The organism is Streptomyces sp. NPDC054887 (assembly GCF_053610585.1).
Map to the genome: position 1 here is coordinate 1 of NZ_JBSGYQ010000034.1, position 55,905 is coordinate 55,905.

Genomic DNA, 55,905 nt, shown 5'->3' on the forward strand with positions numbered 1-55,905 from the left:
ATCGCCGCAGGCGACGCGACGCAGGAGCGCCCTTGACGCACCACCCCGGCCCACCGACACTCAAGCGCCCGGGGACGGCCCCACACCCCCCAGAAGCAACAAGTGGTTCACCCCGCCCGGCCCGAAAGCAACAATCGGCCCAAGCCCACCCACAACCCCAACCCCGACCCCAACCTCACCCCCTCCGCGCCGTTGCCACCTCGCGGAGGGCTGACAGTACGCGGGCCACCGCAGGGCCCGCTTCCGCTCCTCGGCGTACCGCCGCCACCACGTGGCGCTGCGGCTGGTCCGCGCTCAGGACCCGCATCACCACGCCCGTTCGCCGCTCCGCCGCCGCCATCCGCGGCACCAGCGCGACGCCCATCCCGGCCTCCACCATCGCCAGGATCGCCGTCCACCCGGCGGCACTGTGGGCCTGTTCCGGTACGAAGCCGGCCGCCTCGCACGCGTGGCGCGTGATCTCCGACCACGGCCCGCTCCCCCCGAAGATCCACGGCTCACCGGAGAGGTCCGCCAGCCTCAGCCCGGGCGCCGCCGCCATCGGGTGTCCCGCAGGGAGCGCCACGTCGAGCGGGTCAGCCAGCAGCGGCACGCGGGCCAGTTGCTGGTCGCGGGCGGTCGGCGCGTGCGCCGCCAGCGACAGCGCCAGGTCCACCGCCCCGCTCGCCAGCAGTTCGTACGCCTCCGCCGCCTCCGCCTCCCGCACCCGTACCTCCAGCGCGGGATGCGTCGTACGCAGGCGCTGGACCGCCGGCACCACCAGTGCGGGCACGGCCGTCGAGAACGCCCCCACCCTCACCTCCCCCGCCTCCCCGCGCACGTAGCCCGTCAACTCGGCGTCGGCCTGCTCCAGTTGAGCGAAGACAGCCTCCGCGTGCCGCAGCACCAGGTGGGCGGCGTCCGTCAGACGTACCCGCCGCCCGTGCGCCTCCAGCAGGGGTACGCCGAGTTGCTTGCCGAGGTTGGACAGTTGCTGCGATACGGCCGACGGCGTCATCATCAGCGCCTCGGCCGTCGCGGTGACGGTTCCCCGGTCGCGCAGAGTGCGCAGGATCCGCAGCTTCTTGATGTCCCACTCGGTCATGGGACGGAATGTATCCCGGGGTCCGTGCCGGTCTACGGCGAAAGCCTCACCCGTCACCTCTCCTCACCTCCGTCACCCCCGACGCCTCCGTCCACCCCCCGACACCCCCGTCACCTCCGCCTCCCAGCCGTCCCCACCCCCGCCGCCTTCGGATCCGCCACCCGCCCCGCACCGCCCCCGCCCCCGCCCCCAGCATCACTCCCCCCAGGATCAACGCCATGCAGACGATCTGCGCCGGGCCCGTCGCCTCGCCCAGCAGGGCGAAGGACAGCAGGGCGACGCATACCGGCTGGAGGTAGTAGACGGCGCCCGCCCTCGCGGCGCCGACCAGCGCGATCGCCTTGTTCCAGGCGAAGAACGCGACCGCGGAGGAGAAGACGCCCACGTAGACGAGCGGGCCGACCGTTCCCGCCGTCGGTTCGAAGCCGCCCTGGAGCGCCAGGCTGACGGCGTACGCCGGTACCAGCATCAACGCGCCGAGCACGAACGTGCTGAACAGGAACGCCAGTCCGCCGATCTCGGCCGGCTTGCGGCGCAACAGCGCGCTGTACGAACCGAACGTCACCGCAGCCGCCAGCATCCACAGGTCTCCTGCGGCGAAGTCCATGGCGAGCGAGCCCTTGCTGACCAGGAGCAGCACCCCGGCACAGGCCACCAGCATCCCGAAGGTGCGGCGCGCGCCGATGCGGGCGCCGCCCAGGCGTTCGTAAACGGCCATGAGGACGGGCGAGGCGGCCATGATCATGCCCATGTTGCCGGCCGATGTGGTGAGGCCGGCCTGGTTCACCAGGGTGTTGTAGACGGTGACGCCGAGGAGCGAGGCGAGTACGACGAAGCCCAGGTGGGCGCGTAGGACGGCTCGTTGGCGCCATGCCTCGCGGGCCGCGAAGGGGGCCACGGCGACGAGCGCCACGATCCAGCGCCAGAACGCCGCCTGCACGGGCGGGACCGAGTCGTGGAGGGCGCGGGAGGTGACGAAGCTGCCGGACCAGACGACCGTGGCGACGGCCGCGAGCACGAGACCCGCCGGCGCCACCTTCCCAACCCTCGCCCCAGCCCCTTCACCCCCGACCACCGCCGCCCTATCGCCCCTCGCCCGGGACCCGTCGCCTCCCACGCCCGGGGTCGAAACGGCGGCGGTCGCCGTCACCGTCACCCCCTCCCGCTCACTGCCGACGCGGACGTGGTGGTCCTGGACTGCCACTGGCGTTCCCTCCGACGGTCTCGTCCCCGCGGGCGGCCCGGTCTCGGGCTGATGGGGTTCGGTCGGTCTACCGTCGCACCACGTCATTCGACAGGTCCATCGAATCTTTCCGACTATTCCTTTCAGTCATTCTGAATGGTCGAGGCTCCGGTTGCACCCTCGACGGCCGAGCGAAAGTGACCTGCCCGAACAGCGTCGCTCCGAGCGCGATCGCCATCCCGACGAGTTGTACGGGCGCCAGGGCCTCGCCGAGCGCCGCCCAGCCGATCACCGCCGCGGTGAGCGGCGAAAGCGGGCCCAGGAAGGTCACCGAGGTCGCGGTGAGCCGGCCTATGCCGCGGAACCAGAGCCAGTACGCGACCGCCGTGTTCACCAGCGCGAGGTAGAGGTAACCGACGACGGCCCTCCCGTCGAGCGCCGGCGGTGCGCCCTCCACCAGGAAGGCGACGGGCGTGAGTAGGAGCCCGCCGGCGGTGAGTTGCCAGCCGGTCATGACCAGTGGCCCCACCCCCTCGGGCCGCCCCCACCGCTTGGTGAGCACCGTGCCGGCCGCCATGGAGGCGGACGAGGCCAGCGCCGCCACCACGCCGATCGCATCCAGCGCGGCGGTGGCCCGCAGCACCACCAGGCTCACGCCGAGCGCCGCCGCGATGCCGGTGAGCAGGGTGCGTACGGTCGGCTTCTCACCCAGGAGCAGCACCGCGAGCCCGGCCACCCACAGCGGCCCGAGGGAGCCGAAGGCGGCGGCCATACCCCCGGGCAGCCGGTACGCGGAGAGGAAGAGCAGCGGGAAGAACGCCCCGATGTTCAGCGCCCCGAGCGTCGCCGCCTTGCCCCACCAGGCGCCGCGAGGGAGTGTCCGGGCCATCGCGAGGAGTACGAGTCCGGCGGGCAGGGCGCGCATCAGGCCGGTGAAGAGCGGGCGGTCGGGCGGCAGGAATTCGGTGGTGACGGCGTACGTCGAGCCCCAGGACATCGGGGCGAGGGCGGTCAGTGCGACGGTCCCGGCACGGCTCATGGTATTCGGCCCCCAGGGGGAAAGTCTTGGCCGCTCGGCAAGCGGGAAGGTGGCAACTAGCTTAGCGCTAAGCTAGTTAGTCACAAGTGACTTTCCCGTGATCTGCTTTCTGTCGAGCGACTTTCTTGCAGGCGCTCTGAAGGCCCCCGATACTGCGGTCATGACCACGAAGGCCGACACGGACAGCAAGGGCCACCAGGCGGCCAAGGCCGACAGGGCGGACGCGACGGACGGCGCAGACCGCGCAGACCGGGCAGACCGGGCAGACACGGCGGAGGTGGCCGAGGCAGTCGGCAAAGACCCCGTCGACGCCATCACCGCTCAATGGGCCGAGGTGCGTCCGGATCTCGACACCGGCCCCATGGCGGTCTTCGGGCGCGTCTACCGCATCGCGCGCGCCATGGGCGACCGCATGGAGAAGGCGTACGCCAGGTTCGGGGTCTCGCGCGGTGAGTTCGACGTGCTGGCGACGCTGCGGCGCTCCGGGGAGCCGTACACGCTCTCGCCGCGTGAGCTCTCCGCGACGCTGATGCTCACGACCGGCGGGATGACGGGCAGGCTCGACAAACTGGAGCGGGCCGGGCTGCTCAGCCGGAGCCCCGACCCGCACGACCGGCGCGGGCTGCGGGTGACGTTGTCGGAGCGCGGCCTCGCGATCGTCGACGAAGCGGTGACGGCGGGGCTGGAGCTTCAGCACGAGGCGCTGGAAGGGTTCGGCGAGGAGCAGGTGGAGCAGCTTCAGACGTTGCTGCGCCGACTGCTGGCCGGCACCGGCAAGGTGTGAGGGGGCGTCCGGGCAGGGCCTGACACCTCAAGGGGCAGGCGTGCGGACGGCCGTCCCCACACCCGTACGCACGCGCAGAGGGCGCCTCCGATGGAGGCGCCCTCTACGAAAGGTCGGACGCGCGACAGACCGAGCGGGCCCGGCGGGCCGCTCAGCTCGCCCCACGGGTGCACCGTGGGTGGCCCATGGGCTCCGCCCGTGGGTTCAGCTCTGCTTCTTGGACTTGTCCAGCACCATGACGAGTCCCGTGATCACCGCGAACAGCACGATCGGGGCCACGACGTACAGACCGAGCGTCTGGGCCACGCTCAGGCCGGATCCCGGGTCGTCACCGTCGTCCCGCGTGAGCGCGAGCGCGGGGGACGACATGAGCAGCATCATCAGCGTCGTACCGGCCGCTACAGCACCGGCGCGCAGGGCGTTCTTCTTGTCCACGGTGCCAACCTAGCGAACGCCTAGGAGGGCCGCGCGCCCGGGGGTGCCGTACGGGTCCGGAAAGTGGCGAGGAGATCGTGCAGGCGGGGTGAGGCGGCCAGTTCCTCCAGGGTCACGGGGCGTCCTTCGGCGTCGGCGACCGGCAGGCGCCAGTTCGGGTACTGGTCCCAGGTGCCCGGCAGGTTCTGCGGCCGGCGGTCGCCCACCGCGTCCGGCAGCCAGATGCCGACCATCCGGGCCGGGGTGCGCAGCAGGAAGCGGTAGACGGCGCGGATGCCGCCCTCCTCGTCGCCCGCGCCCTCCGGCAGGAGCTCAAGCTTGGCCAGGTACGAAAGCCAGTCGGCCACTTCCACGGCCGCCTCGGCCCGTTCCTCCTCCAGCGGGCGCGTGAGCAGGCCGAGCCGGTGGCGCAGCGCGACGTGCTCGCCCGTCAGGCGGGCGGCGGTGGAGGGCAGGTCGTGGGTGGTGGCGGTGGCCAGGCAGTGCTCGCGCCACTGCTCGGGCGGCAGCGGTTCCCCCGTACCGGCCCAGTCGCGTTCGAACCACAGGACCGACGTGCCGGACACGCCGCGCTCGGCGAGCGCGTCCCGCACGCCCGGCTCGACGGTCCCGAGGTCCTCCCCGATGACGCTCGCGCCCGCCAGGTGGGCCTCCAGGGCGAGTACGGCGAGCATGGCCTGGGCGTCGTAGCGGACGTACGTGCCGTCCGTCGGGCGGTGGCCCTGCGGGATCCACCAGAGGCGGAACAGGCCCATCACGTGGTCGATGCGCAGGGCGCCCGCGTTGCGGAGCAGGCCGCGCAGCAGGCCGCGGAAGGGGGCGTACGCGGCGGCGGCCAGGACGTCGGGGCGCCACGGTGGCAGGCCCCAGTCCTGGCCGAGCGCGTTGAAGGCGTCGGGGGGCGCGCCGACGGACATGCCGCGGGCGTACGCGTGCTGCTGCGCCCAGGCGTCGGCGCCGCCCGGGTGCACGCCGACGGCCAGGTCGTGGACGATGCCGACGGGCATGCCCGCCTGGCGTGCGGCGCTCTGCGCGGCGGCGAGCTGGCAGTCGGTGAGCCAGGCCAGCCAGCAGTGCAGGTCGACGCGGTCGTCCAGCTCGCGGCGGGCGCGTTCGACGGCGGCGGAGCGGGGGTCGTCGCGCAGCTCGGGCGGCCAGGCGTGCCAGTCGGGCCCGTGCACCTCCGCGAGCGCGCACCACGTGGCGTGGTCCTCCAGCGCCGTGCCCTGCTCGGCGAGGAAGTCGCAGTAGGCGGCGCGGCGGCCGGGGCCGAGCGGGACCGTGCGCAGGAGTTCGAGGGCCCGCTTCTTCAGCTGCCACACGGCGTCGCGGTCGATCAGCTCGCCCTTGTTGAGGACGCCGTCGCGCAGGGTGGCGGCCCGGTCGAGCAGCTCGTCGATGCGGGCGCGGTCCGCCGGCGGGACATGGGCGTACTCCGGGATGTCCTCGATCCGCAGGTGCACGGGGTCGGGGAAGCGCCGGGAGGACGGGCGGTACGGCGACGGGTCGGTGGGCGTGCCGGGGACGGCCGCGTGCAGCGGGTTGATCTGGACGAAGCCGACTCCCTGGGAGCGGCCGGACCAGGCGGCGAGTTCGGCGAGGTCACCGAGGTCGCCCATGCCCCAGGAGCGCCGGGAGAGGAGGGAGTAGAGCTGCACCATGAACCCGTAGGTGCGGCCGGGGGGCTGCGGGACGCGGGCGGGGGCGACGACGAGTGGGGCGGCGTCCTCGCGGCCCTCCGGTGTGCGGACGGTCAGCCGGTGCACGCCGAGGGGCACCTGCCCCCAGCCCTCGCCGCCCGCCGGGCCGCTGTCGCTCGTCGCGGCGGGCGACGGGGCGGAGCCGGCGGCGGGCGACGGGGCGGGATCGGCGGGCGGGGGCACGTCCGGGGGCGGCGTGTCCCACTCGACCGCCGGGCCCTGCTCCGTCTCGACGCGCAGACGGGTGCCCGGCGGGAGAGCGGCGAGGGCGGGCGGCGGCTGGGGGCCGGCCGGGCCCGTCCAGGACACCAGGGTGGCGGGCAGCAGTCGGCGGGCGGCGGCGCTCTCGTGCGCTTCGAGGGCCGTACGCACCGCCTCGGGGGTGCGCGCGTCGACGCCGAGGGCCGCGAGAACGGCCACCACCGTGTCGTCGGGGACCTGGAGCGTGCGGTGCGCCGAAGGCTGGTAGGACGTGGCGACGCCGTGCAGGGCCGCGAGCCGGGCAAGGCCCATCTAGACCCCCATGGGCTCCACGCCCGATGCCGTGCCGTGGGCTGTCGGTTCACTGGTCAGGGGGGCGGCGTCGGCCATCGGGGGCTCGCTGGTGAGCGGGGCGGCGTCGGCCATGGGCGGCTCGCTGGTCAGCGGCGGCTCACAGGTGAGCAGCGGCTCCGCGAATGCCGCGTCGTCGAAGGGGAACGCGTCGTCGAGCTGGGTGCGGGGAGCGGGCACGGGTTTGGACAGGGCGGAGAGAAGGAGCTGTGCAGCGGCCACAGGGGGCCTCCCTACGGTGGGCTAAGTGGTCACAGCAGCCCTACCCAGAGGACACGGCCGCAGACGTATACGTTCCATCAACGTGGCCCGCGTCACACCTGGTTCCGCGTACGAAAATTGACAGTCGGCCGGACGGGTGGTGGGCTCGGGGCCCACAGGAAGCTGACGCGACTGAGGAGACGGCCGTGCAGTTCGGGCGCAGGAGAGGCGCGAGGGGTGCGACCGCCGTCGCGGTGGCTGTGATCGGCGGACTGCTCGGCGGTTCCCACGGAGCCTTCGCCGCCCCCTCCGCCCCTGGCCCCGGCTCCCCCGCCGCCGAGAAGCCGGACCGCGGGAACGACGCCGCCCCGCTGCCTTCCGTCTGGCCCCGGCCGCAGTCGATGCGGGCCGCCGGGCAGTCGGTGCCGGTGGGCGGGGAAGCGGTGCTCGTGGCGGAGGCCGGCACGGACCCGTACGCCCTCAAGGCCCTCGGCGACGTACTGCGCGACGCGGGCGTGAAGACGCTCTACACCGTGCGGCCCGACGAGCCGCTGCCCCCGCGCGGCCTGGTCGTACGGGCGGGCGGCACCGGCGCGAACGACGCGCTGCGCGCCCTGCGCGTGCCCGAACGCGCCGATCTGCCGTCGGGGGGCTACCGGATGGCCGTCGGCGAGGTCGGCGGGCGGGACACGGTCGCACTCGACGGTGTCGGGGACGACGGCCTGTTCCACGCGGCGCAGACCCTGCGTCAGCTGGTGACCACCGGCCCGGAGGACCGGGGGACGCGGATCGCCGGAGTCGCCGTCCGGGACTGGCCGGGGACGGCCGTGCGCGGCATGACCGAGGGCTTCTACGGCCAGCCGTGGACCCGTGAACAGCGGGCCGCGCAGATCGACTTCATGGCCCGTACGAAGCAGAACCGGTACCTCTACGCCCCCGGCGACGACCCGTACCGGCAGGCCCGCTGGCGCGACCCGTACCCGGCGCAGCAGCGCGCCGACTTCCGGGCGCTCGCGGAGCGGGCCCGGGCCAACCACGTGACGCTCGGCTGGGCCGTGGCTCCGGGGCAGGCCATGTGCATGTCGTCCGACGCCGACATCAGGGCGATGAACCGCAAGTTCGACGCGATGTGGGCGCTGGGCGTCCGCTCGTTCCAGCTCCAGTTCCAGGACGTCAGCTACAGCGAGTGGCACTGCGGCGCGGACGCCGACACGTTCGGATCGGGTCCGAAGTCGGCGGCGAAGGCGCACGCGCGGGTCGCCAACGCGGTGGCGCGCCACCTCGCGGAACGTCATCCGGGGTCCGAGCCGCTGTCGGTGATGCCGACGGAGTACTACCAGGAGGGCGACACCGACTACCGGCGGGCGCTCGCCGCCGAGCTGGACGGCGGGGTGCACGTGGCGTGGACGGGTGTCGGCGTCGTGCCGAAGACGATCACCGGGCGCGAACTGGCGGGCGCTCGCGCGGCGTTCGCCCATCCTCTGGTCACCATGGACAACTACCCGGTCAACGACTACGCGCAGGACCGTATCTTCCTCGGCCCGTACACCGGCCGGGACCCCGCCGTGGCGTCCGGCTCCGCCGCCCTCCTCGCCAACGCCATGGAGCAGGCCTCGGCCTCCCGCATCCCGCTGTTCACGGCCGCCGACTACGCCTGGAACCCGCGCGGTTACACGCCCCAGGAGTCCTGGCAGGCCGCGATGGACGACCTCGCGGGCGACGACGCGCCGGCCCGCGCGGCGATGCGGGCGCTGGCGGGCAACCACGCCTCGTCCGTGCTGGGCGGTGAGGAGTCGGCGTACCTGCGGCCGCTCATCGAGGGCTTCTGGCGGACCCGCGCGTCCGACGGGGACGTGCGGGACGCGGCGGCGCGCGAGCTGCGCGACGCGTTCACGGTGATGCGCGACGCCCCTTCGCGGCTGCGGGGCCCGGCGGGCGGCGCCTTCGACGACGAGGTGCGGCCGTGGAGCGAGCAGCTGGCACGGTACGGCAGGGCGGGCGAGCTGTCCGTCGACCTGCTCCAGGCGCAGGCGCGCGGCGACGGCCCGGCCGCCTGGCGGGCCTCCCTGGACCTGGACGCGCTGCGCGGCTCCCTGAAGGCGAGCCGGGTCACCGTCGGCAAGGGCGTGCTCGATCCCTTCCTGGTACGGGCCGTCAAGGCGGCGGACGCCTGGACCGGCGCCGACCGCGCGGCGGGCGACGTCTCGGAGGAAGCCGGCGCGTACACCGTGCGGTTCGACCGGGCGCGGCCCGTAGCGGCGCTGACGGCCATGACGGAGCCGGGTACGGGCGAGGGCGCGGTGCTGGAGGCCCATGTCCCGCGCGAGGGCTGGCGGCGCGTGGGCACGCTGTCGGGCAGCGGCTGGACGCAGACGGACGCCCGGGGGGCGCGGGTCGACGCCGTACGCCTGACCTGGGACGGGGCCCGTGACGCGGTCGCGCCCGTCGTGCACCGGGTGGTGCCGTGGTTCGCGGACGAGCCCCGGGCCGGGCTGCGGCTGGAGCGGAGCGAGACGGACGCGGTGATCGGCGGGAGCCGGCCGGAGCGTGTCACGGTACGGCTGACCGGGCAGCGGCCCGGCGAGGTCCGCGGCCGGCTGACGGCGCAGGCCCCGAAGGGCATCGAGGTCCGCGCGCCCCGGGCGACCACGGTGCCGCGCGGAGCGTCCACCGCGGTGCCGCTCGACGTCCGGGTGGACGAGGCGGTGCCGGCGGGCGAGTACAGGGTGCCGGTGTCCTTCGACGGGCAGGACAGCGTCCTCACGGTGCGCGCCTTCCCGCGTACGGGCGGGCCGGACCTGTTCCGGGGCGCGGGCGTGCGGGTGTCGTCGTCCGGCGACGAGACCGCCGACTTCACGGCGCCGAACGCGAGCGACGGCGACCCCGCGACCCGGTGGACGTCGCCGATCGGCCCTGCGGGGTGGTGGCAGGCGGAGCTCGCGGAGCCGGTGCGGCTCGGGCAGGTCGTCCTGCACTGGCAGGAGGCGTACGCGAAGAGGTACCGCGTCCAGGTGTCCGCGGACGGCCGCACCTGGCGCACCGCTGCGACGGTCAGGGACGGGCGGGGCGGCCGCGAGGCGGTCCGGATGGACGCCGAGGGCGCGCGTTACGTGCGGGTGCAGTGCGACGAGCGGGCCATGCCGTTCGGCTACTCGCTGTTCACGGTGGAGGCGTACGCGGTGGACGCGGCGGACGCGGGCGAGGCGGAGGCCGCGCCGGAGGCGGGAGACGCCGGAACTTCCGGAACGCCCGGCGGCGACAGGTAGCCCGCAGGCCGGGCGCGGGGCTGCCGTGACCGCCGCGGAGGCTGGGCCGGGCACGGGCGCCGGCGCCCGTAGATGCCGGATGCCATGGGACCGGCGGCTTCGGCCGCCCGGCTGCGGCGGGCGGGCGGTGTCCGGCGGGCGGTGTCCGGCGGGCGAGCGGCGGCGGTGTCCGGCGGGCGAGCGCGCCCCGGGCGTGGCCCGGCCCCGCCGCCCGCCCGAGCGGAGCGCCTGCCCGCCGCCGGGCGTCTCAGGCGGAGATGCCGTCGATCCGGGCCAGTGCGTCGTCCGCGCCGAACGGCTGGAGGTACGGCAGCCAGCGGGGATCGCGGTGGCCGGTGCCGATGATCCGCCAGGCCAGTCCGGAGGGCGGCGCCGGCTGGTGGCGCAGTCGCCAGCCGAGCTCCATGAGGTGCCGGTCGGCCTTGACGTGGTTGCAGCGGCGGCACGCGGCCACCACGTTCTCCCATGCGTGCTGCCCGCCCCGGCTGCGCGGAACCACGTGGTCGACGCTGGTTGCGACACCACCGCAGTACATGCAGCGCCCGCCGTCCCTGGCGAAGAGCGCACGGCGGGTGAGAGGAACGGGCCCCCGGTAGGGGACCCGTACGAACCGTTTCAGCCGCACGACGCTGGGTGCGGGGACAGCGCGGGTCGCGCTGTGCATGTAGGCGCCGGATTCCTCGAGGCAGAGAGCCTTGTTCTCCAGGACGAGGACGAGCGCGCGGCGGAGCGGTACGACGCCGAGCGGCTCGTACGACGCGTTGAGGACCAGGACATGCGGCACGGATGCCTCCTATAACGCCGGCGGCGCGTGGCTCGCGCCGGGACGATCTGCTCTCAGTCTCCCCTCATGCCTGGTCGAAACGCCACCACGTCCCGGTAACGGGCTCGAAGTGTTTTCGACCACACCACCTTCATGCCCTGGTGAGTCTTGTCTCTCCCTCGAACAGCGCGCCGGAGCATGCGGGATGCCCCGTTAGTGTGGTTGGTCTGTTGTCGTCCGCCCCGCCTGGAGGTCCCGCCGTGCTCTGGTCCGTCCTGTCGGCCGCCGATCCGACGCCCAAGCCCGTCACTCTCGACGAGGCGGCGGAACAGGCGAACAACGCCGCGAGCTGGGTCGAGCAGAACTGGTCCACCTGGCTCAGTGTCGGGCTGCGGATCCTGCTGATCGTCGTGATAGCCGCCGTGCTGCGCACGGTCGTCCGCCGGTCGCTGACCAAGCTGATAGCGCGCATGAACCGCAGCGCGCAGGCGGTCGAGGGCACCGCGCTGGGCGGTCTGCTGGTGAACGCAGAGCGGCGCCGCCAGCGCTCGGAGGCGATCGGTTCCGTACTGCGCTCCGTCGCGTCGTTCGTGATCCTCGGCACGGCCGCCCTGATGGTCCTCGGCGCCCTCAACATCAACCTCGCGCCGCTCCTCGCCTCGGCGGGCGTCGCGGGTGTCGCGCTCGGTTTCGGCGCCCGCAACCTGGTCACCGACTTCCTCTCGGGCGTCTTCATGATCCTGGAGGACCAGTACGGCGTCGGGGACAGCATCGACGCGGGCGTGGCGTCCGGCGAGGTCATCGAGGTCGGCCTGCGGGTGACGAAGCTGCGGGGCGACAGCGGCGAGATCTGGTACGTCCGCAACGGCGAGATCAAGCGGATCGGAAACCTCAGCCAGGGCTGGGCCACGGCCGGGGTCGACGTACAGGTGCGTCCCACGGAGGACCTGGACCGGGTGCGCGAGGTGATCGGGGAGGTTGCCGCCGAGCTCGCCAAGGACGAGCCGTGGAACGAGCTGCTGTGGGGCCCGGTCGAGGTGCTCGGCCTGGACTCGGTGCTGCTCGACTCGATGGTGGTGCGGGTCTCCGCGAAGACGATGCCGGGCAAGGCGCTCGGCGTCGAGCGGGAACTGCGCTGGCGCATCAAGCAGGCCTTCGACCGGGCGGGCATCCGGATCGTCGGCGGCCCCCCGGCGGTCGGCGACGAGTCCGCGCCCGGCGACCCGACGGCGGGCGTGTCGGCGCCTTCGGCCCTCGCCAGCCCGACGTCTCCGCAGTCCATGGCGGCGTCCCCCATACCGGCGCCCGCCACCAACCTGAACAAGTAGCCGGTACGTCCGGTACGCACTCCCGGCGCCCCCGCGGTCAACGCCTTCCGTTGCCGCGGGGGCGCCGCGCGTGAGTGACCCCTTGACGGCTTCCCACCGGGGACCTACGTTCGTGACACCGAACAGGAAACTTTCCTAACACTGTCTCGGGGGACCTCGGCGGGGGATACTGACGGCCGGGCGGTAGCGGAAGGGTAGGTGCATTGCCATGGCCGGAACGCCGGGCACGCCGGGCACGCCGAGTGTTCTGCGCGCGATGAACGACCGCGCCGCCCTCGACCTCCTCCTGGAGCACGGTCCGCTCTCCCGTACGCGGATCGGCAAGCTCACCGGTCTCTCCAAGCCCACCGCGTCCCAGCTGCTCGTCCGCCTGGAGAGCGCCGGCCTGGTCGTCGCCACCGGTACGACCGAGGGACGCCCCGGGCCCAACGCCCAGCTGTACGCCGTCAACGCACGGGCGGCGTATGTCGCCGGCCTGGACGTGACGCCCCGGCGCATCCGGGCCGCCGTGGCCGACATCACGGGAGCGACCGCCGGCGAGTTCGAACTGCCGACGTCCGGCCGCCGTGCCGAGTCCGTGGTGCACCAGGTGACCGACGCGCTCGACGGAGCGGTGAAGGCCGCCGGGCTCGTCCGGGCCGACGTGCGCCGGGTCGTCATCGGCACCCCGGGCGCGTTCGACCCCGGCACCGGGCGCCTGCGGTACGCCTCCCACCTCCCCGGCTGGCACTCCCCCACCCTCCTCGACGACCTGGCGGCGGCGCTGCCCATGCCCGTCGAGTACGAGAACGACGTGAACCTCGCCGCCGTCGCCGAGCAGCGGCTCGGCGTGGCGCGGGGGCACCGGGACTTCGTGCTGCTGTGGAACCACGGCGGCCTGGGGGCCGCGCTGGTGATCGGCGGCCGGCTGCACCGCGGCTGGACCGGCGGCGCCGGCGAGGTCGGGTTCATGCCGGTGCCGGGCACGCCGCTCGTGCGCCGGGTGACCAAGGCCAACTCCGGCGGGTTCCAGGAGCTGGCGGGCGGGCAGGCGGTGCCCCGGCTGGCCCGTGAGCTCGGCATCGCGGTGCCGCCGGGCGAGACGTACATCGAGGAGGCCGTCGCGCTGCTCGGCGAGGCGTCCCGGGCCGCCGACGGGCCGTACCGGGAGCTTCTCCAGGCGTTCGCGACCGGCCTCGCGACCGGCCTCGCCGCCATGGTCGCCGTCCTCGACCCGGAGCTGGTGGTGCTGTCCGGCGGGGTGCTGGTCGCCGGCGGCGAACCGCTGCGCGCACTCGTCCAGGCGGAGCTGGCCGAGCTCGCCGCCCCCCGGCCCCGGCTCGTCATCGGCTGCGTACAGGACGAGCCCGTACTGCGCGGGGCGCTGGAGAGCGCCCTCGCGACCACGCGCGACGAGGTCTTCGACACCACCTCCCGCTGACCCTCCTCCCCTGCTGTCCCGCACCCACCCGTCCCCGCCCACTGGGAGCTTCGCCATGCGCAGAATCAGCGGAAACCGCCGTCTCGTCATCTCAGCCGTCGCCGTCGCCGCGCTGTCCGTGCTCGCCACCGCGTGCACGGGCGGGCCGTCGTCCGGGGCGACCGACGACCCGAAGGCCGACACCACGATCACCTTCTGGCACGGCTGGAGCGCCCCGGGCGAGGTGAAGGCGATCCGGGCCAACGTCGACCGGTTCGAGGCGCGGCACCCGAACATCAAGGTGAAGGTCGTCGGCAACATCAACGACGACAAGCTCAACCAGGCGCTGCGCGCGGGCGGTTCCAGCGGTCCGGACGTCGTCTCCTCCTTCACCACGTCGAACGTGGGGAAGTTCTGCTCGTCGGGGGCCTTCGCCGACCTCGGGCCCTTCATCGAGAAGTCGGGGCTCGACCTGGAGAAGACCTTCCCGAAGGTGACGCTGGAGTACACGCAGTTCGAGGGCGTGCGGTGCGCGATGCCGCTGCTCGCCGACGCGTACGGCCTCTACTACAACAAGGACGCCTTCGAGAAGGCCGGCATCGAGGCGCCGCCCAGGACCATGTCGGAGCTGACGGCGGTCGCGAAGAAGCTGACGAAGACCAAGGGCGACGGGTACGAGCAGCTCGGCTTCATGCCGAACTACCACGGCTACGAGACGACCGCCGAGCACTACCTGGGCAGTTGGGACCAGGAGTACTTCGACGCCGACGGCAGGTCGAACATCGCCAGGGACCCGGCCTTCGCCGCCATGTTCAGGCAGCAGAAGAAGCTGGTCGACGAGCTCGGCGGCTACCGGAGGCTGGAGAAGTACCGCGGCACCTTCGGCGACGAGTGGGGCGCCAAGCACCCGTTCCACACCGGGCAGGTCGCGATGCAGCTGGACGGCGAGTGGCGGCTCGGCATGACCGAGGACGCCGGGGTGCCGTTCGAGGTGGGCGTCGCTCCGATGCCGGTCGCCGACGACGAGGCCGACAGCTACGGCAAGGGCTTCCTTTCCGGCACGGTCATGGGCATAGCCCCGGCGAGCAGGAAGAAGAACGCCGCCTGGGAACTGGTCGAATTCATGACGACGGACACGGACGCCGTCGTGGAGTTCGCCAACGCGATCCGCAATGTGCCGTCCACTTTCGCCGCGCTCAAGTCGCCGGACCTGAAGCTCGACCCGCGCTTCAAGACGTTCCTGGACATCGCGCGGCACCCGAAGTCCAGCACTCCGGCGGGCGCGGTGAACGGAGCGACGTACCTCCTGACGCTCCAGGACTTCGGCTACCGGTACGAGAAGGGCGCGGTGCGGGACCTCCAGGCCGGCCTGGAGGAGACCGCCGCGCAGATCGACACCGACATCGCGAAGGCGAAGTAGTCCGCCGATGACCACGAGCACGCGCACGCTGCGCGCGAAACGCCGCGGATCGGCGCTGCGGACGGCGGCGTTCATGTCGCCGTGGCTGGTCGGGTTCGGCGTCTTCTTCGCGTACCCGCTGCTGTCGACCGTCTACTTCTCCTTCACCCGGTACGACGGTTTCGGCGTGCCCCGGTTCAACGGGCTCGACAACTGGACGTGGGTGTTCACGGACTACCCGATGTTCTGGCCGGCGCTGCGCAACACCCTGTGGCTGGTGCTGGTCATGGTCACGTGCCGAGTCGTCTTCGGGCTGGGCGTCGGCCTGCTGATCACCAGGATCAAGACGGGCACGGGCGTGTTCCGCACCCTCTTCTACCTGCCGTTCCTGGCGCCGCCGGTCGCCGCCACCCTCGCCTTCGTCTTCCTCCTGAACCCGGGGACGGGCCCGGTCAACGTGGTTCTCACGGACCTCGGACTGCCGGCCCCGGGCTGGTTCAACGACGCGTCCTGGTCGAAGCCGGCGCTCACCGCGCTGGCGGTGTGGGGCATCGGCGACCTGATGGTCATCTTCATGGCCGCGCTGCTCGACGTACCGAAGGAGCAGTACGAGGCGGCGGAGCTCGACGGCGCGTCCGCACTCCAGCGGTTCCGTTTCGTCACGCTGCCGAACATCTCGCCCATCGTGATGTTCGCGGTCGTCACCGGTGTCATCCAGACCATGCAGTACTACACGCAGCCGCTGGTGGCGGGGAAGGTGGCGTCGGGCGTCATCGGCGGCTCGGGCCAGCAGTTCGAGCCGGGTTACCCGGACCGGTCCACGCTGACGCTCCCCCAGCTCGTCCACAACCTGGGCTTCCAGCGCTTCGACTACGGGGCGGCGTGCGTGGTCGCCCTCGTGCTGTTCGCCCTGGCCATGGCCTTCACCGCGCTGCTGATGCGGCGGCGCGGCGGCATCCTCCAGGCAGGTGAGTGACGTATGACGCAGGTTCTCGACCGGCCGGCGAAGACCGGGGCGGGCGACGCCTCCGCGAGCCCGGCCGGGAGTGCCGCCCGCCGCAGGGCGCTGCTGCACTGGATCGCCGTCCACGCGCTGGGCGTCGCTGCCGCGCTCTTCTTCGTGCTGCCGTTCGTCTTCGTGGTCCTGACGTCGCTGATGAACGACCAGCAGGCGCTGACCCGCGACCTGACGCCGGACACCTGGGAGTGGGGGAACTACGTCCGGGTCTTCGAGACGCCGGGGTTCTTGACCTGGTGGCGGAACACCCTGCTGTACGCCGGGCTCGGCACCGTGCTGACGGTGGTCTCCTCCGTCCCGGTGGCGTACGCGCTCGCCAAGTTCCGCTTCCGGGGCCGCCGGCTGTCGCTGATGCTCGTCGTCTCGATGATGATGCTGCCGCCGCAGGTCGTCGTCATCCCGATGTACCTGTTCTGGGCCAAGCAGCTGGACCTGTCGGGAACGCTGTGGCCGCTGATCGTCCCGATGGCGTTCGGTGACGCCTTCTCGATCTTCCTGCTGCGGCAGTTCCTGCTGACCATCCCGGACGAGTACCTGGACGCGGCGAGGGTCGACGGCTGCGGCGAGCTGCGGACGCTGGTGCGGGTCGTCGTGCCGATGGCCAGGCCGGGCATCGCGGCGGTCGCGCTTTTCCAGTTCTTCTACGCGTGGAACGACTACTTCGGACCGCAGATCTACGCGTCCGAGAACCCGGCCGCCTGGACGCTGTCGTACGGGCTCGAATCGTTCAAGGGCGCGCACCACACCGACTGGAACCTCACCATGGCCGCGACCGTCCTGGTCATGGCCCCTGTGATCGTCGTCTTCTTCTTCGCCCAGAAGGCGTTCGTCGAAGGCGTCACACTGACCGGAGTAAAGGGCTGATGTCTGCAATGAAGCTCGCTGTAGTGGGGGGCGGATCCACCTACACCCCCGAACTGATCGACGGGTTCGCCCGGCTGCGGGACACCCTGCCGATCGGGGAACTGGTCCTCGTCGACCCGGCCGCCGACCGGCTCGACCTGGTGGGCGGGCTCGCCCGCCGCATCTTCGCCAAGCAGGGCCACCCGGGCCGCGTCACGACCACCTCGGACCTGGACGCGGGCGTCGCGGACGCCGACGCGGTGCTGCTCCAGCTGAGGGTCGGCGGCCAGGCGGCGCGCGAACGGGACGAGACGTGGCCGCTGGAGTGCGGCTGCGTCGGGCAGGAGACGACGGGCGCGGGCGGTCTCGCGAAGGCGCTGCGCACGGTCCCGGTCGTCCTGGACATCGCGGAGCGGGTACGGCGCGCGAATCCGGACGCGTGGATCATCGACTTCACCAACCCGGTCGGCATCGTGACGCGCGCGCTGCTCCAGGCCGGCCACAAGGCCGTCGGGCTGTGCAACGTGGCGATCGGCTTCCAGCGGAAGTTCGCGAAGCTGCTGGACGTGGCGCCCGCCGACGTACACCTGAACCACGTGGGCCTCAACCACCTCAGCTGGGAGCTGGGGGTGCGCCTCGGCGGACCGTCCGGCGAGGACGTGCTGCCCGGGCTGCTCGCCGAGCACGGTGACGCGATCGCCGACGACCTGCGCCTGCCGCGCGCGGTGCTCGACCGCCTCGGGGTCGTCCCCTCCTACTACCTGCGCTATTTCTACGCGCACGACGAGGTGGTGCGGGAGCTGCGGACGAAGCCGTCCCGGGCCGCCGAGGTGGCGCGGATGGAGGCGGAGCTGCTGGCCATGTACGGCGACCCGGCGCTGGCCGAGAAGCCCGCGCTGCTCGCCCAGCGCGGCGGCGCGTTCTACTCGGAGGCGGCGGTGGACCTGGCGGCGTCGCTGCTGGGCGACGGCGGCGGCCGGGTGCAGGTCGTCAACACGTACAACAACGGCACGCTGCCGTTCCTCGCGGACGACGCCGTCGTGGAGGTGCAGGCGCGGGTGGACCGCACGGGCGCGACCCCGCTGGCCGTGCCGGAGCTGGACCCGCTGTACGCGGGGCTCGTCGCCCACGTGACGGCGTACGAGGAGCTGGCCCTGGATGCGGCGCTGCGCGGCGGACGCGACCGCGTGTTCAGGGCGCTGCTGGCGCACCCCCTGGTCGGGCAGTTCGAGTACGCCGACGGGCTCACCGACCGGCTGATCGCGCACAACCGGGAGCACCTGGCGTGGGCGTGAGCGCGGCGGTCGTCGCCATCGACGCGGGCAACAGCAAGACGGACGTGGCGGTGGTCGCGGCGGACGGCTCGGTCCTGTCCACCGCGCGCGGCGGTGGCTTCCAGCCGCCGGTGGTGGGGGTGCGGGCGGCCGTCGACGCGCTGGCGGAGACGGTGGGCCGGGCGCTGGCGGTGGCGGGCGTGGACGAGCCGGCCGACCACGTCTCCGCCTGCCTGGCCAACGCCGATCTGCCGGTGGAGGAGCAGGAGTTGCAGACGGCGGTGCACGCGCGCGGCTGGGGGCGTACGACGGAGGTCCGCAACGACACGTTCGCGGTCCTGCGGGCGGGTGTCGACGAGCCGCGAGGGGTGGCGGTGGTCTGCGGGGCCGGGATCAACTGCGTCGGCATGCTGCCGGACGGGCGCACCGCCCGGTTCCCGGCGATCGGGCGGCTCTCCGGCGACTGGGGCGGCGGCGGGGGGCTGGCGGACGAGGCCCTGTGGTGGGCGGCGCGGGCGGAGGACGGCCGGGGCGAGCCCACGGAGCTGGCGCGGGCGCTGCCGGCGCACTTCGGGCTGCCGTCGATGTACGCGCTGATCGAGGCACTGCACCTGGGGCGCGTCGCGCCGGGGCGGCGGCACGAACTGGCGCCCGTGCTGTTCGCGGTCGGCGCGGCGGGGGATCCGGTCGCCCGGTCGCTCGTCGACCGGCAGGCGCGGGAGGTCGTCGCGATGGCCGTGGTGGCGCTGGCACGCCTGGACCTGCTCGGCCAGGAGGCGCCGGTGGTGCTGGGCGGCAGCGTCCTTGCGGCCCGCCACCCTGCGCTGGACGCCCGCGTCACGGAGCTGATGGCGGAGCGGGCGCCGAAGGCGGTGCTCCGCGTGGTGACGGCCCCGCCGGTGCTGGGCGCGGCCCTCCTGGGCCTGGACCGCACGGGGGCCGCGCCCGGGGCGCACGAACGGCTGCGGTCGCACTGGGCGTAGAGGGCGCGGGCCGGATGCCGCGGCGGGGGCGCGGGATCCGGCCACGGGGGCCCGCCGGGGGAACCGCGGCGGCGCGTTCCGCGTGTACAGGGAGGGGAGTTCAGTACCTGTGAAGCCTTGATCACGCACAAGATCGCGCCAATCCTGGTGTGGATACCGGTCCCTGCGGCCATACTGCTTGCCGGGCACGGCAGACCGTCAATGACCGAGGGGGAGGTCACGTGGCACATCCGCCGCATGTGCGCGAGGCGCGACCGCCCGCACGGACCGCGTGGGCGGAGGGCGTGGACCGGCTGCGCGCCGGCGCCACGACGGAGCCCGGCCGGCTGCGCGTCATCGGCGCGCTGGTGGCCGCCCTCGTCGTCGCGTTCGGCGCGGTGACCGCCTGGGAGATGACCGCCCGGGCGAGTGCCGCCGGGAACGTCGTGACCCGCAGCCAGCCGCTGAGCGCCGACGCCGCGAGCATCTACCGCTCCCTCGCCGACGCCGACTCCGCCGCCGCCAGTGGTTTCCTCGCGGGCGCGCAGGAGCCGAAGGACCTGCGGGAGCGGTACGAGGACGACATCGCGACCGCCTCCGCCCTGCTCGCGAAGGCCGCGTCGCACACGGAGAGCACCAGCGCCTCGGGGCGCGAGATCGCCGCGCTCAACACCCAGCTTCCGCAGTACACGGGCCTGGTGGAGCGCGCCCGCGCCAACAACCGGCTCGGCCTTCCGCTCGGCGGGGCCTACCTGCGGTACGCGAACGAGCGCATGACCACCAAGCTGCTGCCGGCCGCCGAGCGGCTCTACACGGCGGAGACGAGCACGCTCGGCGAGGACTACGAGAACGCCCGCGCCTGGCCGTTCGTCGGACTCGGGCTCGGAGTGCTGGCGCTGGCCGGCCTCACCTGGGCCCAGCGGCGCAACTACCGGCGGACGAACCGGGTGTTCAACCACGGCCTGCTGGCCGCGAGCGTCACCTCGGCCGTCGTCCTGCTCTGGCTCGGCGTCGGGCACGTCATGGCGCGGTCCGAGCTGGAGGACGCCATGGCCCACGGCCAGGCGTCGCTCGAAGTCCTCAACGACGCGCGCATCACCTCCCTCAACGCCCGCGCCAACGAGAACCTCACCCTGGTGGCGCGCGGCGCCGTACTGGCCGCCGACGGCAAGCGGGACCTGTACGAATCGCAGTACGCCGACGGCATGAAGGAACTGGGGCGGCGCCTCGCCCGGGCCCGCGCGCTCGCCGACGACCCGCAGGGCGGCGCACCGGTGAAGGACGCGACCGCCAAGGCCGACGAGTGGCTGAAGCGGCACACCGTCGCCCGGGCCACCGACGACGACGGCGACTACGAGGGCGCCCTGGCCAAGGTCATCGGCGACAAGGGCTCCACCGGCGAGTGCTTCAACGGGGTCGACGCGGCGCTGGAGAAGGCCCTCGCGCACGAGCAGGCGGAGTTCACGCGGGCGGCCGAAAGCAGCCGGGGCGCGCTCACCGGGCTGCCGCTCGGCGCCGCGATCCTGGCGGTGCTGGGCGCGGCGGGGGCCGTCCTCGGCATCGGGCGCAGGCTTTCGGAGTACAGGTGATACGGGTGGCGGGAGGCGCGGTGACCAGGACGGGCAGCCGGAACGGCGGCACGGGCGGCAGGCTGCGCGGATGGGGCGGAGTGGCCTCGATGGCCGCTGCCTGCGCGCTGACGGCCGCCGTGACGCTGCTGCCGCTCTCGCACGGCGCCGGGGACGGGCAGGGCCGGGACGCGGCGGGGCAGGGTGCGACGCGGGCGGTCGCCGCGCGGGCGGACGCCTGCGAGGACCCGGAGGCCAGCCTGCGGCCGTCGGCCGCGGACGGGCCCGCCGTCGAGAAGATCAAGGCGCGGGGCAGACTGATCGCGGGCGTCGACCAGAACAGCTTCCGCTGGGGCTACCGCAACCCGGCCACCGGTGACCTGGAAGGCTTCGACATCGACCTGGTGCGCGCCGTCGCGGAGGACATACTCGGCGACCCGGACAAGGTCGTCTACCGCGCCATACCGACCAACCAGCGCATCCTCGCCCTTCAGGAGGGCAGGGTCGACGTCGTCGTCAGGACGATGACGGTCAACTGCGAGCGCATCAAGGACGTGGCGTTCTCCACCGCGTACTTCCAGGCGGGGCAGCAGGTCCTCGCCCCCGAGAAGTCGACGGTCACGGGCTACGACTCGTCGCTCGCCGGCAAGCGGGTCTGCACGGCGAAGGGCTCCACGGCGTACGACGCCCTGGCCGCGAAGTCGTTCGGCGCGAAGTTCGAGGGGCTCACCGTGTCCAGCCAGCTCGACTGCCTGGTGCGGCTCCAGCTCGGCGAGGTCGACGCCGTGGTCACGGACAACGCCCTGGCGGCCGGCCAGGCGGCGCAGGACCCGGCGGTCGAGCTCAAGGGCGAACCGTTCACCCGCGAGTACTACGGCGTCGCGACGAAGCTCGGCAACGACGACCTGGTGCGGCGGGTGAACCACGTCCTGGACGGCTACCGCGAGGGCGGGAAGGACGGCCGGTGGATGCGGGCGTACGCCAAATGGCTGAAGGAGGACCTGCCGGGGATCGAGAAGCCGCCGGAGCCGAAGTACCGGGACAATTGAGCCGGTTGGATGCTGGGCAGAACGACACGGGGCTGTACGTCGGAGCACATCGCGACACATGAGCGGAGAGGTGATCGATGAGCGTGGCGGCGGGTGCCACCGGGCCGGTGATGGACCGGGACGAGGTGGACCGTGCGCTGGCACGGCTCGGTGCGGAGTACGAGGCGATCGAGACCTCGCTCCTGGCGCTCCAGGACCACGCGGGCCGCAGGCTGCTGGAGGGCGCCGAGCTGACGGGCGTCACGCTGGAACGCTGGAACGCCACCGAGCCGGCCATCACCCTGCTGTGGTCGTACTTCGACACGTACAGCGCCGCCCTGCGCGCCGCCCGTGAACTGCGGGCCCGGCGGCGCTTCCCCAACCGCGCGGACCTGGCCGAGCTGACCGACATCCTGCGCGGCGAGAGCGTGACCGTGGCGGGCGGCCCCTCCGCCCACGCCCAGCCGTCGATCACCGGGCCCGCGAAGCTGTCCGAGCACATCACGCTGGCGGCCCTGGTGTCCCGGATGAACGACCTGTACGCGCGGTCGCTCGACACGGTCGTGACGGCGGACGCGGTGTGGTCGGCGCTGCCGGCCCGGATCGACCTCCTCGCGGCGGAGCTCCGGCGCACGCGGTCGCTGGCGCACTCCGTCGGCGTACGGCCGGGCGAGCACCCGTCCGGCGACGACCTGGAGGACATCACGCACGAGCTGAGTGCGCTGCGCACCCAGGTGGTGACCGACCCGCTCGCGTTCTGGCGTCCGGGGCTCGGCAGTTCGGCTCCCGGCGGCGGCCGTCCGGACACCGAGCGCTACGACCGGGCGGCCCGCGCCCTGGAGGACGTGCGGCGCGAGATCGACGCGGTCCTGACCGTACGGCAGGACGCCGAGCAGCGGCTGGTGCGGCTGCGGGACGTGCTCTCGCGCGCGGACCGCACGCTGGCCGAGGCCAGATCGGCGCGCGGCGAGGTGCTGGCGAAGATCGCCGCGTCGGAGGTCCCGGCGGTCGGGGGTCCGCCGACCGCGCTCCAGGAGCAGCTGGTACTGGCGGCCGACTACCGCAGGCACGCCCAGTGGCACCGGCTCTCGCCGCTCCTGGAGTCGCTGGAGCGCGAGGCCGAGGACGAACTGCTGCGGGCCCGCGAGTCGTTGACGGCGGTGACCGCGCCGCTGGCGGTGCGGGCCGAGCTGCGGGGCCGGCTGGACGCGTACAAGGCGAAGGTGGCCCGGCACGGCATGGCGGAGGACCCGGTGCTGATCGAGCGGTACGACGCGGCCCGCCGCATGCTGTGGAGCGCGCCGTGCGACCTGCGGGTCGCCGAACAGGCGGTGCTGCGGTACCAGCAGGCCGCCGCCGAACTGCTGGTGCCGCGGGGGGCCGGGCCCGGCGACTACACGGGGAGACCGTCATGAGCCAGTGCCTGCGCCCCGGCTGCGGTGGCGCGTACGAGGACATGGGCGGCGGCGAGTTCTACTGCGACACCTGCGGTCTCGCGCCGGTCGCCCCGCCCGTCGGGTCTCCCCCGTCCGAGCACAACCGGGAGCCCGGGGAGGGCATGCTGTCGTCGCCGCCGACCGGGATCGCGGCCGGCGGCCGGGGCCGCGGGGGCGGCGACAGCTCGTCCGCGCGCAGCGGCTCCACGGGCTCCTCGCGGTCCTCCTCCCGCTCGTCCCGGTCGTCCACCTCGCGCCGCTCGGTCTCGGGCCGCCTCTCCCGCTCCCTGTCGGGCGCGTCCGCGTCCCGTTCGGTCTCGGTCCGCAGCTCCGGCGCGTCGTCGAGCGCGTCCGGGCGCAACCGGCTGGGCGCCGGCCTGGTGTCCGTGCCGGACGTGCCGCGCCCGGATCCGCAGTCCGCCGTGATGGCGAACCCGGAGGTCCCCGAGCGCAAGCGGTTCTGTTCGCGCTCCGACTGCGGTGCGCCGGTGGGGCGTTCGCGCGGGGACCGCACGGGGCGTACCGAGGGCTTCTGCACGAAGTGCGGCCACCCGTACTCCTTCGTTCCGAAGCTGGCCGCGGGCGACGTCGTGCACGGCCAGTACGAGGTGATGGGCTGCCTGGCGCACGGCGGCCTGGGCTGGGTCTACCTGGCGGTGGACCACGCGGTGTCGGACCGGTGGGTCGTGCTCAAGGGCCTGCTGGACACGGGCGACCAGGACGCGATGGCGGCGGCGATCTCCGAGCGGCGCTTCCTCGCCGAGATCGAGCACTCCAACATCGTCCGCATCTACAACTTCGTCGAGCACCTCGACCAGCGCACCGGCTCCCTGGACGGCTACATCGTCATGGAGTACGTCGGCGGCAAGTCGCTCAAGGAGATCGCCAACGAGCGGCGCGGCCCGACGGGGCGGCGGGACCCGCTGCCGGTCGAGCAGGCGTGCGCGTACGGCATCGAGGCGCTGGAGGCGCTGGGGCACCTGCACAGCCGGAACCTCCTGTACTGCGACTTCAAGGTCGACAACGCCATCCAGCAGCACGACCAGCTGAAGCTCATCGACATGGGCGCGGTCCGCCGGATGGACGACGACGAGAGCGCGATCTACGGCACGGTGGGCTACCAGGCCCCCGAGGTCGCCGAGGTCGGCCCGTCCGTCGCCTCGGACCTCTACACGGTGGCGCGCACGCTCGCCGTGCTGACGTTCGACTTCCAGGGCTACACGAACGTCTTCGTGGACAGCCTGCCCGACCCCGGACACATCGAGGTCTTCCGGCGGTACGAGTCCTTCTACCGGCTGCTGGTACGGGCGACGGACCCGGACCCGGCGCGGCGGTTCGCCTCGGCGGCGGAGATGGCGGAGCAGCTGACGGGCGTGCTGCGGGAGGTCGTGGCGCTCCAGACGGGGCGTCCGCGCCCGGCGCTCTCGACACTGTTCGGTCCGGAACTGCGGGTCGCGGACACCCAGTTGTTCGCCGAGCTGACGGGGGACGTCTCGCTGCTGGGCGGCCGCGCGGTCCCGGCGGGCCGGCGGGCGCGGCGCGCGGCGGCGGCCGTCCCGGCGCCCCACCCCGCCACGCAGGCCGCCGTGCCGGCGCCCGTCACCGTGCCCGGGGCCGTCGCGCCGCCGGGGGCCGCCCCCGGTGCCGGGCCCGGCGGCGTACCGGTGCCGACGCCCTTCCTCGCGCCGGTGCGCACGGCGGCGACCGCGCTGGCGCTGCCCGTGCCACGGGTCGACCCGGACGATCCCAACGCCGGTTTCCTCGCCGGTCTGCTGGCGTCCGCGCCGGCGGAGCTGGTGGCCGCGCTCCGGTCCGCCCCCGCCGACTCCGTCGAGCTGCGGCTGCGCGAGCTGCGCGCCCGGCTGGAGATGGACGAGCAGGAGACCGCCGCGGAGGCGCTGCGCACGCTGGAGCTCCAGCACCCCGACGACTGGCGGGTGGTCTGGTACCGGGGCGTCGCCTCCCTCGCCTCGGGGGACGACGAGAACGCCGCCCTGTCCTTCGACGCGGTCTACGACGCGTTCCCCGGCGAGGCGGCCCCCAAGCTCGCCCTGGCCGTGTGCGCCGAGGTCCTCGGACAGCTCGACAACGCCGCCGAGTACTACCGCCTCGTATGGGCGACCGACCCGAGTTACGTGAGCGCCGCCTTCGGTCTCGCCCGTGTGCTGCTCGCGGCGGGTGACCGGCAGGGCGCCGTCGACACGCTGGAGTCCGTGCCCGAGTCGTCGATCCACTGCACGGCGGCCCGGGTCGCCGCCGTACGGGCGCGCCTTCGCCGGCGCGCCGCGCGGGAGGCGCTCCTCGACGACCTGACGGCGGCGGCCGCCCAGGTGGAGGCGCTGGAGCACTTCGGACTCGACGCCGTACGCCGGGAGCAGTTGTCCACCGAGGTGCTGGGCACCGCTCTGGACTGGGTACTCTCCGGTGGGCACGGGGCTCGCCCCGCGCAGACCGCGCTGCTCGGCAGCCAACTGGACGAGCGCGGCCTGCGCTTCGGTCTGGAACGCTCGTACCGGGTGCTCGCCCGGCTCGCGCAGCGCGGTGAGGAGAGGATCGACCTGGTGGAACGGGCCAACCGTTTCCGCCCCCGGACCTGGGTGTGAAAGATGTCGCAGATGCGCCGGCCGCCTGCTGAGCCGAACTGCCCCGGCTGTGAAGAGCCGCTGGGGCCCGGGGACCTGTTCTGCGGGGTGTGCGGGTACGACCTGTCCGCCCTGGCACAGGCTCCGGTGGACCACCCCACGGTGGCCATCACGGTGCCCCCGGCGGCGGACGCCGGCGCGCAGCGGCCCGCGGCCGTACGGTACGACGATCCCCCCTCGGCGGCGTCCGGATCCGGCGACTTCGTCCTGGCGGCGCCCGGTTCCGTGCCCGCGCCGCCGGAGGCCGGGCCGGCGCCCGTCGACCCGCGCTCCGTCGTGCCCGAGCAGGCGCCCGTGTCCGGCACCGGCGTGAAGGTGTGCGTCGCGTGCCGCGCCGGCCGGATCGACGAGGACGGCTACTGCGAGAACTGCGGTCACGCGCAGCCCCGCGAGCGCGACCACATGGAGCAGGAACTGGACGCGGTGGCCGCCGTCAGCGACCGCGGCCTGCGCCACCACCGCAACGAGGACGCGTTCGCGGTCTCGGCGGCGGCCCTGCCCGACGGATCGCCCGCCGTCGTGGCGATCGTCTGCGACGGCGTGTCGTCGGCGACCCGCCCGGACGAGGCGTCGGCGGCCGCCGCGACCGCCGCCAACGAGTCCCTGCTGGAGTCCCTGCCGCGCGGCACGCACCCGCAGCAGGCGATGCACGACGCGATCGTCGCGGCCGCCGAGTCGGTCAACTCCCTCGCCGACGCGGCGGACGACGACCCGGAGCACGATCCGCACCGGCAGCACACGAACGCGCCCGCCTGCACGCTGGTCGGCGCGATCGTGGCGAGCGGGCTGCTCGTCGTCGGCTGGGTCGGCGACAGCCGCGTCTACTGGGTGCCCGACGACCGCACCGCGCCGCCCGCCCGTCTCACCGAGGACGACTCGTGGGCGGCCCAGATGGTGGCCGCGGGCCTGATGAACGAGGCGGAGGCGTACGCCGACGAGCGCGCCCACGCGATCACGGGCTGGCTGGGCGCCGACGCGTACGAACTGGAGCCGCACACCGCCGCCTTCAAGCCGGACCGGCCGGGCGTGGTCGTGGTGTGCACCGACGGCCTGTGGAACTACGCGGAGGCGGCGCACGAGATGGCGCGGGCCGCGCCCGCCGACGCCGCCGCCCGGCCGCTGCACTGCGCCCAGGTGCTGGTCGGGCACGCGCTCGACGGTGGGGGCCACGACAACGTAACAGTGGCCGTCCTGCCGTTCGCCATGGCGCAGCAAGGGGCAGGATCGGCTCACGGCACGGCGTAAGGCCCCGGAACTCCGACCGCACCCGCCACTCACCCACTGCCTCGACCGCCCGCACCGCCCCTCGCGTGGAGGGCGTGGAGCGATTCCGTCCGCCTTGAGGAGCCCGATAGACCATGGCGAACTTCTCCAAGTCGCGTGTGCCGCAGTTCTCCGTCGACGTCTACCAGAACGAGTACCTGCCGGAGGGCGGCCGCGAGGTCAACGCGATCGTCACGGTGACCTCCACCGGGGGCGGCACGAGCGGAGCCGCCGGGCTGCTCGCCGGGTCCTCGCCCGGGTACATACCGGTGGGGCAGGCACCGGGCGCGCCGAGCGCCGCCGTGGTGATCATGATCGACTGCTCGGGGTCGATGGAGTACCCGCCGACGAAGATGCGCAACGCGCGGGAGGCCACGGCTGCCGCCGTCGACACCCTGCGCGACGGCGTCGCCTTCGCGGTCGTCAGCGGGACGCACCAGGCCAGGGAGGTCTACCCGGGCAACGGGCGCCTCGCCACCGCGAGCGAGGTGACCAGGGCCCGGGCGAAGGAGGCCGTGCACGGCCTGACCGCCGGCGGCGGCACGGCGATCAGCACCTGGCTGCGCCTGGCCGATCACCTGCTCGCCGGGGCGGACGTGCCCATCCGGCACGGCGTCCTGCTGACCGACGGGCGCAACGAGCACGAGTCGCCCAGACACCTGCGGGACGCGCTGGAAGCCTGCACGGGCCGCTTCACCTGTGACGCGCGCGGCGTCGGCACGGACTGGGACGTCAAGGAGGTCACCGGCATCGCCTCGGCGCTGCTCGGCACGGCCGACATCGTCGCCGATCCCAGGGGCCTGGCGGCGGACTTCACGCAGATGATGGAGAAGGCGATGGGCAAGGAGGTCGCGGACGTGGCGCTGCGGCTGTGGACGCCCGTCGGCGCGGAGATCCGATTCGTCAAGCAGGTCGCGCCCGCTGTCGAGGACCTGACCGGGCGGCGCACCGAGGCGGGCCCGCGCGCCGGGGACTACCCGACGGGCTCCTGGGGCGACGAGTCCCGCGACTACCACGTGTGCGTACGGGTGCCGGAGGCCGGCATCGGCCAGGAGATGCTCGCGGCCCGGGTCTCCCTCGTCCTGCCCGATCCCTCGGGCGGTACGCCGCAGACCCTGTCGCAGGGCCTCGTACGGGCGGTGTGGACGGACGACATGGCCGCGTCCACCTCCATCAACCCCCAGGTGGCGCACTACACGGGCCAGGCCGAACTGGCACATGTCATCCAAGAGGGCCTGGAAGCGCGCAAGTCGGGTGATTTCGACGGAGCGACGGCGAAACTGGGGCGCGCGGTGCAGTTGGCGGCCGCTTCGGGGAACGCGGACACCGCGAAACTGCTTTCGAAGGTGGTGGACGTCGTCGACGCGACGACAGGTACTGTGCGACTGAAAGCGAAGGTCGCGGAAGCGGACGAGATGACCCTCGAAACGCGCTCGACCAAGACAGTTCGCGTCAAGAAGTAACCATAAAGCTGCGAGAAGTACCGATTTGCGGCCTTCGGGCCGGACGAGAGAGGGGGAAGCGCCGACATGCCGACCTGCCCGAACGGACACCAGTCGGGTTCCGACGACTGGTGCGAGGTCTGCGGCCATCGCATGGCCGGCGCCGTGCCGCCGCCTCCCCCGCCGCCCCCGCCCGCCCCCGGTTACGGCTACCCGCAGGGCCCGGGTCCCGGGTCCGCCCCCGCTCCCGGCCCCGGTTCGGGTTACGGCTTCCCGCCGCCCGGTCCCGACGCGACCGCGCAGGCGGAGATCTGCCCGCAGTGCCGCACGCCGCGCGAGGCGATGGCGCCGTTCTGTGAGGAGTGCCGCTGGAACTACCTCACCAACACGGCGACCTCCTACACGCCCGTGGCCCCGCAGAACTCCGGCCCCGCTCCCGGCCTCAACCTGCCGCCCGGCTTCCAGGCCCGGCCGCAGGGGCAGCCGCCGCAGGGCCCGCCGCCCGCGTACGAGTACCAGGGCTCGCGCCCCTCGCAGGTGAACCGGCCGGCCGAGCCGCTGACGCCCGAGCCGTCGGGCCGGCAGGCGCCCCCGCCCGGTTTCCAGCAGCAGCCGTTCCAGCAGCAGCAGCCGGGTCCGCCGCAGTTCCAGCAGCAGGCGCCGCACGCGCCACCGCAGCACCAGCAGCCGGCTCCCCCGCAGCGGGAACGCAACGGTGAGGACGACTGGATGCTGCCCCCGCCGTCGCAGGGGCAGCCGCAGGGGCAGCAGCCTCCGCAGCAGCAGCAGCCGCACCATCTTCAGCAGCCGCCGCAGCAGCAGCACCAGCCGCCTCACCACCAGCAGGCGCCGCAGCAGTCGCAGCAGCAGTTCCAGGGGCAGCAAGGGCAGGGGCAGCCGCCCGCTCCGGCCGGCTGGACCGCGACCGTGGGCCCCGACCGCGAGTACTTCATGGCGATGATGCAGCGCAGCGGCCCCGACGCCGCGGGCCTCAACCTGCCCGCGTACTCACCCGCGCAGCAGCGCCCGCTCACGGGCAACCAGGTCACCATCGGCCGCCGCCGGCAGAGCACGGGCGAGGCGCCGGACATCGACCTGTCCGTGCCGCCGGAGGACCCGGGCGTCTCGCACCAGCACGCGGTCCTGGTCCAGCAGCCCGACGGCTCCTGGGCGGTCGTCGACCAGAACTCGACGAACGGCACCACGGTCAACGGCGCCGAGGACCCGATCCAGCCGTACGTGCCGGTCCCGCTCCAGGACGGCGACCGCGTCCACGTGGGCGCCTGGACGACGATCACGGTGCACAGGGGTCAGTAGGTCCCGGCCGGCCGGCCCAGGGGCCACGCGTACGGGCCCCTCGGGTCGTCCAGCCACGCCCACTCGCCGGTGTCGGTGACCGTGACGCCGAAACGCTCCCGGGACGGCCGGTGCTCGCGGTGCCACAGCGTGAGCACCTCGTGCGGGTCCATGCTGCCGGCGGTCAGGGCCAGCATGAACCGGAACAGGTCGTTCTCCACCGCGCGCCGCGGCAGCCCGCCCGGGTGCCGCGGCGCTGCCTCGTCGACCGCTCCGCGCAGCGGGACGAAGTAGGCGGGCGTGTGCAGGAAGCGCCCCTCGGCGTGCGAGGTGTCCCGTACGTCCAGCGCGATCAGGCCGGTCGCCAGCGGGGCCAGGATCCGCGCCCCCGGCCGGCACTGCGCGAGCCAGGCGCGCGGCACCGACGACAGGGCGCAGGTCGCGATGATCCGGTCGAAGGGCGCCCTTGCGGGACAGCCGAGCGTGCCGTCGCCGGTGACCACCGCCGGACGGTGGCCGGCCGCCTCCAGGTGCCTGCGCGCCGACTCGGTGATCTCCGGTTCGAGGTCCACCGTGGTGACCAGCCGGTCGCCGAGGCGGTGGGCGAGCAGCGCCGCGTTGTAGCCGGTGCCGGCGCCGATCTCCAGTACGGCGTGCCCGTCCCGTACGTCGAGTTCGTCGAGCATCTCCGCCATCAGCGACGGCTGGCTGCTGGAGGAGACGAGCTCGTTCCCGCGCACGCGGGTGGCGAGGGGGGCGTCCGAGTACACACCGCGCAGCCACCGCTCACGGCGCTCCGGGTCGGGATCCTCGCCCCACAGCCGATGGTGGCCCCCCGGGCCGGCGACGAAGAAGTACGGCACGAACAGGTGGCGCGGCACCGCGGCGAAGGCCGCGCGCCAGGCGGGGTCGCCGAGGGCGCCGGCCGCCACCATCTCCCGTACCAGTGCCGCACGTGCCCCGGCGTACACGTCCGCGTCAGGTCCGCCCATACGCCCACTGTCGCGCGGCGGGGGCCGTGGGGCGAGTGGCCGGGGGCGGATGTCGGCCGCCGTGGCCGGTGACGGAGGGCGGCGGGTCCTAGTCCTTAGGTCGTCGGCCGGTCCGTCTGAGACGATGGACCGGTGAAAGAGATTCCGCGCGGCACGCTTCAGGAGCAGACCTTCTACGAGCAGGTCGGCGGCGAGGAGACCTTTCGGCGCCTGGTGCACCGGTTCTACCAGGGAGTCGCGGAGGACCCGCTGCTCAAGCCCATGTACCCGGAGGAGGATCTGGGCCCCGCCGAGGAGCGGCTGGCCCTCTTCCTGATGCAGTACTGGGGCGGACCCCGTACGTACAGCGACAACCGCGGCCATCCCCGTCTGCGGATGCGGCACGCGCCGTTCACCGTCGACAAGGCCGCGCACGACGCCTGGCTCAAGCACATGCGGGTCGCCGTCGACGACATCGGGCTGTCCGAGGAGCACGAGCGGCAGTTGTGGAACTACCTGACGTACGCCGCCGCGTCGATGCTCAACACGGACGGCTGACGCGTCTCGTTCCAAGCGGCTGTCTCCGGGCAGGACCCTTCGGACTCCGGGCGGTCGAGTCGCCCGGAGTCCGAAGGGGTTTCACCTATACCGGGGCCACCGAGAGCACCCCGAGCCCGGCGCGGCGTACCGCGACCGAGCCGTAGGGGGTGCGCAGCCGGAGCCAGCCCGCGGCGGACAGCAGCGCCACGGCGGACGGGTCCGCGCCGGGGCGCAGGAAGCCCAGCGAGTGGGCGGCGTGCACGGCCCGCAGCGGCAGTTCCGTGTCGCCGAGCGTGCGTGACCAGATCTCGCGGCCGATACGGTCCCGGGCGGCCCGGGTCCTGTCGTCCGGTGCCAGCGCCTCGTCCCGTGCGCGGAACTCCGCGACCGCGGCGGCGACCACCGCGCGCATCGCGTCCGGCCCCGGCAGCCCGGCGACCTGCCGCCAGCCGCCGCGGGGCGGAAGCACACCGGCCCACGGCGGGCCGGTCACGGCCTGCGGCACCACGACCGCACCGGTGCCCTCGTCGATGCCTTCGAGGAGCTGCCCGGCCGAGACGGTGACGTCCAGCCCGCCCGGGTCCGCTGCGGCCCCCGGGCCACCGCCGGCGGTGACGGCGACCGCGAGGCGGGAGGTGCGGACGGCCAGCACCTCGAACGACGGCGGCCGCCCGAACACGGCCACCGCCCCGGCGCCCGCCTGGAGCCGTACCGCCGCGGCCCGGTCGTAGTGGATCAGCCGGCCGAGGAAGGCGGCGAGATCGGCCGCCTCCCCCACGTCGGCGAGCACCAGCCGCCGTCCGAGCGCCGTCATGCGGCGACAGCCCCCTGCGGGGACCGGCGGCCGGACCGGCCGCCGTCGCCGTCGTCCAGGTACTCCAGGAGGAAGGACTTCTCCTCCGCCGAGATCCGGCGCGGCCGGGCCGCTTCCAGGTCGTACGGCACGACGACCGTCGAGGCGCGCACGTACACGCGCTCGGAGCCGTCGGCGTCCGTGTCCTTGACCTCGTACGCGATCGTCAGCGACGCCGCGCCTATCTTCGTGACCCACGACTCGATGGTCACCGGCTCGTGCCGGTGGACCAGCGGCAGCTTGTAGTCGATCTCGTGCCGGGCCACGACGGACCCGCCCGCGAACGACGGCGAGCCGTCCCCCGGCGCCAGCCGGAACATGAAGTCGATCCGCGCCTCCTCCAGGTACCGGAGGAAGACGACGTTGTTGACATGCCCGAAGGCGTCCATGTCCGACCAGCGCAGAGGACAGCGGTAGATGTGACGCGACAAGGTCAGCCTCGCGTCAGCTTCTTGTACGTCGCCCGGTGCGGACGCGTCGCGTCCGCGCCCAGGCGCTCGACCTTGTTCTTCTCGTACGACTCGAAGTTGCCCTCGAACCAGTACCACTTGGAGTCACCCTCGTAGGCGAGGATGTGCGTCGCGACCCGGTCCAGGAACCAGCGGTCGTGGGAGATCACCACGGCCGCGCCCGGGAACTCCAGGAGCGCGTTCTCCAGCGACGACAGGGTCTCGACGTCGAGGTCGTTCGTCGGCTCGTCGAGGAGCAGCAGGTTGCCGCCCTCCTTGAGCGTCAGGGCCAGGTTGAGGCGGTTGCGCTCACCGCCGGACAGGACGCCGGCCGGCTTCTGCTGGTCCGGGCCCTTGAAGCCGAACGCGGAGACGTACGCCCGCGAAGGCATCTCGACCTGGCCGACGTTGATGTAGTCGAGCTCGTCCGACACGACCGCCCAGAGGGTCTTCTTGGGGTCGATGTTGGCGCGGCTCTGGTCGACGTAGCTGATCTTGACGGTCTCGCCGACCTTGATCGCGCCGGAGTCCGGGGTCTCCAGACCCTGGATCATCTTGAACAGCGTGGTCTTGCCGGCGCCGTTCGGGCCGATGACGCCGACGATGCCGTTGCGCGGCAGCGTGAACGACAGGTCGTCGATCAGCACCTTGTCACCGAACGCCTTGGAGAGGTTGTTGACCTCGACCACGATGGAACCGAGACGCGGGCCCGGCGGGATCTGGATCTCCTCGAAGTCCAGCTTCCGCATCTTGTCCGCCTCGGCGGCCATCTCCTCGTACCGGGCGAGACGCGCCTTCGACTTGGTCTGGCGGCCCTTGGCGTTGGAGCGGACCCACTCGAGCTCTTCCTTGAGCCGCTTCTGGCGCTTCTCGTCCTTGCGGCCCTCGACCTTGAGGCGGGCGGACTTCTTGTCGAGGTACGTCGAGTAGTTGCCCTCGTAGGGGATCGCGCGGCCGCGGTCGAGCTCGAGGATCCACTCCGCGACGTTGTTCAGGAAGTACCGGTCGTGGGTGACGGCGACAACGGCGCCCGCGTACTTCGACAGGTGCTGCTCCAGCCAGTTCACCGACTCGGCGTCGAGGTGGTTGGTGGGCTCGTCGAGGAGCAGCAGGTCGGGGGCCTCGATCAGCAGCTTGCAGAGCGCGACACGGCGCTTCTCGCCACCGGAGAGGTTGGTGACGGGCCAGTCGCCGGGCGGGCAGCCCAGCGCGTCCATGGCCTGTTCGAGCTGCGCGTCGAGGTCCCAGGCGTTGGCGTGGTCGAGGTCCTCCTGGAGCTTGCCCATCTCTTCGAGCAGCGCGTCGGAGTAGTCGGTCGCCATGAGCTCGGCGACCTCGTTGAAGCGCGTGAGCTTGCCCATGATCTCGGCGGCGCCGTCCTGGACGTTCTCCAGAACGGTCTTCGACTCGTCGAGCTTCGGCTCCTGCATGAGGATGCCGACGCTGAAGCCGGGCGACAGGAACGCGTCGCCGTTGGAGGGCTGCTCCAGTCCCGCCATGATCTTCAGCACCGTGGACTTACCGGCACCGTTGGGACCCACCACACCGATCTTCGCTCCCGGCAGGAAGCTCAGCGTGACGTCGTCAAGGATCACCTTGTCGCCGTGCGCCTTGCGCGTCTTGCGCATCGTGTAGATGTACTCAGCCAAGAGAAACCGTCCGGCAATCGATGTGTGGGCAGATACACCCCATCTTGCCTGACGTCCACCCCGGGACGGAAACGCGTTCCGCCGGGGGTCCGCCACCTGGACGTTCGCTGGCCGCGCCGATAGGTGACCTGTCACCGGTTGTCGCCGTTGGTCGCTGCCGAGCGGCCTCGCACGGCCCAGGGACGGCCCAGATGTGATCAGCCGCTAGACGCCAGCAGGACGCATGTCGGCCTGGAATGGTCGGCGACTATCCATGGTTCCCTGAATCCAGGATGTCGTGTACTTTCGCGGTGTGCTGACTGTTGCTTCCGACATCGAGGTGCTGGCCCGCTTCGGCCGCGCGCTCGCCGACCCGATCCGCTGCCGCCTCCTGCTGGCTCTGCGCGAGGCTCCCGCTTACCCGTCCGAGCTCGCCGACACCCTCGGCATTTCCCGCACCCGTCTGTCGAACCACCTGACGTGCCTGCGGGACTGCGGCCTGGTCGTCACCGTCCCCGAAGGCCGACGCACCCGCTACCAGCTCGCCGACGAACGCCTGGGTCACGCTCTGGACGACCTGCGCACCGCAGTCGTCGCGGTGGAGACCGACCGCACCTGCCCGGACGCCGAGATAAAGGGCTGCTGCTGAGATGACTGCCATATCCCTGAGCCCCTCCCCGGCTCGTCGCGACGTGCTGGCGAAGCGAATACGGCTGCTGGTCGCAGTGACGATCACCTACAACGTGATCGAAGCGGTCGTCGCCATCACGGCCGGCACCCTGGCTTCCTCCACCGCGCTGATCGGCTTCGGCCTCGACTCAATCATCGAGGTGTCCTCCGCCGCCGCCGTCGCCTGGCAGTTCTCCGCGACCGACCACACCGTCCGTGAAGCCCGCGAGAAGACCACTCTGCGGATCATCGCGGTCTCCTTCTTCGCTCTCGCCGCCTACGTCACGACCGACTCGATCCGCGCTCTGACCGGCACCGGCGAAGCTGAGCACTCCACCCCCGGCATCGTGATCGCCGCGCTCTCCCTGCTGGTCATGCCGTTCCTGTCCGCCGCACAGCGCAAGGCCGGACGCGAACTGGGCTCTGCCTCCGCCGTCGCGGACTCAAAGCAGACCCTGCTGTGTACGTACCTCTCGGCCGTTCTGCTCGTCGGCCTGCTCGCCAACAGCCTCTTCGGCTGGACCTGGGCCGACCCCATCGCCGCCCTCGTCATCGCCGCAATCGCCCTCAAGGAAGGCCGCGACGCCTGGCAGGGCAAGGGCTGCTGCGCAACGCCTCCCACCGCCACACCGGCACTCGCCGCCGAGCCGGACGCCTGCGGCTGCAAGCCTGGATGCTCCTGCTGTTGAGCGCAGCGGCGAACTCGACTCGCGCCGTGGGCCACTAGGTCGGTGGAGCGGCTTTGGGCTGGAGCTGCTTTGGGGCGAGTGATCATGGCCCCTTACGCTGGCCGCGATTCGGGCAGCACCTAGCCTGCCCGCAACAGCCCGAATCGGGGCCATGATCTTAGAGGCTCGCCCCAAAGTGGCTGCCTAAAGCCGTGGAGCCGACCGCCCCAGCCACAGAGGGGTTCCCTACCCATCCCCCCGAGCACGCAGCGCGCCGCTTGGCGCGGTCCGCCGCTGGCGAAGACAGGGCGGCGGACCGCGCCGAAGAGCGGCGCGCCCCGCGCCGTGCGCGGGGTCTTGATGAAGTAGGGAAACTCTTACCGCGCAGCTCGTTGATCGTCCCTGTCGGTTGTCAGGCTCGGCCGCTAGGCTTGTGTCGGCCGACACAAAGACAGCAGGGAGCGTGCGCGGGGGATGGGACCGAAGTCGGAGCGGGTATACGACACGATTCGGGATCGGATCATGTCCGGGAAGTACGCGCCCGGTGACAAGTTGCCCTCTGAGCGCACGCTGTCTGAAGAACTGAGCATCGGGCGCACCCAGCTCCGAGTGGTGATGGCGAAGCTCGTCGCCGAGAGGTTGATCGAGTCGAACGCCCGTAGCGCGTACCGGGTGCCTGCGCGGCCTGCCTTGGTGAAGCCGCCGGCCGATCTCGAGCCGTGGCAGATCCATGGTGAGCGAACGCTCTATGACAACCGCTGGGTGAAGCTTGGGCTGGTCGATGTCGAGCCGCCCGGCGTGGAACGGTTCGAGCATCACGTGGTGCGGCTTCACCACGTCGCGATCGCCGCAGTTCTCGACGACCAGGACCGCGTACTCATGCTGTGGCGATACCGCTTCGTGCCCGACTCCTTCGGCTGGGAGCTGCCGGGCGGCATCGTGGATGCGGACGAGGACCCCGCAGCGGCCGCTCTTCGTGAGGTGGAGGAAGAGACCGGCTGGCGCCCGGATGACCTGAAGCACGTGGTCACCTATCAGCCCATGGTCGGCATGGTCGACTCACCGCACGAGATCTACGTAGGCCGTGGCGCCAAGCACATCGGCGAACCTACGGACCTCGAAGAGGCCGGGCATGTCGCCTGGGTGCCGCTGGGGGACATCCCCGGACTCATGGCGCGAGGCGAATTGATGGGCTCCGGAACGCTGGTTGCGCTCCTTCACGTTCTCGCCTCTTGCGCTGCCGGGAAGTCACCTACAGCCGCTGCGTGAGTTGCTCGATGCGACGACGCTGACGCACTGATCCAGTTCGGTTCGCCAACAGACGCGCCTGCCGGAGGTGATCGTGGGCCTGGTCGTACTCGCCGCGAGCAAGGTGGGCTTGCGCAAGGTCGCATCGGAGTCCTGCCGTAGCCCGGATAAATGTCGGGTCCACGCTGTCCAGCGCTGCATACAGGCTGTCCACAGCTTCATCTTCTCCGAGGAGAGCGAGCGCATTGCCGCGCCACCGGCTGAGATGCCCATGGTTGAGGAAGATGCTCAACATGTCGGGGTCCCGGACCTCGTCGCCGTCAGGCAGGTGCCGCACGGCGTTGTCGAGAGCACGGCGGCAGTCGTCGGACAGCCCAGCCCTAGCACAGATCTCGGCTTCCGCCGCGTACAGCCATGCTTGCAGCCGCGGGGACATCAGCTTTCCGCCGGCCCTTTGAGCATCACGCACTAGCTCGACCGCGATGGCGGGGCGTCCGGCGTCGCATAGAACGTACGCCTGCTCGGCCGTTGCGTGCGCGAGGTACATAGGCTCGTCGGCTTCCTTCGCCGCTCGCTTGCCTAACTCGTAGTGACGCCATGCCCGTTCGACAGCTCCTACATCGAGAGCCTGCCATGCAGCCAAGGTCGCAGCTCCGGCCAGTGCGAGAGCGACAGGGCGACGGGTCTCGGGGAGCACTGCGAAGGTCAGTGCGTCTTCCAGCTTCGCGAGGTGGCCAGTCATCTGGTCGACGAGACTCGCTGCACCCATCTGACGGTCGAAGGTCCGCAGAAGTTCGGTCTGCTCCATGAACGTCTTCACCATGGTCAGGCTGACGCTGCGCGACGCGTCTATCCGACGTACCAGTTCGTCGTACCCGTCCGCTTCGGGCATTGGTGCTGGGGCGGAGTGGGTGCCTTGCAGCTCGTCGTTAGTGACGCCGAGCAGTACCCGAAGGATCTTCGCGTACCGCTCGCTGATCGGGCGTCTACCGTTCTCCCACTCCGACACGTAGACGCGAAGGCTCGCCGTTGACGCGATGGTGAGCATGTGTTGCCGAGCATGCTGTTCGATCTCGCGGATCAGCCGCTCTTGCGACCACTCGCGCGCGTTCCGTGCTGTTCGGAGTCCATTGGCCACGTGCACCGCCCCTGCATGTGAGTCCTCAGCTGTAACAGCAGCATGCCTCACATAGACGCAGGTCGGCAGGGGTTAACCCGCTTGGCGTTAACCCTTGTTGTCTACCGGGCTGTTGAGGCGCGCGGTTCTCTAGAAGCGTCGCAGGAAGGCGAGTTCAGAAGCCGGATCGCGGTATCGCTTGACTTCTGGTGCGCACCAGATGCAACCTGTTGGTGCGCACCAGTTGAGAACTGGACGTCGGAAGGTGTCTTACCTCCCGGCCAAACGCCAATGCACAGGAGCGGCGACCCACCGCCAAGCAAGTACGCCGCTCCCGCCCCCCTGAAAGGGAGTTCCATCATGCGTCAGATTCCTGTCGACACTTCCGCCGCCATGGTGATGGTGGCCCAGCCTCCGCAGCCCAAGGTCAAAGACCGCCGTACCGGTGAACTCGCGATGGACGTCGAGACCGGCGCCCAGTTGATGACGGTGGGCGTGCTGTTCGCCGCGAACGGTGAGGCGGAGGTGCTGACCGTCACGGTTCCTCAGCCCGGCATCACCGGTGAGCTGGTCATGGGTACTCCGGTCGCGCTGACTGGCCTGACCGCCCGGCCGTGGGAGAACGAGTTCGGCGGCCAGAAGCGGCACGGGATCAGCTTCCGCGCCGTCGCGGTGACCTCGCTGGCTGAGGGCGCTTCGAAGCCGAAGGCTGCTTGATCATGTCGTGGCTGACCGCGTTACTGCTGCTGGTCGCCGTCGCTGCGGGTCTCCTGCGGTGGCAGCGCCCGGCCTGGTACTGGCTGACCTTCGGGGTCACCTTCGCCGCGCTGCGGGTCCTGGTCCGCTACACCTCGGTCATGGACGCCTGCGGGCTCACTGTCCCGCCCTCACGCTGGCGTCTCCACCTGGCCCGGGCAACCAACCGCCCGGCACCCGAAAGCCGCCCGCCGCAGATCCTGCGGCTTCGCCCCACCCGCACCGGCCTCGTACTGCGGATCAAACTCCGCCCCGGTCAGGACGCGTTCGATGTGGCTGCGGCCACGGACCGGCTACGCCACTCGTTCACCATGTACGGCGTCACCTCCCGCGAACTGCGCTCCGGCATCGTGGAGTTGCGGATGACCGGCTACGACGTCCTCAAGCGGGTGCAGATGCCCGCCAAGGTCGACCGTGCCCCGATGCGGGTCCCGGTGGCGCTGCGCGAGGACGGGTCCGTGCACTACCGCGACTACCGCCAGATGCCACACGCCCTGACCCTGGGCGCCACCATGTCGGGCAAGTCGGTGTACCAACGCAACCTAGTGGCCGAACTGGCCGCGCAGGACGTCGCCCTGGTCGGCGTCGACTGCAAGCAGGGTGTGGAGCTGTTCCCGCTGGCCCGCCGGTTCTCCGCACTCGCCGACAACCCCGACACCGCCGCCGAAGTCCTCGATGCCCTGGTGACTCGCATGGAGAGCGTCTACCAACTCATACGGGCCGAACAGCGCATCACCTCGGACGTGCCGGACGCGGAGATCGCCGCCGGTATCTGGGACCTTCCCGACCACCTGCGCCCCACCCCGATCGTCGTCCTCGTCGATGAGGTCGCCGAGCTGGCTCTGTTCGCCTCCAAAGAGGAGGAGAAGCGCCGGGACCGGATCATCACCTCCCTGGTCCGCCTCGCCCAGCTCGGACGTGCGGCCGGCATCTATCTGGAGATCTGCGGACAGCGCTTCGGCTCCGAACTCGGCAAGGGCATCACCATGCTCCGCGCCCAGCTCACCGACCGCACCGCCCACCGCGTCAACGACGAGACCTCCGCCGACATGGCCTTCGGCGACATCTCCCCGGACGCCGTACTCGCCGCGATCCAGATCCCCACCGACGCACCCGGCCTCGCCGTCACCGGCGACTCCACCGGCGGCTGGGCCCGCATCCGCGCACCACACACCACGCTGCGCCAGGCCGTCAACGCCTGCAACCGGCACGCCGACCGCACCCCGGACGTGCCCGAACTCGCCGCCTTCAGGCCCGTGCTCCCGCACCTGGACCCGGCCCCCGCCCCGGCCATCGAGACGGCCCCGGCCACGGCCTGACCATCCCCTGCTCCATCGGTCGGCGTGACCGCATCACGCCAGGTCCCTACCCGCTCCATGCCTCATCCCGGAAGGAGCACCACCCATGACCGCACGCAAGCCCACCGCCGCCCGCAAGCGCCCGGCGAAGAAGTGCACGGACTGCAAGGGCACCGGCGAGATCACCGAAACCGTCCGCGTCGGCTCCGCCCGCAAGCACCGCGACACCGAGGACCGGCAGTCCGCCCTGTGCCTGGCCTGCTTCGGCACCGGCCACGCCCTCACCAACTGATCACCGCCGGGACGGGCGGCCGGACCTACGCGCCCCGCCCCTCCCGGCTCCCAACCCAGTGAAGGAGGTGAAGACCATGACCCGCACGATTCGCCCGGACGCCGTACTCGTACAGGCCGTCATTGCCGGGGCCCTGTCCTTCGCCCACCTGCACGATCTCGCCGCCGCCGCAGGACAGACCGGCTGGAAGGCATGGGCCTACCCCATCTCGGTGGACCTGCTCTTGGTCGCAGCATGGCGACGGCTTCGCGGTGGCGGCCGGTCCCGTCTGGCGTGGTGCTGGTTCCTGATCGCCCTGGTCGCCTCGCTCGGCGCGAACGTCGCCACCGCCGGATTCCTCGACCTCGCCAACCCCCCGGCCTGGCTGCGCTTCAGCGTCGCGGGATGGCCCGCCCTCGCCTTCCTCGGCGGCACCCTCCTGGCCCACACACCCGCCCCGGCCCCGGCCGTGCCGGCCGAATCGGCAACGGCTGACGACCTCGGTCCCGAGCTGGTCGAACGCGATCAGCGTCCAGCCCCGGAACCGGCTCCGGCACTGCCCGCACCCGGACCGGTCGCCGTTCCTTCCGTGCCGCCCGCGCTGGTGGAGCACGCCCGCAAGGTCGCCGACGACCACCGCACCCGAACCGGCTCCGAGATCGACCCCGACACCCTGCGCGCCCGCCTCGGTGTCCCCGCCCCGATGGCTGATGCCATCGCCGCCCAACTCGCCTGACAAGGAGATTGGATCATGCCTGCCCGCGACTTCTTCCACTCCGTGATGCGGATCGGACCGGTGCAGATCGGCACCCACCGCGACCGCCACGGCCGCACCAAGCACGCCGCCGTCTGCACCTCCGACCGCTGCGGCTGGTCCGCCGACTTCTCCAGCCAGTCCGCCGCCCAGCTCGCCGCCCGCACCCACCGCTGCCAGGTCCGCTGATGGACGTCCCGCTCTGGATCGCCCTGATCGCCGTTGGCTACCTCGGCATCAAGCTCATCCGCCCGCCCGCATGGCTCGTGGTCGTGCTCCTGCTCGGCGGCTACCTCCTCGCCGACAGCCTGCTCGCCCCCGTCATCGACACCGCCATCAAGTAACCCGCCTGAAAGGAGCACCACCGATGTTCAAGCCCAAGTACCCGGCCCCCGACACCTACACCGCGACCACGCTGCCCGCCGCCCCGGCCCCGGTGCACCAGGTTCCCACCCCGGCCCCGGTGCCCACCCGGCAGGCGCCGGCGGTGCAGCTCACCCCCGGCGCGCTGGTCGCCCTCGTCGGCGGTGGCGTCACGGCCGTGCTCGTCGTCGGCGCGGTCTTGGTCTCCATGCTCCTCGCGGTCGCCGTCACCGGCGTGTCCGTCGCGGTGTGCGCCGTCGTCCTGCGCTCGCTCCTGCACTCCAGCCACCTGCACCGCTGACCGGCCCCCGGGGCGGCCTCTACCGCCAAGTTTCGTCCGCCCCGGGAGCCGTGCCCCTGCCCGAACCACTGATCCGGAAGGAACCACCCATCATGGCCCACCGCCCGACCACCACGGCCCGCATCTGCCCGGACTGCGACGGGTTCGCCTCCGCCGCCATCACCCTCGGCGGACGCGACCGCAACGGCCACCGGCGCACCATCACCGCGCACTGCCCTGCCTGCCACGGCACCGGCACCCGCTCGGCCTCGATGCGGGGGACTGTCCGTGTCTGACACCACCCCACGCGTTCTGGACCTGTTCTGCTGCTCCGGTGGTGCCGCGATGGGCTACCACCAGGCCGGGTTCGAGGTCGATGGCGTCGATATCACCCCCCGTCCGAACTACCCGTTTCCGATCTATCGGGGCGACGCGCTGGAGCGGCTCGCCGCTCTGACCACGTCCGGCGACATCGAGCGCTACACCCTCGCTCACGCATCCCCTCCCTGCCAGGCCGGCTGCACCCTTACCGTCGGCACCAACCACTCCCAGGGGTGGGGCAACGACCACGTCGACCTCGTCGCTCTGACCCGCGAACTCCTTGACCGCACCGGCCTTCCGTACGTCATTGAGCAGCCCAACGGCCGGGCCGCCATCCGCAAGGACGTCACGCTGTGCGGCGCCATGTTCGGCCTCGGCGTGCTGCGACACCGCAACTTCGAACTGGGCCACTGGGCCGTCGCCACGCGCCCCTTGCACGTCAAGCACGAAGGCCGCGTCAGGGGCTGGCGGCATGGACGGTTCTTCGACGGTCCCTACGTCGCCGGCTACGGCCAGGGAGGCGGCAAGGCCACCGTGCCCGAGATGCAGCGGGCCATGGGCATCACGTGGACCGAGGTCCGTGAGGAACTGACCGAGGCCATCCCGCCCGCCTACACCCGCTGGATCGGAACCGCCTTCCACACGGCCCGCCAGGAGGTGCTGGCGTGACCCATGCCGCGACCTTCGCGGGTCTGGACCCGATCACCTTGGGGGACATCCTCAGGGTGGCCGGGTCTTCGGACTTCGACCGCTGGCAAGACCAGATCCGCCGCACCGGCGGCTGCACCAACCCCATCCACCTCACCGGCTGGACCCTCGCCAAGGACAAGACCACAGGCGAGACCCTCCGCCACTACACGACCGAGCACGAGCCCGGCGGACGGCTGCGTGTCGCTTGCGGCAACCGACGCGCCTCACGCTGCCCGGCCTGCGCCTGGACCTACGCCGGAGACACCTACCACCTGATCCGCGCCGGACTCGCCGGAGACGACACCAAGGACATCCCCGCGGCCGTTCGGGAACACCCCCGGGTCTTCGCCACCCTCACCGCCCCCTCCTTCGGCCCCGTCCACAACCGGCCCTCCAACGGCCGCTGCCGCTGCGGCACCACCCACCCAGACGATGACCCGATCCTCGGCACGGCCCTCGCCCCGGCAACGTACGACTACGCGGGCACGGTGCTCTTCAACAACCACGCCGGGGAACTCTGGCAGCGCTTCACCATCCGCCTCCGCCGCGAGATCGCCGCCCGCGCCGGACTCACCCAACGCGAACTCACCGAAGCAGCCCGCGTCTCGTACGGCAAAGTCGCCGAATTCCAGAAGCGCGGCGCCATCCACTTCCACGCCGTGATCCGCCTCGACGGACCGGACGGACCCGAGAGTGCCCCGCCCTCGTGGGCCTCCGTGACTCTGCTGACTGAGGCGATACGCGCTGCCGCCGCCCACTCGTACACCACGGTGACCGTGCCCGCCGCCGACGGGCAGCCGTGCCGGCCGTTTCGCTGGGGCACCCAACTCGACGTTCGCCCCATCCGCGCCTTCGACGACGGAGCCGACATCACCGAGCAGGCCGTTGCCTCCTACGTCGCCAAGTACGCCACCAAAGCAGCCGAGACAACCGGAACCCTGGACCGCCGTATCGGGGAGCTGGCGGAACTGGACCGCCACGACGTACCCGACCACGCCCAGCGGCTTATCCGGGCCTGCTGGGACCTTGACCCGGTCTACCCCGAACGACGGCTCTGGGCCTGGGCGCACATGCTCGGCTTTCGCGGCCACTTCTCGTCCAAGTCCCGCCGCTACTCCACCACTCTCGGAGCCCTGCGACAGGTCCGCGCCGACTACCGCGCGGCCCAAGAACGCGAAGCTCTCGGACTCGACGACCGAGAGCCTGACACCGTGCTCGTCCTCGCCGACTGGCAGTACGCCGGACACGGTCACACCCCCGGGGAGTCTGCCCTCGCCGCTTCGATCGCCCGGGACCTACAGCTCAACCGCGAAACCGCCCGTGAAGCCCTCGCAGACCTCGATCCCGGCAGGGAGTGGTGACCATGACCCGGCTCCTGCCCGACCGCTACCTGACCCCGGTCGACCTCGCCGACCTCCTCGGCATACCGCTCGAAACCGTCTACCAGTGGCGGCGCAAGCGCACTGGCCCCCGCGGCTTCCGAGTCGGCCGACATCTCCGCTACGACCCCGAAGACGTACGCTCCTGGATCTCCTCGCTCGTCGATGCCGGGGAGGAGGCTGCCTGATGGCCGGACACGTGCAAGACCGTTGGTTCAAGGTCGAGACCGGATCAGACGGAAAGCCGGTCAAGGTCAAGACCAGCCGCTACGGCATCGGACACCGATACCGCGCCCGCTACGTCGGCCCGGACGGCACGGAGAAGAGCAAGAGCTTCCCCGACAAGCAGAAGCGTTTGGCCGATGCCTGGCTGACCAACATCGAAGCTGACATGGCCCGGGGGCAATACATCGACCCTCGCGCGGGCCGAACCACGTTCCGGGAGTACACGGAGCGCTGGCTCTCTTCGCTGACCACCGACCTCGTCAGCCGGGCTGCGGTAGAAGGGCGTCTCCGGCTTCACGCGCTGCCCTACCTCGGCTCTCGCCCCATCGGGTCGTTCCAGGCTGAGCACATCCGCGACTGGATTGGGCAGCTCGAACAGTCCGTGACTGCGGCGTCGTACAGGCGGCTGATCTTCGAAGCGGTCTCCTCGGTGCTTAACGCCGCTGTGGATGACCGGCTGTTGGCTTCGAATCCCTGCCGGGCCCGCTCGGTCAAGGCTCCACGGGCTGCACCGACACGCGTGCACCCCTGGACGGCCTCCCAGGTCTTTGCCGTGCGGGCTGGGCTGCCTGAGCAGTACCAAGCCATCGTCGACGTCGGTGCTGGCTGTGGTCTGCGGCAGGGCGAAATCCTCGGTCTCGCCCTGGAGAACATCGGTGATCTCGGCTGGGTGTACGTGCGACAGCAGGTCAAGAAGGTGCGTGGAACGCTCGTCTTCGCCCCGCCGAAGCGCGGCAAGCTTCGGGATGTCCCACTCGATCCGGAGGTGTCGGCCGCGCTGACCGCTCACATGGAGCGCTTCCCGCCGGCCGATGTGACCCTGCCCTGGCTGACGCCTACTGGCCCGAAGGTCACCAAGCGGCTCATCTTCACGAACGGCTCGGGCAACGCCCTGTGGAGCAACGCCTTCAACGATCGGGCCTGGAAGCCCGCTCTGGCGGCTGCGGGGATCATTCCGGCCCCTGAGAGGGGCGCGCGTTACGCGGCGGCCAGAGAGCACGGCATGCACGCTCTGAGGCACTTCTACGCCTCGGTCCTCCTCGATGCCGGGGAGAACATCAAGGCGCTGAGCCTCTATCTCGGGCACAGCGATCCGGGGTTCACGCTCCGCGTCTACACGCACCTGATGCCGAGCAGCGAGACCCGGACGCGGAAGGCGATCACCGCCATGTACCGGGCCGCCGGTCGCGCTCATGACGGCCCAGACACGGCCCAGGCTGCCTGACACGGCCCCTCATCGACGGGAAACCCGCTGGTGAGGGGCTGTTTCGTGCCCGAACTCGGCAAGTAACACCCCATCTTGCCTGACGTCCACCCCGGGACGGAAACGGGTATGGCGTGCCGTACGGTGACGGCCCCGTCGCGGCAGGTCGCGGCGGGGCCGTCGTGGTCGGTCCGGTCCGGGGCGTCGCCGGTCCGACGGGGCGGCCGGCGGTGCTTTCGCCGGTGCCGGGGGGTGGCTATTCGTCGTCGGAGGCGGGCTGCTTCTTGCGGACGAAGACGACCGCGGCGATGCCGAGGACGACGAAGAGGACCGCGATGCCGAGGATCATGGGCGTGGCGTCGGAGCTGCCCGTCTCGGCCAGGTCAAGACCGTCCTCGGCGACGGGGGCCTCACCGGCCGTCGCGGGGCCCGGCCGGTTGCCCGGCTGGTCCAGGGTGCCGGCGCCGGGGTCGGCGCCCGCGCCGGTGGCCACGGAGGTCTCGCAGTCGAGGATGCCCCGGAAGTTCTTCTCCAGGCCGCCGGGGCCCTCGATGGTGAAGTCGTACGCCTGGTCCTCAAGCACCGGGACGGTGACGGTCAGCGACCGGCCGGCTGGGACGGTGTGCCGGGCGTCCATGAGCGCGAAGGTGAACGGCTCGTCGCCCCGGTTGGCTGCGGTGATGTCCACGCCGCCCTTCGCGCAGTTCTTCCGGGCGGAGAGCGCCGGGGCGGGGCCCTTCTTCGCCCAGGTGGCGGTCGCGTCGGCGGAGACGGTGGACTCGCTGGAGCCGGCCAGGATCTGGGTCTGGCTCTGCGTGGTACCGGTGAAGGCCCGGCCGACCGGTACCGAGGTGGTGGCCTGGACGGTGAGGGAGGACGAGCCGTCGGCCGCGTCGGCGGGCACGTCGAAGTACAGCCGGCCGCCGTCGACGGCGGTGGTGACGGGCTTGCCGTCCTTGCCGACGATCCGTACGCCGCTCGCGGCGTCGGCGGGCGGGGCCACGGTGACGCGCTCCGCGTTGGTGCGCACGGTGACGGGGCCGAGTCTTCCGCCCGCCTTGCCGGAGACCGCGTTGGGCTCCAGCGTCAGGGATGCCCTGGGTTCCGCGCCGGCGCGCGCGTTCTTCTCCAGGAAGTCGGCGAGCTTCTCCGCCTTCGGGTCGAGCGCGTCGACCTTGACGTGGTCGGAGTACCGCCAGATCGCGACCTGGGTGCCGGCGGCGGCCGTCTGCTCGGTGAGCGAGTCGACGCCTGCCCGCTTGGCCAGCGCGCTCAAGTCGTTGACCTGCGGGTACGAGTGCTCCAGGATCCAGCGGATCTTGCCGGCGTCCTTGTTGGAGCCGAGCGAGGTCTGGTCCCAGGAGGTCTCCAGGTACTTCGCCTGCTCCTGCGTCGGGCGGTGCACGTCGACGCAGTACGTCTTGAGGGTGCCGCCGCCGTCGACGGTCATCTCGAACAGCCCGGCGGGGATCTGCTGGTCGCCGGTCTCCGTGCGCAGGACGGCCTTGTCGTAGGTCTTCAGCCCGTCGAGCGTGGCCGCCGCACCGCCCTGGTGCTGCGGCGCCTCCTCGGCGGCGGCCGGCCCCGCCACGGCCAGCGCCCCGGCGGCGAGGAGTCCCGCGGTCACGGTCGCGGCGGCCGGACGGGCGGAGCTCCGCCCCCGTACGAACAACACAGAGAAAGCAGAAAACACAGAATTCCCCTTCGGGCGAGGCCCTTTCGCTCGGGTGCGACGGTGGGGGAGCGCCTCGCCGGCAGACTCAAGTGCCCCGTGAGTATCCGGAAATCCTAGAGAGGCGGAGATCGACAGCCCCCTGTCATACCGTCAGATAGCCATTCCGAATCGGAATCGTTATCGCCCAGCCCCTGGACGAGCCTGTTCTGTCGACAAATCGCTGGGCGGTTCCGCCGAGTTGCGCGCCTCGGTCGCCGGACGCCGGGTCAGCAGCGGGTCTCCTCTCACCACCCGCCGGAAGGCGGACGTGCCGCGCGTCATGTCGTGTCCGACCGCCAGCGCCTCGATGTCGGCGGAGAATCTCCGCCGCCCGTCCTTCTCCTCGTCCCGCACCCTCAACCGCCCGTGCACCACCAGCGGTTCGCCGATGGACACCGACCCGGCCAGGTTCGTCGCCAGCGAGCGCCGCGCCCACACCGTGTAGAAACTGGAGTGCCCGTCGGCCCAGCTCTCCTTCTGGCGGTCCCAGTACCGCACCGTCACGGCAAGCCGGAAGCGCGCCACCGCGCCCGCCGCCGAGTCCCGGTGGTCCACCCCCGTCGCGGCGTTGCCCACCAGCGTCACCCACGTCTCGCTCATCCCGGCTCCCCCGCTGCCCTCACCGTCCGGTGCGCCCTCCGCGACCGGCTGGTTCCATGCTGGACCGGTCGCGGCGGACCCGCCGGGGCCTGTGGGCTACCGGCCGGTTGTGGACAACCCCGTCACCGCCACGTACTGCTCCCGCACCTCCCAGTACCGCATCAGCTCGGCCGACACCGGGTCCAGCACCCGCGCCCGGCCGCAGCCGGCCGCCGCCTCACGCAGCCGCCGCTCGGCGTCCTGCCCGTAACGCCGCGCCGGTCCCCTGGCCGCCGCCGCGCACGCCCACTCGACCAGCGGGCCACCGAGGATGCCGGCGAGCATCACCAGGACGGGCGGCAGCAACCGCGGCTCCAGGACGCCGACGATCTGGCCCACCAGCCACAGGCCGCCGAAGATTTGGAGCAGGGTCATGGCAGCCTGGGTCAGCACCGCCGCCGGCCACCACGCGGGCTTCGGCGGCCTGCCGCGGGGCAGCCCGGCCCGTACCGCGAGTACGTCCAGTTCCTCGGGCAGCCCGGCCGCGCCGCGCACCGCGGACTCCCGTACCGCCTGCGCCCAGGGGGCGGGGAGGCCGGCGGCGGCCTCGTCGGCGACCGTGCGCACGGCCTGCTCCACGCGCTGGCGGGCGGTGATCTCCTCCTCCTCGCCCTCGGTCGGCGTCCGGCCGGAGATCGGGTCGAGGCCGGCTCCCAGCGCGCGGCTCTGCTCGTACCAGCGCCAGAGCCTCAGCCACGGCGTCCCGCACGACTTGCCCGCGTTCCTGCGCCACTCCCGCTCGGCCGCCTCCCCCACGGCCGCCGCGCCCACCGCCTCCGCGAGCCGGTCGGTGAACTGGACACGGGCCCGCTCGCCGAGCTCCGGCGGCCGCCGCCCGTCGGCGACGTAGACGGGGCGCAGCCGGGCCGCGGCGGCGTCCACGTCGGCGGACAGGCGGCGGGCGGCGGCTCCCCGTTCCTGTACGAACTGGCAGAGCGTTTCGCGCAGTTCGCCCACGCCCTCACCGGTGAGCGCGGACAGGGCCAGGACCGTGGCTCCGGGTTCGCCGTGCTCGCCGAGCGCCATGCCGTCCTCGTCGAGGAGCCTGCGCAGATCGTCGAGGACCAGGTCGGCGGCTTCGCCCGGCAGCCGGTCCACCTGGTTGAGCACCACGAAGGTCACCTCCGCGTGGCCGGCGAGCGGCCGCAGGTAGCGCTCGTGCAGCACGGCGTCGGCGTACTTCTCGGGGTCCACGACCCAGATCACCGCGTCCACCAGCGTGAGGACCCGGTCCACCTGGTCGCGGTGGGCGGTGGCGGCGGAGTCGTGGTCGGGCAGGTCGATGAGCACCAGCCCGTTCAGCGCCTCGTCGCGGAAGCCGAGCGGGGCCGGCCTGCGGCGCAGCCGCCCGGGGATGCCGAGGCGGTCCAGCAGCCCGGCGGCGCCGTCGGTCCAGCTGCACGCGATGGGCGCCGAGGTGGTCGGCCGGCGCAGCCCCGTGTCGGAGATCTGGACGCCGGCGAGCGTGTTGAACAGCGTCGACTTGCCGCTGCCGGTGGCGCCCGCGACGGCGACGACCGTGTGGCGGGCGGAGAGCCGCTGGCGGGCGGCGGCCTCGTCGAGCACGCGGCCCGCCTCGGCGAGGGTGGCGCCGTCGAGGCGGGTGCGGGAGAGGCCGACCAGCTCGCGCAGGGCGTCGAGGCGCCCGCGCAGCCGGCCGCCGTAGGCGCCGCCGGGCGAGAGGCCGTCGTACTCGTCGTCGCCGGTGTCGCGAGGGTCTGCGGAGGTCCGGCGGTCGTCGGACGACGGCGGGACGGGCAGCGGGGTCCGGGCGGCGCGTTCGCCGCGGGCCGCCGCGCGCTCGGCGGAGCGCCGGGCGATCAGCCCGTCGTCCCACCGGACCTCGACCCCGCCCTCCGCCGCCGGGCCCGTGCCATTGACGGCTTCCGCGCCGGGGGCGCTGTCCGTTCCGGGCGCGGCTTCCGTTCCGGGGGCGGTGCCCGTGCCGTTCAGGGTCGCTGCGCTCGGGGCGTCGATTCGTGTGCCGTCGGCGGGCTGCGCGCCGGTGAGGTCGGCCCCCAGTGGGCCGGCGTGGCTTCCCGTACCGCCGAGGTCGTCGGCGCGTACGCCCGGCTCCTGGAGCTGACCACCGGGGCCGTCCGGTGCACCGAGGTCGTTCAGGTCATGCGGAGGGCTGTCCGGGCCACCGGGATCCGTCGGACCGACGAGGTCGTGCGGCGCGTCGACGTCGTGCGGGCCGCCGACGCTTCGCACGCCGTCGACGCCGTCCGTGTCATCAGTCACAGCAGTCACGTTTGCGATCACTTCTCCTTCTGCAGCAGGGAGAGCGCGGCGATGAGCTCTGCCTGCGGCTCCGGGGTCACCCCGAGGGCGTCGAGCGGCGCGAGCCGCTGCTCCCTTTCGGTGCTGAGTACGCGGTCGATGTACGTCGTGAGCAGGTCCCCGCCCTTGTCGCGCAGCCGGGTCGCGGCGATCGCGCCGATCCGCTCGGCCAGCCGCTCCCCGGCGGTTCTGGCGCGGCGGCCGCCCAGCAGCGCGGCGGCCAGCAGGGCGGCGACGGTCTCGGCGTCCGGCGCGGGCGGGCGTTCGAGGTCCCGCACCTCTTCCTCCGCGAGTTCTTCGAGCACCCGGCGCCACCGCCGTGCGGCCATACCGATGCGCTCGCCGGCCTCCCGGTCGGGGATGCGGAACGCCACCGCGTCGGCGGCCGGCTCGCGCCGCCACGCCTCGTGCACGTGCTCGTCGGCGGCGGCGACGGCGCACTGGAGCAGCGCCGTCAGGCTCGCGACGAGCGAGTCGAGAAGCTCACCCGCCGAACTGTCCAGCGGATATCCGCGCCAGCGGGTGAGCGCGTCGCCGGACAGGACCGCGCCGCGCTGGAGCCGGCGGCGCACCCGCGCGCCCTCCTTCTCGTACGCCTCCTCGACGTCCGCCGTCAGCCGCACGGAGGCGGCGTACTGCGCGGCGACGGCCCCGGCGAGCTCGGGCATCCGGGCGTTCAGCGACTCGATGACGCCGGTGGCGGTGCGGGCGACGGCCTGCTGGCGTGCGGCCGGGTCGTGCACCCGGTGCGCCAGCCAGGCGCGCAGCGGCTCCACGGCGGTGGACGGCAGCAGTCCGCTTCCGCCGCCAGCCGATTCGGGCAGCTCGGGAATGGTGAAGCGGGGCACGTCACCGAGTCCGGCCTTGGTGAGCAGCGCGGCGTACTGGCGCGACACCTCGCCGATGACCTGGTGCGGAACCCGGTCGAGGACGGTGACGAGGGTGGCGTCGTACGCCTTCGCGGTACGCAGCAGGTGCCAGGGCACGGCGTCGGCGTACCGGGAGGCGGTCGTGACCATGACCCAGACGTCGGCGGCGCAGATCAGTTCGGCGGCGAGCACCCGGTTCCGGGCGACGAGCGAGTCGATGTCGGGCGCGTCGAGCAGGGCCAGGCCGCGTGGCAGCGTCCCGACGGTCTCGACCCTGAGGGTGTCCCCGCCGCCCTTCTCGCCGTCCGCCGGCCCGGCGTCCTCCTCGCCCTCCTGGCGGGGCAGCCATACGCGGGTGAGCTGCGGCAGTACGCGGAGGTTCGCGAACCAGTGGTGGTCGTCCGGGTGGCAGACCAGTACGGGCGTGCGCGTCGTGGGGCGCAGGACGCCGGACTCGCTCACGCGGCGGCCGACGAGGGAGTTGACGAGGGTGGACTTGCCGGCGCCGGTGGAGCCGCCGATGACGGCGAGCACCGGCGCTTCGGGTTGTTTCAGCCGGGGCAGCAGGTAGTCGTCGAGCTGCGCGAGCAACTCGATCCGTGACTGCCGGGCGCGCGGGGCCCCCGGCAGGGGGAGCGGGAGGCGCACGGCGGCGACACGGTCGCGCAGCGCGGAGAGTGCGTCGATCAGCTGAGGCCGTGCGTCCAAGGTCACCACATGCGAAGAATGCCCAATTTTGGAGTCTTTTAGAAGCCTAAAGGCACCTCTGCGTGCATCTGCGCGCCGATTGGCGGCGGGCGGGTAGGCGGTACGGGAGGGGCGCAGGCATAACGAGTGCACAACACCCGGGGCGGGAGACGGCAAAAGCGGTGCGCGATTCGCACTCGCCTGCGATTATCGGGTTCGCTTCACCGAACCTCCACATCGTGCCACGCAGGTGAAGCAACCGGCCCAAGGCGATCGGAGCCCTATCCTTGTCCCCGGCAAGGTCCGGGACCCGCCCAGCCCGGGGCCCGGCCCGCCGAGGCCATGATCCGGCCCCCGTAGCTCAGTGGATAGAGCAGGCGCCTTCTAAGCGCTTGGCCGCAGGTTCGAGTCCTGCCGGGGGCGCAAACAGCCTCTCACCAGCACGAACGGGTGAGGGGCCCTGTCGTTGCCGCCGGTGCGGCGCGCACGGGCCAAGCGCCCCGCAGCGCCTTCGTGCACGACGTCGCGATCTTCGTCGTCTTCTGCCTGCCGTTGGACACGGGGCCGCCCGGCGCAGCCGCGCCGCGCGCCGGCGCGGAGGGGCGAGGGCCCCGTCGATTGCTTCGCGGGGTGTGGCTCCCGGGCGACCTTGACGATTCGCCAGGCGACCATTCCCGATGCCTGGGAGACGGCGTCCACGTCCATTGTGATCTTGCCCGGTGCGTCGTGGATGCGCGTGTGGGTGGCGGTCCCGTCGCACGTCAGCTTTCGTACGGTCGTTTCTCCCCCGATCCGTACCGTCGCCTCGGCAGCGCCGCTGCCGGCGCAGGCGAAGCTCAGCCGGTAGGACCTTCCGGGCGTCAGCGGTGACTCCTGGTGGATGCCGTCGCTGAGACGTTCCAGTCCGCTTTCGAGGAACTCCGGGTCACCGGGGACGATGGTGTCCAGAGCGGCCTCGGCCTGTGCGGCCAGCTTCTTGTCGCGGTCTTCCCGGGACGGGCCGGTGGCGGTCGCGGTCGCGGTGGGCACGGGCGGGTCACTGGGGTGGCCGGAGTCCCCCGTGCAGCCGGAGAGTACGACTGCTGCCAGGGCGCAGGTCGGGGCGAGGGCGGCGGCACCGCGTCGTCGTGGTGGGCGACGTGTCGTCACGCGCGAGCGGTTTCCCTCTGGTTCGGCGTCCTGGACGGGCGGGTCGCGCGGAACGTAGCGCGTGGTGGGGGCGCTCGCGTGTGCGGCCGGACCGGGCTTCCGTGGGCGGGGTGGGGGGAAGCGCGGTCCGGTCGGGGTGGTTACGCGCTCAGGGGGACGGCGTGGTCGTTCACCGCGGGGCCCGAGCCGCCCGTCACGTCGAAGCGGCCCAGACGGCGTACCGGTACGAGGCCGGGCAGCAGCATCTGCCACATCTGGGTCGTACGCTCGCTCAGGTCGCGGCGGCCGGCGAGCACTTGGGAACTGAGCTGGAGTCCCGTCCAGCAGCCGACGATCAGGTTCGCGGCGTGGTCGACGTCGACCTCCGGCCTGACGTCGCCCCGGCCCTGCGCCTGCGACAGGCAGTTGCGGATGAGTTCGATCCACTTCACGTACGGCTCGGCGCTGACGCCCGACACGTTGCTCTGCTCGATCACCAGCCGGATGCCGGCCCGCACGCGGACGCTCTCCTGGAGCTGCCGCGCCATCCCGTGGACCAGGTCGATCACCGTCTGGACACCCGGGCGTTCGATGTCCCGCATCGTCTCCCAGATGGAGAACTGCTCGTCGATCACAGCCTGGGCGAGTTCTTCCTTCGAGGCGAAGTGGAAGTACAGGGCCCCCTTCGTGACGCCGGCCTCCTTGACGATGTCGCTGAGACTCGTACCGGAGAAGCCCGTGTGGTCGAAGGCCCGCGCCGCGCCGTCGATGATGGCGCTCCGTGTCACCTCTGCCCGTTCCTGCCTGGCCATGAACAACCTCCTGATCCTGTGCGGCGACCGCCGGCGCCCCACCGCCTCGCCCCCCGTGTGGGGCACCGCGCCCGCTCGCTCACCAATTTTGCTCACACCTCTCGTAAAAAACCAACTAGCTAGTATTGTTTTGCCTCGCCCCACCAAGCCTCTCGTGCCACAGCTCGACTTCTGTCCTGCTCAACTCACCTTCAGGAGGCCCCTGATGCGCGTTGCGACACTCCTCGACCAGGCTGATCTCTCCTCCACGGTCGAAGCACCCGAGCTCTTCCTCCAGACCGTTCCCCGGACGCTCGTGCACCGGGCGGCTGTGTCCGAGGTCCTGGTGACCGGGATACAGAGAATCGACGCGGACCACTTCAGAGTGGGCGCCCAGTGGCCGCGCAGCCACAGCTACTACGGCCCGGTCGCCGGCCGCTGGCACGACCCCATGCTCCTCGCCGAATCGATACGCCAGGCCCTGCTGCTCATCTCCCACCAGGCGTACGACGTGCCCATCGGCTATCAGTTCCTGTCCCACACCGTCTCGCACGACATGACGGCGGAGGGCGCCCTGCTCACCGGACGCCCCGCCCACGTGCTGCTCGACGTCCGGTGCACCGACATCAAGCGGCGCGGCAGGACGGTCAGCGCGTACACGGCGCAGATCGAGTGCCGCCGGGACGGACACGTCATCGGCACGGGCGCGGTCACCATGGCATGCATGGCACCGGCCGTCTACAGCAGGGTCCGCGGCGACAAGGCGGAGGGCAGCCCGCAGCGGCCCCTGCCCGAGGCGGTCACGCCGGAGCTCGTGGGACGGCGGCGGACCACCGACGTGACGATCTGCGCCACCGGTGTCGAGCGCGTGTGGACACTGCGCGCCGACCAGAACCACCCCGTGCTCTTCGACCACCCCGTGGACCACGTGCCCGGCATGGTCCTCATGGAGGCGGCGCGCCAGGCGGCCCTCGCGGTGCTCCAGGAGCCCGAGGGGCTCGCGGTGGCCTGCGACGCCACCTTCGACCAGTACGTCGAGTTCGACAGCGCCTGCCTCGTGACCGCGAACACCGAACCGGCCGAGATGGCGGGGCCGCGTACGGTCTCCGTCCGCTTCGACCAGAACGGCGCCACGGTCGCGACGTGCAAGGTCAAGGTCCTTGCGATCTGAGCCGGGTGCGGTCCTGGTGCTCGGAGGCACCGGGTTCATCGGCGGCGCCGTCGTGCGCGAACTGCTGAGACCCGCCTCGACCGGCGCGCCCCCACCCGAACTGCGGGTGCTCGCACGACGGCCGTTGCCGGAGTGGATGATCTCGGCGGGTGCGCGGAGGATACCCGCCGATCTCACCGATCCGGCCGGGCTGCGGGGCGTCTGCGAGGGCGTCGGCACCGTTCTCCACCTCGCCAGTTACGTGGGGCCCGACCCGGCGCTGTGCGCCGCGGTCAACGACACCGGCACGCGGGCCATCGCCCGCGAGGCGGACGCGGCGGGCACCGCGCGCATCCTGTACGTCTCCACCGCGTCCGTCTACGGCACGGGCCCCCACCGCGGCGTGACCGAGAACCAGCTGGTTCCCGCGCCGGTGTCGGCCGCGAGCGCGTCGCGGCTCAGGGCGGAGGAGACGGTGCTCTCCCGGGGCGGCGTCGTGCTGCGGCCCCATCTGGTGCACGGGCCCGGGGACAAGTGGTTCGTTCCGCTGCTCTACCGGCTGCTGCGCAAGGTGCCGGTGTGGCCCGACGGCGGCGGCTCGCGCAGTTCGCTCGTCGCGGTGCGGGATCTGGCCCGGGTCGTCGCGGCGCTCTCCCGGAGCGACTGGGCGCAGGACCGGGGCACCGTGTACCACGTCAACCATCCGCGTCCCGTGACCCTGCGCGCGATGGTGACCCAGGTGTGCCGCGGGCTCGACCTGGCGCTCCCCGGGTCCGACCTGCCGCGCGCCGCGCACCGGGAACTGGCGGCGCGCGTCCTGCCGGCGCTCTCCACGCACCAGCACGCCCTCCTCACGGAGGACCACTGGTACGAGAGCAGCCGCATCTGGGCCCGGCTCGGCATCGAGCCGGGCCCGGGCTTCGCGGCGGGGCTCGTCGCGGGGCTGCCGTGGTACCGGCGGCACGTGGCCGGTGCGCACGTCGCCTGATCCGCCGCTCGGCCGGGGGGGGGCCGCGGGGGGGAACCCCCCCCCCAGAACACACCACCCCCCGCGC

At 72.3% G+C, this 55,905-nt stretch carries 51 protein-coding genes and 1 tRNA gene; 35 read left to right on the forward strand and 17 right to left on the reverse strand.

The features are described from left to right. Positions 1 to 175: 175 nt before the first annotated feature. The 3 genes from ACWGH0_RS20115 to ACWGH0_RS20125 all read right to left on the reverse strand — a co-directional run bounded on the left by ACWGH0_RS20115 (position 176) and on the right by ACWGH0_RS20125 (position 3,306). Complete coding sequence (locus ACWGH0_RS20115) at positions 176 to 1,084, reverse strand: LysR family transcriptional regulator (protein ID WP_453405527.1); 909 nt, start codon at positions 1,082 to 1,084, stop codon at positions 176 to 178. 46 nt (positions 1,085 to 1,130) lie between these two features. Further along, positions 1,131 to 2,120, reverse strand: coding sequence for a DMT family transporter (locus ACWGH0_RS20120; protein ID WP_453405528.1), 990 nt, complete (start codon positions 2,118 to 2,120; stop codon positions 1,131 to 1,133). A 235-nt stretch (positions 2,121 to 2,355) separates the two neighbouring features. Then, the gene (locus ACWGH0_RS20125) at positions 2,356 to 3,306 is read right to left on the reverse strand and encodes an EamA family transporter (protein ID WP_453405529.1); all 951 of its coding nucleotides are present in this window, start codon (positions 3,304 to 3,306) and stop codon (positions 2,356 to 2,358) included. 160 nt (positions 3,307 to 3,466) lie between these two features. Between ACWGH0_RS20125 and ACWGH0_RS20130 the strand changes: the two genes are divergently transcribed. Then, the gene (locus ACWGH0_RS20130) at positions 3,467 to 4,090 is read left to right on the forward strand and encodes a MarR family winged helix-turn-helix transcriptional regulator (RefSeq protein ID WP_453405530.1); all 624 of its coding nucleotides are present in this window, start codon (positions 3,467 to 3,469) and stop codon (positions 4,088 to 4,090) included. 204 nt (positions 4,091 to 4,294) lie between these two features. On the opposite strand, the gene ACWGH0_RS20135 is transcribed toward ACWGH0_RS20130, so the two are convergent. Genes ACWGH0_RS20135 through ACWGH0_RS20145 form a run of 3 tightly spaced genes read right to left on the reverse strand, consistent with a single transcriptional unit; the run spans position 4,295 to position 6,999 of the window. Then, the gene (locus ACWGH0_RS20135; protein ID WP_453405531.1) at positions 4,295 to 4,525 is read right to left on the reverse strand and encodes a hypothetical protein; all 231 of its coding nucleotides are present in this window, start codon (positions 4,523 to 4,525) and stop codon (positions 4,295 to 4,297) included. 20 nt (positions 4,526 to 4,545) lie between these two features. Then, the gene (gene malQ, locus ACWGH0_RS20140; protein WP_453405532.1) at positions 4,546 to 6,738 is read right to left on the reverse strand and encodes a 4-alpha-glucanotransferase; all 2,193 of its coding nucleotides are present in this window, start codon (positions 6,736 to 6,738) and stop codon (positions 4,546 to 4,548) included. Beyond that, positions 6,739 to 6,999, reverse strand: a complete 261-nt coding sequence (locus ACWGH0_RS20145) for a hypothetical protein (RefSeq protein ID WP_453405533.1) — start codon at positions 6,997 to 6,999, stop codon at positions 6,739 to 6,741. It lies immediately after the preceding gene. 185 nt (positions 7,000 to 7,184) lie between these two features. Here ACWGH0_RS20145 and ACWGH0_RS20150 point away from each other — a divergent pair, with 185 nt between their 5' ends. After that, on the forward strand, positions 7,185 to 10,244 hold the full coding sequence (locus tag ACWGH0_RS20150) for a beta-N-acetylglucosaminidase domain-containing protein (protein ID WP_453405534.1): 3,060 nt from the start codon (positions 7,185 to 7,187) through the stop codon (positions 10,242 to 10,244). Positions 10,245 to 10,491: 247 nt separating this feature from the next. Here ACWGH0_RS20150 and ACWGH0_RS20155 read toward each other — a convergent pair whose 3' ends face one another. Further along, a complete protein-coding gene (locus ACWGH0_RS20155; protein WP_453405535.1) occupies positions 10,492 to 11,028 on the reverse strand; it encodes an HNH endonuclease in 537 nt (178 codons plus the stop codon). Positions 11,029 to 11,267: 239 nt separating this feature from the next. Between ACWGH0_RS20155 and ACWGH0_RS20160 the strand changes: the two genes are divergently transcribed. The 14 genes from ACWGH0_RS20160 (at position 11,268) to ACWGH0_RS20225 (ending at position 29,926) form a co-directional block, all read left to right on the forward strand. Continuing rightward, positions 11,268 to 12,335 carry a mechanosensitive ion channel family protein gene (locus ACWGH0_RS20160; protein WP_453405536.1) on the forward strand — a complete coding sequence of 356 codons (1,068 nt, stop codon included), beginning with the start codon at positions 11,268 to 11,270 and terminating at the stop codon, positions 12,333 to 12,335. Between the two features lie 208 nt (positions 12,336 to 12,543). Next, positions 12,544 to 13,755, forward strand: coding sequence for an ROK family transcriptional regulator (locus ACWGH0_RS20165; protein WP_453405537.1), 1,212 nt, complete (start codon positions 12,544 to 12,546; stop codon positions 13,753 to 13,755). Between the two features lie 55 nt (positions 13,756 to 13,810). After that, the gene (locus tag ACWGH0_RS20170; RefSeq protein ID WP_453405538.1) at positions 13,811 to 15,154 is read left to right on the forward strand and encodes an ABC transporter substrate-binding protein; all 1,344 of its coding nucleotides are present in this window, start codon (positions 13,811 to 13,813) and stop codon (positions 15,152 to 15,154) included. A gap of 7 nt (positions 15,155 to 15,161) precedes the next feature. Continuing rightward, the gene (locus ACWGH0_RS20175; protein ID WP_453405539.1) at positions 15,162 to 16,109 is read left to right on the forward strand and encodes a carbohydrate ABC transporter permease; all 948 of its coding nucleotides are present in this window, start codon (positions 15,162 to 15,164) and stop codon (positions 16,107 to 16,109) included. A gap of 3 nt (positions 16,110 to 16,112) precedes the next feature. Continuing rightward, positions 16,113 to 17,015 carry a carbohydrate ABC transporter permease gene (locus tag ACWGH0_RS20180; RefSeq protein WP_453405540.1) on the forward strand — a complete coding sequence of 301 codons (903 nt, stop codon included), beginning with the start codon at positions 16,113 to 16,115 and terminating at the stop codon, positions 17,013 to 17,015. A gap of 8 nt (positions 17,016 to 17,023) precedes the next feature. Continuing rightward, the gene (locus tag ACWGH0_RS20185) at positions 17,024 to 18,289 is read left to right on the forward strand and encodes a 6-phospho-beta-glucosidase (protein WP_453405587.1); all 1,266 of its coding nucleotides are present in this window, start codon (positions 17,024 to 17,026) and stop codon (positions 18,287 to 18,289) included. Beyond that, complete coding sequence (locus ACWGH0_RS20190) at positions 18,280 to 19,251, forward strand: N-acetylglucosamine kinase (RefSeq protein ID WP_453405541.1); 972 nt, start codon at positions 18,280 to 18,282, stop codon at positions 19,249 to 19,251. The genes ACWGH0_RS20185 and ACWGH0_RS20190 overlap by 10 nt, the downstream gene beginning before the upstream one ends. A 221-nt stretch (positions 19,252 to 19,472) precedes the next feature. Beyond that, positions 19,473 to 20,819, forward strand: coding sequence for a hypothetical protein (locus ACWGH0_RS20195; RefSeq protein ID WP_453405542.1), 1,347 nt, complete (start codon positions 19,473 to 19,475; stop codon positions 20,817 to 20,819). Between the two features lie 20 nt (positions 20,820 to 20,839). Beyond that, on the forward strand, positions 20,840 to 21,847 hold the full coding sequence (locus ACWGH0_RS20200) for a glutamate ABC transporter substrate-binding protein (RefSeq protein WP_453405543.1): 1,008 nt from the start codon (positions 20,840 to 20,842) through the stop codon (positions 21,845 to 21,847). A gap of 110 nt (positions 21,848 to 21,957) precedes the next feature. Further along, the gene (locus ACWGH0_RS20205) at positions 21,958 to 23,241 is read left to right on the forward strand and encodes a hypothetical protein (RefSeq protein WP_453405588.1); all 1,284 of its coding nucleotides are present in this window, start codon (positions 21,958 to 21,960) and stop codon (positions 23,239 to 23,241) included. Further along, positions 23,238 to 25,865: a tetratricopeptide repeat protein gene (locus ACWGH0_RS20210; RefSeq protein WP_453405544.1), complete on the forward strand. Its 2,628-nt coding sequence runs from the start codon at positions 23,238 to 23,240 to the stop codon at positions 25,863 to 25,865. The genes ACWGH0_RS20205 and ACWGH0_RS20210 overlap by 4 nt, the downstream gene beginning before the upstream one ends. Positions 25,866 to 25,868: 3 nt before the next feature. Continuing rightward, the gene (locus tag ACWGH0_RS20215) at positions 25,869 to 27,149 is read left to right on the forward strand and encodes a protein phosphatase 2C domain-containing protein (RefSeq protein ID WP_453405545.1); all 1,281 of its coding nucleotides are present in this window, start codon (positions 25,869 to 25,871) and stop codon (positions 27,147 to 27,149) included. Between the two features lie 113 nt (positions 27,150 to 27,262). Continuing rightward, entirely contained in the window at positions 27,263 to 28,630 is a 1,368-nt protein-coding gene (locus ACWGH0_RS20220) for a vWA domain-containing protein (protein WP_453405546.1), read from the forward strand. A gap of 66 nt (positions 28,631 to 28,696) precedes the next feature. After that, positions 28,697 to 29,926: an FHA domain-containing protein gene (locus ACWGH0_RS20225; protein ID WP_453405547.1), complete on the forward strand. Its 1,230-nt coding sequence runs from the start codon at positions 28,697 to 28,699 to the stop codon at positions 29,924 to 29,926. Here ACWGH0_RS20225 and ACWGH0_RS20230 read toward each other — a convergent pair. Beyond that, the gene (locus ACWGH0_RS20230; RefSeq protein WP_453405548.1) at positions 29,920 to 30,897 is read right to left on the reverse strand and encodes a methyltransferase domain-containing protein; all 978 of its coding nucleotides are present in this window, start codon (positions 30,895 to 30,897) and stop codon (positions 29,920 to 29,922) included. The genes ACWGH0_RS20225 and ACWGH0_RS20230 overlap by 7 nt on opposite strands. Positions 30,898 to 31,029: 132 nt before the next feature. On the opposite strand from ACWGH0_RS20230, the gene ACWGH0_RS20235 reads away from it, so the two are divergent. Then, a complete protein-coding gene (locus ACWGH0_RS20235) occupies positions 31,030 to 31,434 on the forward strand; it encodes a globin (RefSeq protein WP_453405549.1) in 405 nt (134 codons plus the stop codon). An 85-nt stretch (positions 31,435 to 31,519) separates the two neighbouring features. Here the strand turns inward: ACWGH0_RS20235 and ACWGH0_RS20240 are convergent, their stop codons facing one another. Genes ACWGH0_RS20240 through ettA form a run of 3 tightly spaced genes read right to left on the reverse strand, consistent with a single transcriptional unit; the run spans position 31,520 to position 34,367 of the window. Then, entirely contained in the window at positions 31,520 to 32,230 is a 711-nt protein-coding gene (locus tag ACWGH0_RS20240; RefSeq protein WP_453405550.1) for a hypothetical protein, read from the reverse strand. Beyond that, positions 32,227 to 32,700: an acyl-CoA thioesterase gene (locus ACWGH0_RS20245; RefSeq protein WP_453405551.1), complete on the reverse strand. Its 474-nt coding sequence runs from the start codon at positions 32,698 to 32,700 to the stop codon at positions 32,227 to 32,229. Before ACWGH0_RS20245 ends, ACWGH0_RS20240 begins: the two co-directional genes overlap by 4 nt. A 2-nt stretch (positions 32,701 to 32,702) precedes the next feature. Then, a complete protein-coding gene (ettA, locus tag ACWGH0_RS20250; protein ID WP_453405552.1) occupies positions 32,703 to 34,367 on the reverse strand; it encodes an energy-dependent translational throttle protein EttA in 1,665 nt (554 codons plus the stop codon). Positions 34,368 to 34,659: 292 nt separating this feature from the next. Here ettA and ACWGH0_RS20255 point away from each other — a divergent pair, with 292 nt between their 5' ends. The 3 genes from ACWGH0_RS20255 (at position 34,660) to ACWGH0_RS20265 (ending at position 36,952) form a co-directional block, all read left to right on the forward strand. Then, complete coding sequence (locus ACWGH0_RS20255) at positions 34,660 to 34,995, forward strand: ArsR/SmtB family transcription factor (protein ID WP_453405553.1); 336 nt, start codon at positions 34,660 to 34,662, stop codon at positions 34,993 to 34,995. Position 34,996: 1 nt separating this feature from the next. Continuing rightward, positions 34,997 to 35,704 (forward strand): cation transporter, encoded by a 708-nt coding sequence (locus ACWGH0_RS20260; protein WP_453405554.1) that lies wholly within the window; start codon positions 34,997 to 34,999, stop codon positions 35,702 to 35,704. 453 nt (positions 35,705 to 36,157) lie between these two features. After that, positions 36,158 to 36,952: an NUDIX domain-containing protein gene (locus ACWGH0_RS20265; protein WP_453405555.1), complete on the forward strand. Its 795-nt coding sequence runs from the start codon at positions 36,158 to 36,160 to the stop codon at positions 36,950 to 36,952. Here the strand turns inward: ACWGH0_RS20265 and ACWGH0_RS20270 are convergent. Next, entirely contained in the window at positions 36,936 to 38,069 is a 1,134-nt protein-coding gene (locus ACWGH0_RS20270) for an XRE family transcriptional regulator (RefSeq protein ID WP_453405556.1), read from the reverse strand. The two genes, ACWGH0_RS20265 and ACWGH0_RS20270, sit on opposite strands and share 17 nt — an antisense overlap. A 339-nt stretch (positions 38,070 to 38,408) precedes the next feature. On the opposite strand from ACWGH0_RS20270, the gene ACWGH0_RS20275 reads away from it, so the two are divergent. From ACWGH0_RS20275 to ACWGH0_RS20330, 12 genes are all read left to right on the forward strand, one after another. Next, on the forward strand, positions 38,409 to 38,765 hold the full coding sequence (locus ACWGH0_RS20275) for an SCO3933 family regulatory protein (RefSeq protein ID WP_453405557.1): 357 nt from the start codon (positions 38,409 to 38,411) through the stop codon (positions 38,763 to 38,765). 2 nt (positions 38,766 to 38,767) lie between these two features. Beyond that, positions 38,768 to 40,123 carry an FtsK/SpoIIIE domain-containing protein gene (locus tag ACWGH0_RS20280; protein WP_453405558.1) on the forward strand — a complete coding sequence of 452 codons (1,356 nt, stop codon included), beginning with the start codon at positions 38,768 to 38,770 and terminating at the stop codon, positions 40,121 to 40,123. An 85-nt stretch (positions 40,124 to 40,208) separates the two neighbouring features. Then, positions 40,209 to 40,394 carry a hypothetical protein gene (locus ACWGH0_RS20285; RefSeq protein WP_453405559.1) on the forward strand — a complete coding sequence of 62 codons (186 nt, stop codon included), beginning with the start codon at positions 40,209 to 40,211 and terminating at the stop codon, positions 40,392 to 40,394. Between the two features lie 76 nt (positions 40,395 to 40,470). Continuing rightward, positions 40,471 to 41,109 (forward strand): DUF2637 domain-containing protein, encoded by a 639-nt coding sequence (locus ACWGH0_RS20290; RefSeq protein ID WP_453405560.1) that lies wholly within the window; start codon positions 40,471 to 40,473, stop codon positions 41,107 to 41,109. A gap of 15 nt (positions 41,110 to 41,124) precedes the next feature. Further along, on the forward strand, positions 41,125 to 41,316 hold the full coding sequence (locus tag ACWGH0_RS20295) for a mobile element transfer protein (RefSeq protein WP_069926728.1): 192 nt from the start codon (positions 41,125 to 41,127) through the stop codon (positions 41,314 to 41,316). Then, entirely contained in the window at positions 41,316 to 41,471 is a 156-nt protein-coding gene (locus ACWGH0_RS20300; protein ID WP_453405561.1) for a hypothetical protein, read from the forward strand. The genes ACWGH0_RS20295 and ACWGH0_RS20300 overlap by 1 nt, the downstream gene beginning before the upstream one ends. Before the next feature lie 23 nt (positions 41,472 to 41,494). Next, positions 41,495 to 41,791, forward strand: a complete 297-nt coding sequence (locus ACWGH0_RS20305) for a hypothetical protein (protein WP_453405562.1) — start codon at positions 41,495 to 41,497, stop codon at positions 41,789 to 41,791. 92 nt (positions 41,792 to 41,883) lie between these two features. After that, positions 41,884 to 42,066 carry a hypothetical protein gene (locus tag ACWGH0_RS20310; protein ID WP_453405563.1) on the forward strand — a complete coding sequence of 61 codons (183 nt, stop codon included), beginning with the start codon at positions 41,884 to 41,886 and terminating at the stop codon, positions 42,064 to 42,066. A 49-nt stretch (positions 42,067 to 42,115) separates the two neighbouring features. After that, complete coding sequence (locus ACWGH0_RS20315) at positions 42,116 to 42,760, forward strand: DNA methylase (RefSeq protein ID WP_453405589.1); 645 nt, start codon at positions 42,116 to 42,118, stop codon at positions 42,758 to 42,760. Beyond that, on the forward strand, positions 42,757 to 44,142 hold the full coding sequence (gene repSA, locus ACWGH0_RS20320; protein ID WP_453405564.1) for a replication initiator protein RepSA: 1,386 nt from the start codon (positions 42,757 to 42,759) through the stop codon (positions 44,140 to 44,142). The genes ACWGH0_RS20315 and repSA overlap by 4 nt, the downstream gene beginning before the upstream one ends. 2 nt (positions 44,143 to 44,144) lie before the next feature. Beyond that, the gene (locus tag ACWGH0_RS20325; RefSeq protein ID WP_453405565.1) at positions 44,145 to 44,348 is read left to right on the forward strand and encodes a helix-turn-helix transcriptional regulator; all 204 of its coding nucleotides are present in this window, start codon (positions 44,145 to 44,147) and stop codon (positions 44,346 to 44,348) included. Then, complete coding sequence (locus ACWGH0_RS20330) at positions 44,348 to 45,610, forward strand: tyrosine-type recombinase/integrase (protein ID WP_453405566.1); 1,263 nt, start codon at positions 44,348 to 44,350, stop codon at positions 45,608 to 45,610. Before ACWGH0_RS20325 ends, ACWGH0_RS20330 begins: the two co-directional genes overlap by 1 nt. Positions 45,611 to 45,845: 235 nt before the next feature. Here ACWGH0_RS20330 and ACWGH0_RS20335 read toward each other — a convergent pair whose 3' ends face one another. The 4 genes from ACWGH0_RS20335 to ACWGH0_RS20350 form a co-directional block, all read right to left on the reverse strand. Beyond that, positions 45,846 to 47,264, reverse strand: a complete 1,419-nt coding sequence (locus ACWGH0_RS20335) for a Cys-Gln thioester bond-forming surface protein (protein WP_453405567.1) — start codon at positions 47,262 to 47,264, stop codon at positions 45,846 to 45,848. 177 nt (positions 47,265 to 47,441) lie between these two features. Further along, positions 47,442 to 47,903, reverse strand: coding sequence for a single-stranded DNA-binding protein (locus ACWGH0_RS20340; RefSeq protein WP_453405568.1), 462 nt, complete (start codon positions 47,901 to 47,903; stop codon positions 47,442 to 47,444). A 96-nt stretch (positions 47,904 to 47,999) separates the two neighbouring features. After that, positions 48,000 to 49,895, reverse strand: coding sequence for a GTPase (locus tag ACWGH0_RS20345; RefSeq protein ID WP_453405590.1), 1,896 nt, complete (start codon positions 49,893 to 49,895; stop codon positions 48,000 to 48,002). Between the two features lie 308 nt (positions 49,896 to 50,203). Beyond that, positions 50,204 to 51,802: a dynamin family protein gene (locus ACWGH0_RS20350; RefSeq protein WP_453405569.1), complete on the reverse strand. Its 1,599-nt coding sequence runs from the start codon at positions 51,800 to 51,802 to the stop codon at positions 50,204 to 50,206. A 329-nt stretch (positions 51,803 to 52,131) separates the two neighbouring features. On the opposite strand from ACWGH0_RS20350, the gene ACWGH0_RS20355 reads away from it, so the two are divergent. Beyond that, positions 52,132 to 52,204: transfer RNA gene (locus ACWGH0_RS20355), tRNA-Arg, on the forward strand. 866 nt (positions 52,205 to 53,070) lie between these two features. Here ACWGH0_RS20355 and ACWGH0_RS20360 read toward each other — a convergent pair. Beyond that, positions 53,071 to 53,721 carry a ScbR family autoregulator-binding transcription factor gene (locus ACWGH0_RS20360; protein WP_453405570.1) on the reverse strand — a complete coding sequence of 217 codons (651 nt, stop codon included), beginning with the start codon at positions 53,719 to 53,721 and terminating at the stop codon, positions 53,071 to 53,073. 205 nt (positions 53,722 to 53,926) lie between these two features. On the opposite strand from ACWGH0_RS20360, the gene ACWGH0_RS20365 reads away from it, so the two are divergent. Together ACWGH0_RS20365 and ACWGH0_RS20370 are read left to right on the forward strand one after the other, a co-directional pair. Then, positions 53,927 to 54,871, forward strand: a complete 945-nt coding sequence (locus tag ACWGH0_RS20365) for a ScbA/BarX family gamma-butyrolactone biosynthesis protein (RefSeq protein ID WP_453405571.1) — start codon at positions 53,927 to 53,929, stop codon at positions 54,869 to 54,871. Then, positions 54,861 to 55,838 carry an NAD-dependent epimerase/dehydratase family protein gene (locus tag ACWGH0_RS20370; protein WP_453405572.1) on the forward strand — a complete coding sequence of 326 codons (978 nt, stop codon included), beginning with the start codon at positions 54,861 to 54,863 and terminating at the stop codon, positions 55,836 to 55,838. The genes ACWGH0_RS20365 and ACWGH0_RS20370 overlap by 11 nt, the downstream gene beginning before the upstream one ends. Positions 55,839 to 55,905: the final 67 nt, after the last annotated feature.

Coding starts and splice junctions, on each gene's coding strand:
- ACWGH0_RS20180 (WP_453405540.1), top strand. CDS start 16,113: ATGACGCAGGTTCTCGACCGGCCGGCGAAGACCGGGGCGGGCGACGCC.
- ACWGH0_RS20285 (WP_453405559.1), top strand. CDS start 40,209: ATGACCGCACGCAAGCCCACCGCCGCCCGCAAGCGCCCGGCGAAGAAG.
- ACWGH0_RS20125 (WP_453405529.1), bottom strand. CDS start 3,306: ATGAGCCGTGCCGGGACCGTCGCACTGACCGCCCTCGCCCCGATGTCC.
- ACWGH0_RS20280 (WP_453405558.1), top strand. CDS start 38,768: ATGTCGTGGCTGACCGCGTTACTGCTGCTGGTCGCCGTCGCTGCGGGT.
- ACWGH0_RS20295 (WP_069926728.1), top strand. CDS start 41,125: ATGCCTGCCCGCGACTTCTTCCACTCCGTGATGCGGATCGGACCGGTG.
- malQ (WP_453405532.1), bottom strand. CDS start 6,738: ATGGGCCTTGCCCGGCTCGCGGCCCTGCACGGCGTCGCCACGTCCTAC.
- ACWGH0_RS20340 (WP_453405568.1), bottom strand. CDS start 47,903: ATGAGCGAGACGTGGGTGACGCTGGTGGGCAACGCCGCGACGGGGGTG.
- ACWGH0_RS20115 (WP_453405527.1), bottom strand. CDS start 1,084: ATGACCGAGTGGGACATCAAGAAGCTGCGGATCCTGCGCACTCTGCGC.
- ACWGH0_RS20365 (WP_453405571.1), top strand. CDS start 53,927: ATGCGCGTTGCGACACTCCTCGACCAGGCTGATCTCTCCTCCACGGTC.
- ACWGH0_RS20215 (WP_453405545.1), top strand. CDS start 25,869: ATGTCGCAGATGCGCCGGCCGCCTGCTGAGCCGAACTGCCCCGGCTGT.
- ACWGH0_RS20360 (WP_453405570.1), bottom strand. CDS start 53,721: ATGGCCAGGCAGGAACGGGCAGAGGTGACACGGAGCGCCATCATCGAC.
- ACWGH0_RS20205 (WP_453405588.1), top strand. CDS start 21,958: ATGGACCGGGACGAGGTGGACCGTGCGCTGGCACGGCTCGGTGCGGAG.
- ACWGH0_RS20230 (WP_453405548.1), bottom strand. CDS start 30,897: ATGGGCGGACCTGACGCGGACGTGTACGCCGGGGCACGTGCGGCACTG.
- ACWGH0_RS20305 (WP_453405562.1), top strand. CDS start 41,495: ATGTTCAAGCCCAAGTACCCGGCCCCCGACACCTACACCGCGACCACG.
- ACWGH0_RS20300 (WP_453405561.1), top strand. CDS start 41,316: ATGGACGTCCCGCTCTGGATCGCCCTGATCGCCGTTGGCTACCTCGGC.
- ACWGH0_RS20325 (WP_453405565.1), top strand. CDS start 44,145: ATGACCCGGCTCCTGCCCGACCGCTACCTGACCCCGGTCGACCTCGCC.
- ACWGH0_RS20225 (WP_453405547.1), top strand. CDS start 28,697: ATGCCGACCTGCCCGAACGGACACCAGTCGGGTTCCGACGACTGGTGC.
- ACWGH0_RS20165 (WP_453405537.1), top strand. CDS start 12,544: ATGGCCGGAACGCCGGGCACGCCGGGCACGCCGAGTGTTCTGCGCGCG.
- ACWGH0_RS20260 (WP_453405554.1), top strand. CDS start 34,997: ATGACTGCCATATCCCTGAGCCCCTCCCCGGCTCGTCGCGACGTGCTG.
- ACWGH0_RS20275 (WP_453405557.1), top strand. CDS start 38,409: ATGCGTCAGATTCCTGTCGACACTTCCGCCGCCATGGTGATGGTGGCC.
- ACWGH0_RS20175 (WP_453405539.1), top strand. CDS start 15,162: ATGACCACGAGCACGCGCACGCTGCGCGCGAAACGCCGCGGATCGGCG.
- ACWGH0_RS20330 (WP_453405566.1), top strand. CDS start 44,348: ATGGCCGGACACGTGCAAGACCGTTGGTTCAAGGTCGAGACCGGATCA.
- ACWGH0_RS20185 (WP_453405587.1), top strand. CDS start 17,024: ATGAAGCTCGCTGTAGTGGGGGGCGGATCCACCTACACCCCCGAACTG.
- ACWGH0_RS20240 (WP_453405550.1), bottom strand. CDS start 32,230: ATGACGGCGCTCGGACGGCGGCTGGTGCTCGCCGACGTGGGGGAGGCG.
- ACWGH0_RS20210 (WP_453405544.1), top strand. CDS start 23,238: ATGAGCCAGTGCCTGCGCCCCGGCTGCGGTGGCGCGTACGAGGACATG.
- ACWGH0_RS20290 (WP_453405560.1), top strand. CDS start 40,471: ATGACCCGCACGATTCGCCCGGACGCCGTACTCGTACAGGCCGTCATT.
- ACWGH0_RS20170 (WP_453405538.1), top strand. CDS start 13,811: ATGCGCAGAATCAGCGGAAACCGCCGTCTCGTCATCTCAGCCGTCGCC.
- ACWGH0_RS20315 (WP_453405589.1), top strand. CDS start 42,116: ATGGGCTACCACCAGGCCGGGTTCGAGGTCGATGGCGTCGATATCACC.
- ACWGH0_RS20220 (WP_453405546.1), top strand. CDS start 27,263: ATGGCGAACTTCTCCAAGTCGCGTGTGCCGCAGTTCTCCGTCGACGTC.
- ACWGH0_RS20310 (WP_453405563.1), top strand. CDS start 41,884: ATGGCCCACCGCCCGACCACCACGGCCCGCATCTGCCCGGACTGCGAC.
- ACWGH0_RS20130 (WP_453405530.1), top strand. CDS start 3,467: ATGACCACGAAGGCCGACACGGACAGCAAGGGCCACCAGGCGGCCAAG.
- ACWGH0_RS20265 (WP_453405555.1), top strand. CDS start 36,158: ATGGGACCGAAGTCGGAGCGGGTATACGACACGATTCGGGATCGGATC.